The organism is Bradyrhizobium sp. AUGA SZCCT0431, from assembly GCF_018131065.1.
Taxonomy (GTDB): Bacteria; Pseudomonadota; Alphaproteobacteria; order Rhizobiales; family Xanthobacteraceae; genus Bradyrhizobium.
The window spans coordinates 1-44332 of record NZ_JAFCLR010000058.1 but is presented as its reverse complement, the minus strand read 5'-3'; the positions used below and the strand labels follow the sequence as shown (position 1 = coordinate 44332).

General features: G+C 62.5%; 45 protein-coding genes, 8 tRNA genes and 1 pseudogene. 20 read left to right on the top strand and 34 right to left on the bottom strand.

Annotation, left to right across the window (positions count from 1 at the left end):
- Positions 1 to 20: 20 nt before the first annotated feature.
- From JQ567_RS35155 to JQ567_RS35105, 11 genes are all read right to left on the bottom strand, one after another.
- Positions 21 to 944: an adenylate/guanylate cyclase domain-containing protein gene (locus tag JQ567_RS35155; RefSeq protein WP_312017515.1), complete on the bottom strand. Its 924-nt coding sequence runs from the start codon at positions 942 to 944 to the stop codon at positions 21 to 23.
- Between the two features lie 193 nt (positions 945 to 1137).
- Positions 1138 to 1213 (bottom strand) — tRNA-Asp (locus tag JQ567_RS35150).
- Positions 1214 to 1253: 40 nt separating this feature from the next.
- Positions 1254 to 1336: transfer RNA gene (locus tag JQ567_RS35145), tRNA-Leu, on the bottom strand.
- Positions 1337 to 1385: 49 nt separating this feature from the next.
- Positions 1386 to 1471 (bottom strand) — tRNA-Lys (locus tag JQ567_RS35140).
- Positions 1472 to 1514: 43 nt separating this feature from the next.
- Entirely contained in the window at positions 1515 to 1658 is a 144-nt protein-coding gene (locus JQ567_RS35135; protein WP_212443055.1) for a hypothetical protein, read from the bottom strand.
- A gap of 18 nt (positions 1659 to 1676) precedes the next feature.
- Positions 1677 to 1750 (bottom strand) — tRNA-Ile (locus JQ567_RS35130).
- Between the two features lie 6 nt (positions 1751 to 1756).
- Positions 1757 to 1831, bottom strand: a tRNA-Val gene (locus JQ567_RS35125).
- A 5-nt stretch (positions 1832 to 1836) separates the two neighbouring features.
- Positions 1837 to 1911 (bottom strand) — tRNA-Val (locus JQ567_RS35120).
- A 4-nt stretch (positions 1912 to 1915) separates the two neighbouring features.
- Positions 1916 to 2001 (bottom strand) — tRNA-Leu (locus JQ567_RS35115).
- A gap of 29 nt (positions 2002 to 2030) precedes the next feature.
- Positions 2031 to 2105: transfer RNA gene (locus JQ567_RS35110), tRNA-Thr, on the bottom strand.
- Positions 2096 to 2461: a hypothetical protein gene (locus JQ567_RS35105; RefSeq protein ID WP_212443054.1), complete on the bottom strand. Its 366-nt coding sequence runs from the start codon at positions 2459 to 2461 to the stop codon at positions 2096 to 2098. The genes JQ567_RS35110 and JQ567_RS35105 overlap by 10 nt, the downstream gene beginning before the upstream one ends.
- 247 nt (positions 2462 to 2708) lie before the next feature.
- On the opposite strand from JQ567_RS35105, the gene JQ567_RS35100 reads away from it, so the two are divergent.
- Positions 2709 to 3317 carry a nuclear transport factor 2 family protein gene (locus JQ567_RS35100; RefSeq protein ID WP_212443053.1) on the top strand — a complete coding sequence of 203 codons (609 nt, stop codon included), beginning with the start codon at positions 2709 to 2711 and terminating at the stop codon, positions 3315 to 3317.
- Between the two features lie 26 nt (positions 3318 to 3343).
- Positions 3344 to 4576, top strand: a complete 1233-nt coding sequence (locus JQ567_RS35095) for a Zn-dependent hydrolase (protein WP_212443052.1) — start codon at positions 3344 to 3346, stop codon at positions 4574 to 4576.
- A gap of 178 nt (positions 4577 to 4754) precedes the next feature.
- On the opposite strand, the gene JQ567_RS35090 is transcribed toward JQ567_RS35095, so the two are convergent.
- Positions 4755 to 5531, bottom strand: a complete 777-nt coding sequence (locus tag JQ567_RS35090) for an outer membrane beta-barrel protein (protein ID WP_212443051.1) — start codon at positions 5529 to 5531, stop codon at positions 4755 to 4757.
- Positions 5532 to 5807: 276 nt separating this feature from the next.
- Here JQ567_RS35090 and JQ567_RS35085 point away from each other — a divergent pair, with 276 nt between their 5' ends.
- The 3 genes from JQ567_RS35085 to JQ567_RS35075 all read left to right on the top strand — a co-directional run bounded on the left by JQ567_RS35085 (position 5808) and on the right by JQ567_RS35075 (position 8877).
- Positions 5808 to 6845, top strand: a complete 1038-nt coding sequence (locus tag JQ567_RS35085) for a PrsW family glutamic-type intramembrane protease (protein WP_212261718.1) — start codon at positions 5808 to 5810, stop codon at positions 6843 to 6845.
- A 110-nt stretch (positions 6846 to 6955) separates the two neighbouring features.
- Positions 6956 to 7543: an HdeD family acid-resistance protein gene (locus tag JQ567_RS35080; RefSeq protein WP_212443050.1), complete on the top strand. Its 588-nt coding sequence runs from the start codon at positions 6956 to 6958 to the stop codon at positions 7541 to 7543.
- Between the two features lie 248 nt (positions 7544 to 7791).
- Positions 7792 to 8877: a 3-deoxy-7-phosphoheptulonate synthase gene (locus JQ567_RS35075; protein WP_212443049.1), complete on the top strand. Its 1086-nt coding sequence runs from the start codon at positions 7792 to 7794 to the stop codon at positions 8875 to 8877.
- Between the two features lie 113 nt (positions 8878 to 8990).
- Here JQ567_RS35075 and JQ567_RS35070 read toward each other — a convergent pair whose 3' ends face one another.
- From JQ567_RS35070 to epmA, 4 genes are read right to left on the bottom strand one after another with little or no spacing between them, the layout of a single operon-like run.
- Positions 8991 to 9233: a hypothetical protein gene (locus tag JQ567_RS35070; protein ID WP_212443048.1), complete on the bottom strand. Its 243-nt coding sequence runs from the start codon at positions 9231 to 9233 to the stop codon at positions 8991 to 8993.
- Positions 9234 to 9259: 26 nt separating this feature from the next.
- Positions 9260 to 9523: a hypothetical protein gene (locus JQ567_RS35065; protein ID WP_212443059.1), complete on the bottom strand. Its 264-nt coding sequence runs from the start codon at positions 9521 to 9523 to the stop codon at positions 9260 to 9262.
- A complete protein-coding gene (locus JQ567_RS35060) occupies positions 9474 to 10565 on the bottom strand; it encodes a lysine-2,3-aminomutase-like protein (RefSeq protein ID WP_212443047.1) in 1092 nt (363 codons plus the stop codon). The genes JQ567_RS35065 and JQ567_RS35060 overlap by 50 nt, the downstream gene beginning before the upstream one ends.
- Entirely contained in the window at positions 10562 to 11614 is a 1053-nt protein-coding gene (gene epmA, locus JQ567_RS35055) for an EF-P lysine aminoacylase EpmA (RefSeq protein ID WP_212443046.1), read from the bottom strand. Before epmA ends, JQ567_RS35060 begins: the two co-directional genes overlap by 4 nt.
- Before the next feature lie 177 nt (positions 11615 to 11791).
- Here epmA and JQ567_RS35050 point away from each other — a divergent pair, with 177 nt between their 5' ends.
- From JQ567_RS35050 to JQ567_RS35040, 3 genes are all read left to right on the top strand, one after another.
- Positions 11792 to 12637, top strand: coding sequence for a hypothetical protein (locus JQ567_RS35050; RefSeq protein ID WP_249165930.1), 846 nt, complete (start codon positions 11792 to 11794; stop codon positions 12635 to 12637).
- Positions 12638 to 12803: 166 nt separating this feature from the next.
- Positions 12804 to 13370: an elongation factor P gene (efp, locus tag JQ567_RS35045; protein ID WP_192735762.1), complete on the top strand. Its 567-nt coding sequence runs from the start codon at positions 12804 to 12806 to the stop codon at positions 13368 to 13370.
- A 43-nt stretch (positions 13371 to 13413) separates the two neighbouring features.
- Positions 13414 to 15009 (top strand): M23 family peptidase, encoded by a 1596-nt coding sequence (locus tag JQ567_RS35040; RefSeq protein WP_212443045.1) that lies wholly within the window; start codon positions 13414 to 13416, stop codon positions 15007 to 15009.
- Between the two features lie 72 nt (positions 15010 to 15081).
- Here JQ567_RS35040 and JQ567_RS35035 read toward each other — a convergent pair whose 3' ends face one another.
- A complete protein-coding gene (locus JQ567_RS35035) occupies positions 15082 to 15561 on the bottom strand; it encodes a carboxymuconolactone decarboxylase family protein (RefSeq protein ID WP_212443044.1) in 480 nt (159 codons plus the stop codon).
- Positions 15562 to 15791: 230 nt separating this feature from the next.
- Here JQ567_RS35035 and JQ567_RS35030 point away from each other — a divergent pair, with 230 nt between their 5' ends.
- Both JQ567_RS35030 and JQ567_RS35025 read left to right on the top strand, forming a co-directional pair.
- Positions 15792 to 16250 carry a MarR family transcriptional regulator gene (locus JQ567_RS35030; RefSeq protein ID WP_212443057.1) on the top strand — a complete coding sequence of 153 codons (459 nt, stop codon included), beginning with the start codon at positions 15792 to 15794 and terminating at the stop codon, positions 16248 to 16250.
- Between the two features lie 90 nt (positions 16251 to 16340).
- Positions 16341 to 17576: a lytic murein transglycosylase gene (locus JQ567_RS35025; protein WP_212443043.1), complete on the top strand. Its 1236-nt coding sequence runs from the start codon at positions 16341 to 16343 to the stop codon at positions 17574 to 17576.
- Here the strand turns inward: JQ567_RS35025 and JQ567_RS35020 are convergent.
- Positions 17573 to 18391 (bottom strand): annotated as a pseudogene (locus JQ567_RS35020) (glucose 1-dehydrogenase). The gene JQ567_RS35025 and the pseudogene JQ567_RS35020 overlap by 4 nt on opposite strands.
- Positions 18392 to 18438: 47 nt before the next feature.
- The gene (recJ, locus tag JQ567_RS35015) at positions 18439 to 20280 is read right to left on the bottom strand and encodes a single-stranded-DNA-specific exonuclease RecJ (protein ID WP_212443042.1); all 1842 of its coding nucleotides are present in this window, start codon (positions 20278 to 20280) and stop codon (positions 18439 to 18441) included.
- A gap of 487 nt (positions 20281 to 20767) precedes the next feature.
- On the opposite strand from recJ, the gene JQ567_RS38765 reads away from it, so the two are divergent.
- The 4 genes from JQ567_RS38765 (at position 20768) to JQ567_RS35000 (ending at position 22948) form a co-directional block, all read left to right on the top strand.
- A complete protein-coding gene (locus tag JQ567_RS38765; protein ID WP_283816611.1) occupies positions 20768 to 20902 on the top strand; it encodes a hypothetical protein in 135 nt (44 codons plus the stop codon).
- 174 nt (positions 20903 to 21076) lie between these two features.
- Positions 21077 to 21289, top strand: coding sequence for a dodecin (locus JQ567_RS35010; protein ID WP_212443041.1), 213 nt, complete (start codon positions 21077 to 21079; stop codon positions 21287 to 21289).
- A gap of 16 nt (positions 21290 to 21305) precedes the next feature.
- Positions 21306 to 22049 (top strand): GNAT family N-acetyltransferase, encoded by a 744-nt coding sequence (locus tag JQ567_RS35005; protein WP_249165928.1) that lies wholly within the window; start codon positions 21306 to 21308, stop codon positions 22047 to 22049.
- Between the two features lie 23 nt (positions 22050 to 22072).
- The gene (locus JQ567_RS35000) at positions 22073 to 22948 is read left to right on the top strand and encodes an ornithine carbamoyltransferase (RefSeq protein ID WP_212443040.1); all 876 of its coding nucleotides are present in this window, start codon (positions 22073 to 22075) and stop codon (positions 22946 to 22948) included.
- A 15-nt stretch (positions 22949 to 22963) separates the two neighbouring features.
- Here the strand turns inward: JQ567_RS35000 and JQ567_RS34995 are convergent, their stop codons facing one another.
- On the bottom strand, positions 22964 to 23785 hold the full coding sequence (locus JQ567_RS34995) for a DUF2336 domain-containing protein (RefSeq protein WP_312017514.1): 822 nt from the start codon (positions 23783 to 23785) through the stop codon (positions 22964 to 22966).
- 12 nt (positions 23786 to 23797) lie between these two features.
- Between JQ567_RS34995 and JQ567_RS38970 the strand changes: the two genes are divergently transcribed.
- Complete coding sequence (locus JQ567_RS38970) at positions 23798 to 24046, top strand: hypothetical protein (RefSeq protein ID WP_312017513.1); 249 nt, start codon at positions 23798 to 23800, stop codon at positions 24044 to 24046.
- Positions 24047 to 24146: 100 nt separating this feature from the next.
- Here the strand turns inward: JQ567_RS38970 and JQ567_RS38965 are convergent, their stop codons facing one another.
- Positions 24147 to 25211, bottom strand: coding sequence for an HD domain-containing phosphohydrolase (locus JQ567_RS38965; RefSeq protein ID WP_212443038.1), 1065 nt, complete (start codon positions 25209 to 25211; stop codon positions 24147 to 24149).
- Between the two features lie 178 nt (positions 25212 to 25389).
- Positions 25390 to 25815 carry a hypothetical protein gene (locus tag JQ567_RS34985; RefSeq protein WP_212443037.1) on the bottom strand — a complete coding sequence of 142 codons (426 nt, stop codon included), beginning with the start codon at positions 25813 to 25815 and terminating at the stop codon, positions 25390 to 25392.
- A gap of 282 nt (positions 25816 to 26097) precedes the next feature.
- Here JQ567_RS34985 and JQ567_RS38760 point away from each other — a divergent pair, with 282 nt between their 5' ends.
- Positions 26098 to 26232 (top strand): hypothetical protein, encoded by a 135-nt coding sequence (locus tag JQ567_RS38760; protein WP_283813379.1) that lies wholly within the window; start codon positions 26098 to 26100, stop codon positions 26230 to 26232.
- A gap of 250 nt (positions 26233 to 26482) precedes the next feature.
- The gene (locus JQ567_RS34980; protein ID WP_212443036.1) at positions 26483 to 27565 is read left to right on the top strand and encodes a methyl-accepting chemotaxis protein; all 1083 of its coding nucleotides are present in this window, start codon (positions 26483 to 26485) and stop codon (positions 27563 to 27565) included.
- A 20-nt stretch (positions 27566 to 27585) separates the two neighbouring features.
- On the opposite strand, the gene JQ567_RS34975 is transcribed toward JQ567_RS34980, so the two are convergent.
- The 6 genes from JQ567_RS34975 to JQ567_RS34950 form a co-directional block, all read right to left on the bottom strand.
- Entirely contained in the window at positions 27586 to 28305 is a 720-nt protein-coding gene (locus tag JQ567_RS34975) for a haloacid dehalogenase type II (protein WP_212443035.1), read from the bottom strand.
- 136 nt (positions 28306 to 28441) lie between these two features.
- Entirely contained in the window at positions 28442 to 28891 is a 450-nt protein-coding gene (locus tag JQ567_RS34970) for a GNAT family N-acetyltransferase (protein ID WP_212443034.1), read from the bottom strand.
- Positions 28892 to 29023: 132 nt separating this feature from the next.
- Complete coding sequence (gene glpX / locus JQ567_RS34965) at positions 29024 to 30022, bottom strand: class II fructose-bisphosphatase (RefSeq protein WP_192740849.1); 999 nt, start codon at positions 30020 to 30022, stop codon at positions 29024 to 29026.
- 107 nt (positions 30023 to 30129) lie between these two features.
- On the bottom strand, positions 30130 to 31449 hold the full coding sequence (locus tag JQ567_RS34960) for a homoserine dehydrogenase (RefSeq protein WP_212443033.1): 1320 nt from the start codon (positions 31447 to 31449) through the stop codon (positions 30130 to 30132).
- Between the two features lie 79 nt (positions 31450 to 31528).
- Complete coding sequence (locus JQ567_RS34955; protein WP_212031307.1) at positions 31529 to 32749, bottom strand: LL-diaminopimelate aminotransferase; 1221 nt, start codon at positions 32747 to 32749, stop codon at positions 31529 to 31531.
- 278 nt (positions 32750 to 33027) lie between these two features.
- Complete coding sequence (locus JQ567_RS34950; RefSeq protein WP_211995010.1) at positions 33028 to 33318, bottom strand: hypothetical protein; 291 nt, start codon at positions 33316 to 33318, stop codon at positions 33028 to 33030.
- A gap of 299 nt (positions 33319 to 33617) precedes the next feature.
- Between JQ567_RS34950 and JQ567_RS34945 the strand changes: the two genes are divergently transcribed.
- A complete protein-coding gene (locus JQ567_RS34945; protein WP_212443032.1) occupies positions 33618 to 35423 on the top strand; it encodes an alpha/beta hydrolase in 1806 nt (601 codons plus the stop codon).
- A 71-nt stretch (positions 35424 to 35494) separates the two neighbouring features.
- Positions 35495 to 35893: an MAPEG family protein gene (locus JQ567_RS34940; protein ID WP_212443031.1), complete on the top strand. Its 399-nt coding sequence runs from the start codon at positions 35495 to 35497 to the stop codon at positions 35891 to 35893.
- 24 nt (positions 35894 to 35917) lie between these two features.
- On the opposite strand, the gene JQ567_RS34935 is transcribed toward JQ567_RS34940, so the two are convergent.
- The 6 genes from JQ567_RS34935 to JQ567_RS34910 all read right to left on the bottom strand — a co-directional run bounded on the left by JQ567_RS34935 (position 35918) and on the right by JQ567_RS34910 (position 41594).
- Entirely contained in the window at positions 35918 to 37126 is a 1209-nt protein-coding gene (locus tag JQ567_RS34935; protein ID WP_409363653.1) for an MFS transporter, read from the bottom strand.
- A 1-nt stretch (position 37127) separates the two neighbouring features.
- Entirely contained in the window at positions 37128 to 37721 is a 594-nt protein-coding gene (locus tag JQ567_RS34930; RefSeq protein ID WP_212443029.1) for a bifunctional 2-polyprenyl-6-hydroxyphenol methylase/3-demethylubiquinol 3-O-methyltransferase UbiG, read from the bottom strand.
- A 191-nt stretch (positions 37722 to 37912) separates the two neighbouring features.
- The gene (gene argC / locus JQ567_RS34925; RefSeq protein WP_212443028.1) at positions 37913 to 38890 is read right to left on the bottom strand and encodes an N-acetyl-gamma-glutamyl-phosphate reductase; all 978 of its coding nucleotides are present in this window, start codon (positions 38888 to 38890) and stop codon (positions 37913 to 37915) included.
- Positions 38887 to 39573, bottom strand: coding sequence for an FMN-binding negative transcriptional regulator (locus tag JQ567_RS34920; protein WP_212443027.1), 687 nt, complete (start codon positions 39571 to 39573; stop codon positions 38887 to 38889). The genes argC and JQ567_RS34920 overlap by 4 nt, the downstream gene beginning before the upstream one ends.
- 282 nt (positions 39574 to 39855) lie before the next feature.
- On the bottom strand, positions 39856 to 40845 hold the full coding sequence (locus tag JQ567_RS34915) for an MBL fold metallo-hydrolase (protein WP_212443026.1): 990 nt from the start codon (positions 40843 to 40845) through the stop codon (positions 39856 to 39858).
- A 218-nt stretch (positions 40846 to 41063) separates the two neighbouring features.
- Entirely contained in the window at positions 41064 to 41594 is a 531-nt protein-coding gene (locus tag JQ567_RS34910) for a DedA family protein (protein ID WP_212443025.1), read from the bottom strand.
- A gap of 288 nt (positions 41595 to 41882) precedes the next feature.
- Here JQ567_RS34910 and parE point away from each other — a divergent pair, with 288 nt between their 5' ends.
- Positions 41883 to 43940, top strand: a complete 2058-nt coding sequence (gene parE / locus JQ567_RS34905; protein ID WP_212443024.1) for a DNA topoisomerase IV subunit B — start codon at positions 41883 to 41885, stop codon at positions 43938 to 43940.
- Positions 43941 to 44332 lie beyond the last annotated feature (392 nt).

The window sequence follows — 44332 nt, the reverse complement described above, 5'->3', positions numbered from 1 at the left end:
AAACAAAGCACGATAACGCATCATGGCAACCGCACTGTCACAGAAATTATCGTGTCTCGTTCCAGGGGTGCAGTCCAAACCTGTCCGCCCAAATGTGCGCCCCCCGTAATCGCATCAATCAATTGCCCGGTGATACGAACTTTCCCTGAGGCTTTGCGTACAGACCCCTCAAGGACATACCGGACGCCAAGCCTGCGTCCCACCTCCTTGATATCGACCGCTCTGCCCTTGAAGGTGAAGCTCGAATTTCGGGCGATCACGAACAACCATTTGAACCGCGAGAGCGCGGTGGTGATTTCTTCAACCATCCCATCTGCAAAATACTCCTGCTCGGGATCTCCGGACATGTTCTGAAACGGCAGGACCGCGATGGAGGGCTTGTCCGGACGTGGCGGGGCCGCACTTAGCCTATCGATCAGCGCGCCATGTGCTCCCGCGCGTACGGCAAAAGCGCGGACCGGCTTGGAGATGTTCTTGAGCTGCTGTTCACCCCGGTCCTCGAAATCAACGTCAAGCTTACCCTCGATCTCGCTGTACACCTTCGCCGAAATCAGGATGCCGCCTGGATCGGCGATCCCCTCCAGCCGGACAGCGATGTTGATCCCGTCGCCATAGAGGTCTCCGTCTTGGCCAACGATAATGTCACCAAGGTTGAGCCCGACGCGCAAGCTCAGGGGGCTGTTGCCAGAGGCGAGATGATCCTGGATTTCGACCGCACATCTCGTGGCGGCCAGGGGACTCGCGAACTCGGCGAGTGCGCCATCACCCGTTGTCTTGATAAGCCGCCCTTCGTGGTGGGAGAGACTGGGTTCGATCAATTCTCGCTTGAGCCGCTCGAACTCGGCATAGGTAGCTTCCTCAGCGCGTTGCATCAACGCGGAGTAGCCGACCACGTCAGCGGCCAGGATCGCCGCTAGTCGTCTTTGAACCCGCTGCTCGGGCACAGCGCCCTCCGAATGGCCAGACTAACCACGCCGCTGGGACCAGGGGGAGCCTAACACTTTGTTGCGCACCTGTGAGCGGTAATCGCAGGAGCCCGATTGCCCCAAGTGGCATTTTGCCGGGCCGGTGGCACGGCGGCAATGAACGTGCGTCAACTCGGGAGGAGATTTTGGAGTACCCAACTTTGTACCGCAGTGGCGCCCCTGACGAGAATCGAACTCGCCGCAACTCGATCGACAGTCGAGCCCCGTCACCAGCTGGGTCCAGGAGCAGTTTGAGAGCAATCTGAGCGCAATTTGAGTGCTGCAAAATGGTGCGGCCGCCGAGACTCGAACTCGGATGCACAAGGCGCGCGCCCCTCAAGCGCGGGTGTCTACCGTTCCACCACGGCCGCAGGGTTGATCTTGTGTGATCCTGCCCCGGTCAGGAATCTCTTTCGGAAGTGGAGGACCAGGTCGGACTCGAACCGACGGTGACTCGCGTCGACGGATTAAGAATCCGCTCCCTTGGCCGCTGGGGGCACTGGTCCTTGATTGGGGGATCCGGGTGGTTTCGAACCACTTGCGCACGGGTTAAAAGGCCGCTCCATCTCCAGTCAGGTTTAACGCTCCGGATCCATCGTCACGATGGTTTGCGGCGGCCAGCCGCGCCGGTTTCGCAGAACGTGCCTTGATGGCATCGCGGCGTTCCATCAAAGTCGTGAAAGCGACGGTCATGTCGGCCTTCCCTTCGATTGGTGCTCCAGTCAGGAATCGAACCTGCATCAACCGCTTATCGAGCGGTCGCACTGCCATTGTGCTACAAGAGCGTGAGTTGGTGCGCTTTCACGGAATCGAACCGCGGACAACCGCCATGTCGCGGCGGTACTCTGCCACTGAGCTAAAAGCGCATGATTGGTGCCCCCGGCTCGGATCGAACGAGCGCATGTCGGCGCGTAAAACCGATGCCTTACCGCTTGGCTACGGGAGCGTGATGGTGCGAGCGGAGGGAATTGAACCCCCACGGGCAAAGCCCGTCGCAGTCTGAGTGCGGTGCGTCTACCAGTTTCGCCACGCTCGCGTTACGTATTGAAGATCACACTCGACGATTGGTGCTGACGGGAGGGCTCGAGTCTCCGCGCTTCGGCTTACAAAACCGCTGCTCTCCATCTGAGCTACGCCAGCTCGAAAATTTGCAAACGGCCGGGACAACCCGGCCAATAGAAATTGCTTCGCTGCCTGAAATCACCGTTTGCCGCCCCACCAAAGGGGACCAGTACCGGATCAGCGGGCCATCTTATGTCCTTGCAGGGACGACCATCCTGAATTCGAAATCGCTTCAAATGATCAAGCGTCCTCACGACGCCGGCAATTGTCCGCCGGCGGCGCTCGGTTGATGTAATCGAGATAGACTTGCTCGGCCTCGGCCTCGGAAATGCCCGGCGCTGCGTCACGATGCGCACGAAGGCATACGCCACCGGCGAGGATAAAATCCTCTGGCGGTCACGGTCCTCGAGTCCTGTGGTGCTGTCGCGGGTCATCTTCGCTCTCTGCCTTGAGGCAGAGGGTAGATTCCCGCTGCCGCTTTACGCTCTTGCTGTCCTGGTGGTCCCGAGATTTTCGGGCGCCAGATAGCTCGGACCTTGCTTCGCCACGCACATGCGCGACCAATCGCACGGCCGAATAAACGGCAGGGCGGCGGCGGCTTTCGCGACGATATGTGAGCGTAGGCTCAACATGGCTTCGGTCCTTGAGAGCGCCGGCGGATTCCGGCGAAGGGGCGTTGGTATGCGCAGAAGATTTAAAATTCGTCAAGAGATCCAAGCAAACATTTTTCTGAACGACATCTCGCTTGTTGAACCATTCCGCCGCGTCGGTGCGGGACAACCGCCTCAAAATAATGGAGATTTGACTCGTTCGCGCCGGTTCGCTCTGCTGCCGCACGTGTTCGAAAAAATGCTCATCAGCCGGTATGCTTGCTCAGCCAGGGATTGTTGGAGCGTGAATAAAATCATGGCGCCCTCCTCCACCGAACGCGATGAGCTGTTCAAAGGCTTCGCGCGCGCCCTGTTCAAGGGCGACATGGCTGCGCTCTATTCCGTAGTGACGCCTGACTTTCTCTGGACCTTTCACGACGGTCTGGCGGTGACCAAATCCCTCGCCGGCGCCGCCGCCATTGCCGAACATCTCGCCGAGCAAAAGGCCCTCTTCTCGGCGCAACGCTTCCATGACGTGGCCTATCATCACGCCGGTGATATGACCTTCATGACGTTCCGTGTCAGCGAAACCGTGCGCGCCACCGGCGAGCAGCGCGAACAACGCGGCGTCGAGTGTTATACGTTTCGCGATGGAAGGCTCGCGACCAAGGATGTTTATCGCAAGCCGACCGGCCCCTGACTGCCAATCAAGGAGAGGCACCACCAATGCCCGACAAAACCCTGCCCTTCGACGGCGCCCGCGTCCTCGCCGACCTGCATACGCTGCGTGGCATCGGCGCCTACAAGACCGGTGTCCACAAGCCGACCTTCTCGGAGCCGCATATGCGCTCGCTGGAATGGCTGGTGCAGCGGCTTCCCGAGGCGGGCCTTGCCGCCGAGATCGACGGCATCGGTAATGTGCTGGGCACCAGCACGAAACCTGGCCCGAAGCTGTTGGCGGGATCGCATCTCGAAAGCCAGAATTACGCGGGCTGGCTCGATGGTCCGCTGGGCGTCATCTATGCGCTGGAAGCCGCCCGCGTCATCAATTCCGACCCGAACATCAAGGGCGCCGTCGAGGTCGCATCCTGGTGCGATGAGGAAGGCCATTTCGGCAGTTTCCTCGGCAGCCGTTCCTATGTCGGCGCTCTCACCGAGGCTGACGTCGACGCTGCGCGCGACCGCAACAGCAATCGCACCATGCGCGAGGCGCTTCGCGAAGTCGGCCTCGCCGGCCGCCCGCGCGCCACCGCCGAACGCGGGCGCCACATCGGATATCTCGAGGCACATATCGAACAGGGCCAGACCCTCGAGGGCGGCGCGCTCAGTATCGGCGTCGTCACCTCCATCGTCGGTATCTGGCAATACCGGATCACCTTCACCGGCGAGCAAAACCACGCCGGTACGACGCGAATGGCCGTGCGCAAGGACGCTGGCCTCGCGCTGGCGAAATTCTGCGTCGACATCGACGAACGGTTTCCGAAAGCCTGCGGGCCGCGCACGGTTTGGACCACCGGCCGCATCACGCTCGATCCGGGAGCGCCGAGCATCATCCCGGGATTTGCGGAAATGCTGTTCCAGATACGCGACGACGACCCCGCTGTGATCGATCGCCTGGAGGATTTGCTGCGAAACATGGCCGCCGACGTCAGCGCGCGCGGCCCCTGCACGGTTGCGGTGGAGCGCATCCGCACCGGCGCGCCCGCGATGATGGACGCCTCGTTCCAGCAAGCGATCGAAGCTGCGAGCAAGGCGCTTGCCGGCGGCAGGTCGATCCGCATGCCCAGCGCCGCCGGTCACGACGCCCAGATTCTCTCGACCATCATGCCGTCAGGCATGCTGTTCGTGCCCTCGATCGGCGGCATCAGCCATCACTGGACCGAGAACACTGATGACGCCGACATCGTCACCGGCGCCGAGGTGTTTGTCGACGCCTGCCGGCGCCTCTTGGCGGGCTGAGCGCGCGTACGCTCATGGTGCCTGCAGGTCGAAATCGGTTTGGCCGCACGCCAAGCCGACTGCACGACGGTTATCTCCATGCGTTTGCCCGAACAAAAAAAGCCCCGGACGATGCCGGGGCTTTTAATTGGTCTCGGGAAGAACTCAGTACCTGGTACCAGGCTCAGTCCTTGAAGGCTCAGTACCTTGCGACGACCGGGCCACCCCAGTTGAACTTGTAGTTCACGCCAACCAGTGCCGTGGAAACTTCCAGCTTCGTGCGGACACGGTCCGGGAATCCGACAGCGGCGGGCGCAGTCGTAAACGCGACGTCCTTGTGACCGAAGTCCATGTAGTTGTATTCGCCGAACACCGACCAGCCCGGAGCGAACATCCATTCAAGACCGCCGCCGATGGTCCAGCCACTGCGGCTGACGCCGTAAGCGGTTTCGGACAGCAACACGCCACCCGGCTGGAAGATCTCATAGTCAGACTTGGTCCAGGCGCCACCACCCTTGATGTAGCCGAGCAACTGGGGCGTGAACAGGTAACCCAGTCGGCCCGTTACCGTGAAGATGTCCTTGGTGGTGACATCGGACCTGAAGGTCGGGAAGGCCGTCAGGAAATGCGAGTGGTCGATGCGCGCGTAGTTGTACATGCCCTGGATGCCGAGCACCCAATTGCCAGCAAACTGGTAGTCGCAGCCGATCTGCGCGCCGCCGACAAAATCACTACCGTCGCTTGAACCGTAATTGGTTGGCGGAGCAACCAGTCCGACGCCGATGATTTCGGTGCGTTCCTGCGAGGTTCGTGCCCAGCCGCCGCCGATGTTGCCGCCGATGTAGCAGCCGGTCCAGTTGTACACCACGACCGGAGCCGGAGGCGGCGCCTTGGCGTAACGGGGAGCCATGTCAGCCGCGACAGCCGATCCAGTCATCGCGACAGCTGCAAGCATTCCAAGTGCAAATTTCTTCATGTTGATTCCCCCTTGGGCAATATTGCTGCAATCGTTGTAGAGGATTTAGGCAGCTAATGCTGTGGCGCGGCGGTCACAGTCAGGAGGAAAGAGTCGGGCTCGAAGTTCCCCCGATCAACGCCCTTGCCCGCTCCCGAATTGCTGGGAAACCCACCTCGAAGCGTGACAATTAGCCAGCCCGCCCCTCGCCTTTTGGCGACAACAAGTCGCGTTTGCCTTCCTTGCAAAGCGCTGAATTTACGGCCATTTTCGATACATCCGAACAAAGTTCCCTAAATGCTCCTGCTTCAATCCCTCCCGACTGTCATCGGCGTCGCCGCGATCGCGCCCGCGTTGCTTTTGCTGTGGCTGGTCATCGCAGCTGACGAGCGCCCCGGCCCGCCTGCGCAGGTGTGGATCGCATTCGTGCTGGGCGCGGCCAGTATTTCGCTGCTTGGAATCGCACGGGCGCCGTTTGCAGCGATTCTCGCGGTCCCCGGAAATCCCTGGATGACCCAGGGGCTCCGCTCGGTGTTCGGCGTTGCCGCGCCCGAGGAGATCGTCAAGGTGATCGTGATCATCGCGGTGTCATGGAAGCGCCGCACCTTTGCCGATCCGATGGACACCGTCGTTTACGGCGCAGCCGCGGGCCTCGGATTCGCAGCCTACGAAAATCTCGCTTACCTGGTGCAGCACGCCGACATGTGGCGATCGCTGGCGGCATTGCGCAGCGTTCTTACCGTGCCGTTCCACGGTGCGCTCGGCATTATCGCCGGCGCGTATATCGCGATCGCACGTGCGGGCACGGCGCTCGGTGCCAACAGGCACAATCGCGACCTCGCCCGCATATCGAGCTGGATGCTGGCCTTGTTTGCGCCGGTCGCATTGCATGCGGCGTTCGATTTTCCGCTGCTGATTCTGCAAAAGCATCCTGATCTCGGCTCCACCACGCGGATGCTGCTGGGAACGGCAAGCCTGATCATCGGCTTCAGCTCGATCGGATTTGCGGCGCGGCTGGTGCGGCGCGTCGGCCGCCATCACGCGCCGCGCACCGAGATTGCGCGCGAGCGGCTGAGCCAGTTGCGGCGGATGTGGGCGCTGCTGGTCGTGGGCGGCGGTGCCGGCTTTGCGGGCGTGTCGTTCCTGCTGACCTCGCTGCACCACTGGTTCATCAACCCGGAACGCAACGCCTCGCTGGTTCTGATCCCGATCGGTTTCACATCGATCCTGATCGGCCTCGCACTGCTGGTCGCAACCACGGCTGTGTACGTCTTTGGCCGTAACCGGATGCGCACGACGTCGGAGGGCTTTTCGTCGGCGAGCGAGGCTGGTTAGCGCGTCAGCTGAAATTGGACGCGTTTTCATCCCGCCAATTCCTTGCGCCAACCATTCCTGTTCGCTCGAAAACGCTCTAGTATCGGCCCGTGCGTAGCGGGAGAGCTGTGATGACCCTTCCCCAAGATATGCTTCCCAAGGACATCGCCAAATTGCAGTCCGACATGGGCGCCGCCGTGAAGGCGCATTGGAAAGCCTTCCTGTTCGAAGGCATTCTGCTTGCGGTGCTCGGCTTGGCCGCAATGATCGTGCCGCCGCTGGCAAGCCTGGCGGTGACCATATTCCTCGGCTGGATGTTCCTGATCAGCGGCGTAGCCGGGCTGGTCGTCACCTACTGGGCCCGGCAGATGCCGGGCTTCTGGTGGTCATTGTTTTCCGCAGCGCTGGCTGTCCTTGCCGGCCTCGTGCTGCTAGCGCGGCCGATGCAGGGCGTGCTGACGCTGACCATCGTCGTGGGTGCCTATTTTCTGATCGAAGGCGTCACCACCATCATGTACGCGCTGGAGCACCGCCGCGAATTGTCCGGGCGCTGGTCCTGGCTGCTGGTCTCCGGACTGATGGACATCCTGATCTCGTTCCTGATCATCGCCGGTCTTCCAGGTTCAGCGGAATGGGCGATCGGTCTCCTGGTCGGGATCAACCTGGTGCTTGGCGGCGCGTCGCTGGTCGGCATGGCGCTCGCCGCACGCAAGGCCTGACACGGGCAGGCGCTGCGCGAGCCAATTCCCCCGCCGATTGGGGGATGACAAGTCCCGATGCGTGAGCTATAGAGCCCGCCATGATCATGATCGCCGCCAGCAACTATTGGTATTTTAGCTTCGACAGCTCGCTGGCGGTGGGAGGATCACGCGCAATCTAAATAATTGCAGCAAAAAGTCCGAACAGCCGCCAAATCCTGGCGGCTTTTTTATTGGCCGGCAGGTTCTTCAAAACAGGAGCCAGAGCCGTGTTGAGCACCACCGACGATCTTCGAATAAGCGAACTGAAAGAGCTGACGACGCCGCAAGAGGTCATGCGCGAGATACCGCGCACTTTGACCGCGACGCGCATCGTGATGGCGGCCCGCAACGCCATCCACGCGATCCTGAACGGAACCGATGACCGGCTTCTGGTCGTTGTCGGCCCCTGCTCGGTGCACGATCCCGCTGCTGCCGTGGAATACGCCGAACGCCTCGTCGCCCTGCGCGAGCGGCTGGCCGACCGCCTCGAGATCGTGATGCGCGTCTATTTCGAGAAGCCGCGCACGACGGTCGGCTGGAAGGGATTGATCAACGATCCCGGCCTCGACGGCAGCTTCGACATCAACAGGGGTCTGCGTCTCGCCCGCAACGTGCTTTCGGCGGTGAACAATCTTGGTCTGCCGGCCGGCACCGAATTCCTCGACATGACGACGCCGCAATACATCGCCGACCTGGTGGCGTGGGCGGCGATCGGCGCGCGAACCACGGAAAGCCAGATCCATCGCGAGCTCGCGTCCGGGCTTTCCTGCGCGGTCGGCTTCAAGAACGGAACCGACGGCAATGTGCGCATCGCGGCCGAGGCCGTGAAGTCGGCGTCGCATCCCCACCATTTCATGGCGGTCACCAAGGGCGGACGTTCGGCGATCGCGGCCACCACCGGCAATGACGACTGCCACATCATCCTGCGCGGCGGCAGCAAGCCGAACTATGACGCTGACAGCGTCGATGCCGCTTCGGCCGAACTCACCCGTTCAGGCATGACACCGCGGATCATGATCGACACCAGCCATGCCAACAGCAGCAAGAAGCCCGAGAACCAGCCATTGGTTGCGGCCGACATCGCGCAGCAGATATCCGCTGGTGAAACACGCATCACCGGCGTGATGATGGAGAGCAATCTCGTCGCGGGCCGCCAGGATGTCGTGCCGGGCAAGCCGCTCACCTATGGTCAGAGCATCACGGACGGCTGCATCGACTGGGAGACCACCGTACAGGCGCTCAACGTTCTGGCCGAGGCCGTCGAGGCAAGACGGAGATTGGCACGCCAGCCCTTCAACGAACGGTCGGCATAGGAATCCCTGGTCAACCAAAACGTTACAGCCAGAGTCTGCTCAAGCCGATGAAGCAGACTCTGGCCGGTCAAGCCGATTGATCGTGTGTGGGGGCGGCCTTTGCGCGCCGCGCCTCAGCAGCCGCGGCAGATGCTCTTGATCTTTTTGTCGAGGAGAGCATTTTCCTTGCTCAGCGGATCGTTCGGATCGTTCAAATTTTTCTCGCTGGGAACGTCGCTGGCGCGTGGCTGGCGATGACCGATTGGCGCCTGGATCACCGGCTTGTCCGAATTTTTCGGCACCGTTGAGCCTTGCGCGAACACGTCCGGACTACCGGTCAGAACCAGAAGCGCCACCGACAGGAATAATTTTCGCATTTTGGTTCTCCCGTTCTCATTTCTGGTTATCGCGCCGGAACATCGATCGTTCCACAATTGCGACGCCCCTGGGCCGCGCAATCCTGCGCCTTTCGTACATCGGCCATGGTGCTGAGCAACCAGATACCGGCTGCTACCAGCACCGCGAAGAAAGCCAGCATTACCGCGTTTTCGATCGCGCGGCTGCTCTCGTCTTCCGGCGGCTTCTGCCCTCTCTCATCCCCGTCCGTCATCGCCGGTTCACGGCTTCGGCGGATAGAGGTGAACGTCACCGCAATAATCGACGACACGATAACGCGTTTCCGAGGATAGTTCACGTTCCCCGGAATTTGGATGCGACAAATAATGCGGACCGATCGGCGCCTTGCCGTGGCCGCCGGGAATATCGAGCACGTAATCGGGCTGACATAGCCCGGAAACGCGTCCGCGCAAGCCGCGCATCAGTTCCTGTCCGCGCTCGATCGTGGTGCGCAGATGCGAGGTGCCCGGCGCGAGATCGCCATGGTGCAGGTAATACGGCTTGATCCGGCATTCGACGAAGGACCGCATCAGGGCTTCCAGCGTCGCCGCATCGTCATTGACGCCGCGGAGCAGCACCGACTGGCTCACCAGGGGGATGCCGGCATCGGCCAACCGGGCGCAAGCGGCGCGGGCCTCCGCCGTCAACTCGCGCGGATGGTTGGCGTGAACCGCGACCCAGGTGGTGGCACCACCAACCTTCAATGCCGCGACCATCTCGTCGCTGATGCGCGCGGGAGCCGCGACCGGCACGCGGGTGTGAAGGCGGATGATTTTGACGTGATCGATGGCGGCGATGTCGGCCATGATCTCGGCCATCCGTCGCGCCGACAGCATCAGGGGATCGCCGCCGGTCAGGATGACTTCCCAGATCTCCGGGTGACCACCGATATAGTCGAGCGCGTCGCGATAGGCGTTGTCCGACAGCGCCGTCGCCTTGCCGGGTCCCACCATCTCGCGGCGAAAACAGAAGCGGCAATACACCGCGCAAACGTGAACCAGTTTGAACAGCACGCGATCCGGATAGCGATGAACGATGCCGGCGACAGGTGAATGGGCGTCATCGCCGATCGGATCGGCGCGCTCGCCGGCCTCCTGCACCAGTTCCAGCGTGCTTGGAACGAACTGCCGCGCGATCGGGTCGTCTGGATCATCGGTATCGATCAGCGCGGCGATATCCGGCGTCACCGCAATCGCGTAGCGTGCAGCCACCTGTTCGAGATCGGCCAGTTCAGCCGCAGGCGCCAGCCCGCAATCGACGAGTTCCGCCGGTTGCCGCAACGTCGCCGCCAATTTCGGATCGATCCTGTTCATGCTTCTCCCGCCGGTGGTGTCCATACCACCTGATCCACCCTGAGCGCACCGCTTGCCAGCATCACCAGCCGGTCAAAACCGAGCGCGACACCGCTGGCTTGCGGCATCACGGCGACCGCCTGCAGAAAATCCTCGTCGAGCGGATAGCGCTCACCGTAACGCCGCGCTTTCTCGTCCATCGCCTGCGCAAAACGGCGGCGCTGTTCGGCAGCATCGGTCAATTCGCCAAACCCGTTCGCAAGCTCGACGCCGCAAGCATAGATCTCAAACCGCTCGGCCACGCGCGGATCGGACGCTTTCGCGCGCGCCAGCGCTGCTTCCGGCACCGGATACTCAAATAATACCGTCAAACACCCGTGCCCGAGATTTGGTTCGATATGCTCGACCAGGACCTTGCTGAAGATATCGGACCAGGTGTCGTCGTCCGCAATCCGCACCCGCGATTTTGCCGCCTCGGCGAGTGCCCCACGATCCCCATCGCCGTTCGCCACCGTCGCCAGCAAATCGATCCCGGCGAACCGCTCGAACGCGGCCGCGACCGTTAGCAGTTCAGGTTCAGTGAAGGGATCGGTGATGCGGCCGCGAAACGAGAATTGCCCGATGCCCGTCGCCTGCGCCGCATGGGCGATGACCACAATCGTGTCGGCCATAATGGCGTCATATGCCGCGTTGGCGCGGTACCATTCCAGCATGGTGAATTCGGGCAAATGAAGATCGCCGCGCTCGCGGTCGCGGAACACGCGTGCAAACTCGAATATCTTATCTTCGCCCGCCGCCAGCAGTTTCTTGGCCGCGAACTCCGGTGAAGTCCGCAAATAGCGCGGCGCGCGGGTTCCGTCTCCACCGGTCAGTTCGGTCCGGGGCGCGTGCAGATGCGTCTCATTGCCAGGCGAGACCTGCAGGATGCCCGTCTCGGCCTCGGCGAATCCCTGCTCGTCGAACCAGGCCCGCAAGCCCTTCGTGATCGCGGCCCGCGCCATCAGGAACGGCTTCCGGTCGGCGTGCCGCGCCGGCGACCACCATGGCGATGGCTGGTCGATCCCGACCATCAGCAACCGGCCCGAGCGGCGCGCGCGCCTGCAGCGGCGTACGAGCCGATGAAAACGTTCAGGATATCGCCGGATACCATTGACACTACTCAAGTTTCTCCGCTGGAAAGCAGCCATGCCGGGAACACCGCGGATACCCCGCGTCCGGTCCGTCTGTCATGTCGAAAGACGCACGTCTTGTCCATTCGCGCGATCGGCGCCGCGAACTTGAAGTTGCGCCCTGAACCTCGCCGCCATTGGCGAGTCCAATGGGCAGCAAAATGGAACGAAATGCACATGTCTGGCGGTTGGTTACGACGAACAGGACTTCTGCTGGCAGGTATGCTGTTGCTCGTCGTCACCACGCCAACGCCTGCCAGCGCGACCAGCCCCGGGCCTGGATTCAATCTGAAGACGGATGCGGATGACATTTTCACCTCACCCGACAGGCAAATTCGGGTTGAGCAATATGCCGCGGACAAGGGCGATGAAGGTTTTCTGTTCCAGTTCTGGACCTTCGACGAGGGGCGTCGACACCCCTCGCTGCTGAATGCTGGCGAAGGCATCGATCTCGCGGGCTACCCCGCAGGCTTTCGCTTTACCCCGAACAGCCAGTGGCTGGTACGCATGCAGAAAACCGGTGCCGGTTTCCAAACGCTGTTTCTGTACCGGCGGAACGGATTTCAATTTTCCACCGCCACGCCGAAGCCGCTGAGCGAGATGGCCTGGGATTATTTCTGGGGCTCGCCGGCTGCCAAAAAGCTGCGTCGCGACCCCAAGGACCGCGATTCGCTCAGTCACGTCTTTGCCGCCCTCGTCAAAGGAGTGGACGATAATTACGCTGGGTTGGGCCTGCATTGGCCCGATAGCCGCTACGTCGTGATCAGCCTCTCCTTCGACGCCCAGGGCGAAGACAAGCCGCGGCCCTATATCGAGGACTGGTGGTGCGCCTATGACTTGAAAACCGGGACATTTACGGTGCCCGCCGCCTTTGCCGAGCACAACGCCCAGGCCTTCACGTCCCCTCGTCCCAAGCGGAAATAACCAGGAAGCAGGCCCGCGATCGGGACCCACGGCAACCTGCCGGAACGGGCCGCAAAAGGCTGGTATCTGGAGGGCAAATCAGTATGTTGCAGCCCGAAACCGCCTCATTGGCCGCGGGACACAATTGTCCTGACAGGTCGGAGGCCAGAAATTCAGGAAAACCGCTTTGAAAGTCATCGCCAGTTCAATTCGCAAGGGCAACGTCATCGAGCAAGACGGCAAGCTCTATGTGGTTCTGACCGCCGAGAACATCCATCCCGGCAAGGGAACTCCGGTCAGCCAGATCGAAATGCGCCGGATCGGCGACGGCGTGAAGATTTCGGAACGCTACAAGACCACCGACCAGGTCGAGAAGGCGACGATCGAGGATCACAACTTCAACTACCTCTACGAAGACGCCGACGGCTTCCATTTCATGAACGGCGAGACCTACGACCAGGTCCAGGTGTCCAAGGAAATCATCGGCTCGGCCGCGCCCTACCTGCAGGAGAACATGTCGGTGAAGCTCTCGCTGCACGACATGGTTCCGGTCGCGATCCAGATGCCGCAGCGCGCGACGCTGGAAGTTGTCGAAACCGAGCCGGTCACCAAGGGCCAGACCGCGTCGTCGTCCTACAAACCTGCTATCCTTTCCAACGGCGTACGCACCAACGTGCCGCCGCACGTCGGAACGGGAACGCGGATCGTGGTCATGACCGAGGACGGCTCCTACGTCGAGCGCGCCAAGGACTAGGCGCCAGAGTTAGACATCGGGGCATGCGCCGGGGGGCGATGCATTGGGTATCAAGGCAGTCCGCTTGCTGAGGCGCTGGCTGGCAGCCTTTTGCTTGCTTCCCGCCTGCGCCATCGGTGCTTGGGCCGACGAGTTCCGGACGCCTTCGATTTCGGCCATCCGCGTCGAATGGCGCGCGGTGCTGGATCAGTTCCGCTCCGAGATCAATACCCAGCCCGCGGTTGCGTCCGCCTTCACCTTTGCCAGCCAGCGGCGGGCGCCCCGCTGGGACCCGCGCTCGATGCCGGCGCTGGTGCAACTGAACGCGATCACCTCGCTTGTCTTCCCGGGGATCGGACGCAGTCCTGTTCCGGTGCTGCTGCCGTTCGACACCGCAAGCTATCTCGGTGCCCGCCAGAACGGCGCGCCCGACACAATCTCGGTATCGCGCTACCAAGCCGACTTCCGCCCCGCTGATCTGTTCCACGCCGGCGCCGCCGGCTACGACGCGATGTTTTCGTTCGAGCCGGGTGCGGGCGACGGCATGCCGCAGCGGACTTACGCCAAGCCAGTCGAGGTGCAGATCACCGGCTCGATCCTGACCTACGACCTCGCCGATCCTCTCGGCGGCAAGGGCGAGCCGGTCAAGGCGCTGGCGGCGCAATTCCCGGACCTGCGGCGCTTCATCCGCGAAGGCTATGTGCGCTACGCCTTCACGCGCTTCGGCGTGCCCTATGTGGTGTCGATCCAGTGCCTCGACTCGACGCCGCGCCCGCGGCGGCTGGCCTGCCGCGAGGCCTATCCGGTCGCCGAACGCTTCCTCAAGGCACTGCGCATCGCCGGCGGCCAACCGTCGCCGCCGCGCCGGGATATTTCGTCCGAGATTGCCGAGCGGCCGATTATGCCCTCGCCCGACTTCACCTATCGCCCGAGCGGCGACATCGTCGCCAACAGTGGCTCGCGCAAGCGCGGCGGCCGCGTCGATCTCACCGCCTATTCGCAGATCCGGTTTCCGCTGGAAAAGGCGCCCGCCTTCGCCCGCTCACAATCCTTCAAACGCAAACCCGACGAACGCGGATATCCCTGGCAGGACAATTTCTGCGAGGCACGCAGTTTCGAGGTTGGCCAATGCGCCGCCGGGTTCGGTCATCAGGGGCAGGACATCCGTCCCGGCGCGTGCATGGCGCAAAACAGCGAAAGCCCGGGCAGCTGCGATCCGAGACAGCAGGCGGTCGTCGCGGTTCGTGACGGCGTCCTGATCCGTTCGCTGAAACAGCAGGCGGCGACCCTGCAGGTCAACACCCGTAACGAACATATCCGCTTCCGCTACATGCACATGAATCCGTCCAGCCTGGACGCGGACGGCGTTCTCAACGGCCGCCAGGTCACTGAGGGCGAAAAAATCGGCGTGGCCTCGAATTACCTCGACTATCCCAACGGCACCTCGCTGCACCTGCATTTCGACGTGCAGGTGTTCACGCGGGACGGCTGGATCTGGGTCAACCCGTACACCACGTTGATCTCGGCCTATGAGCGCCTGCTGCGCGGTCGCGGGCGCGAGCTCGGCACCGACCCTGTCGCGCCGGCCGCTGTCGCCCACGCCCAGCCGCAAGACGTGATCCGGCCCGACCCGCAGGAGGGTGGCGAGGGCGACAACTAGACTTTCGTTTCGACGCGTTTTCTTCACGCGAACCGGACTTCCACTTCGCTTGAAAACGCTATGGCCCGTTCGCTAGGACGCGGCGGCACCGACCGGCTTTTGCCGCGCCGGCGGGGTCCAGCGGAAGGCGGCGCCGAACCTGTTCCAGACGTTGATCGAGGCAATCGCCGAGGTGAGATAGGCCAGTTCCTTTTCCGAGAATTCGGCGCTCGCCTGCGCAAAGACCTCGTCGCTGACGCCGCCGCTGAGCAACGTCAACGCTTCCGTCCACGCCAAAGCCGCGCGTTCGCGGGGCGAGAATTGCGGCGCCTCGCGCCACACCACGACCAGGTTGAGCTTGTCGGCTGGCATGCCGAGGCCCTCGCTTTGCAGGATGTGATACTGCACGCAAAACGCGCAGCCGTTGATCTGCGAGGCGCGCAGCTTGATCAGCTCGAGCAGTTGTTTGTCGATGCCCGCCGCGGCTGCGACCTTGCCGAGCGCCAGCACGACTTCGTAGGCCTCGGGCGCCAGCGCCATGAAATCCTTATATTCCTTGCGGGCATGTGACATGTTCATTGCCTTATGTTATCAGTACACTGATTTATTATAAGAGCCCTTATATGGCGCGCAAGATCAGAGCTTCGGTAAAATCCAAACCGCGCGGGCCGCAAAAGGCGGCGGCCAAAAAGCCGAAAAAATCCCAAAAGGCCACCGTCGCAAAAAAACCTGCGCGCCGGAAATCCTCTCGCAAAAACCCTCACCGGCGCCGGAAAAAATCCGCCGCCGATCCCGTGCTCGCGATGATCCGCCCGCCGCCGCCGGGCGAAGGCAAGCGCGGCGAGCAAGGCCACCTCGCCTATTTGCTGCGGCAGGCCCAGGCCGCGACCCGGCTGACGCTGGAGCGGGCGCTCGCCGAACTCGGTGTCACCACGCCGCAATTCGTGGTGCTGACGATGCTGCGGGCCTATCCCGGCCTGTCCGGCGCGGATCTTGCGCGGGTCGCCCTGCTGACCCCGCAAACCGTCGGCGTCATCATCCGCAATTTGGAACGCGACGGCGCGATCCGGAAGACCCCGCACCCGATTCATGGCCGGGTGCTGCAGTGGACACTGACCCGGCGCGGCACGGTCCTGCTCGACAAATGCCGCCGTCACGTCCAGGCGGTGGAGCGGCGGCTGGCGGCCGGGCTCTCGGCCTCCGCGCTGGCGGCGGTCCGGCGTTGGCTCGCACGGATTGCCGCGGACTTTCAGCAAGCCTAGGGCAGCTATGGCGGTTCCGCGCCGTCGCTGCGACGACGGCGCCACGCAAATGCGCTTTGGTGAGCCCACCCTGCCCCGTACAATGCCGCCATGGAACCGTTCGATTCTCTGAGATCGCCGACCCGCCGCGCCCTGCTGCAAGTCAGTATCGGCGCCGCGGCTGTGCTCGCCAATCCGCTTGCCGCGTTGGCCGCGGCGCCGCCCGGCTTCGACCAGTGGCGCGATAATTTTCGCGCGCGCGCATTGGCGAAGGGCATATCGGACGCGACCTGGAGTCGCGTGATGGGCCGGATCGAGCCCGACATGTCCGTGTTCCGGCAGATGCAGAGGCAGCCGGAATTCCACGAGCAGATCTGGCAATACGTTAATCGCCGCGCCTCGGACTGGCGCATTACCGCCGGCAAGGAAGCGCTGCGGAAGAACGAGGCGCTGTTCACCCGGATCGAGCAGGACTTTGGCGTCGAGCGCGGCACATTGCTGGCGCTGTGGGGCGTTGAATCCGCCTATGGCGATCCCTTGGTGCAGCAGAACCATATGCGCCCGATCTTTCCCTCACTCGCAGCGCTGGCCTGGAACGAGCCGCGCCGCCGCGCCTATTGGGAAACCGAACTGATCAACGCGCTGAAAATCGTCGACCGCGGCTGGGGCACGCCGGAGGAAATGCGGGGATCGTGGGCCGGCGCGATGGGACATACCCAATGGATGCCGGAGGTCTGGCTCAATGTCGGCATGGACTACGACAAGGACGGCCGCGTCTCGCCGTTCGGCAGGCCGGACGACGCGCTGGGCTCGAGCGCGCGCTATCTGGTCAATCGCGGCAAGTATCACCGCGGCGAACACTGGGGTTACGAAGTCCGCGCCGGCGGCGCGTCCGGCAGCGGCAACCGCACCTATGCGGCGTGGGCCGGCGCCGGCGTCACGCGCGCCGACGGCAAGCCGTTCCCGCAACCGAACGCATCCGCGCAATTGTGGGTGCCGGTCGCCGGCGGACCGGCGTTCCTGCTGGGGCCGAATTTCTATGCGGTGCGCAGATACAATCCCTCGATGAACTATGCGCTTGCCATCTGCCATCTCGGCGACCGCATTCTCGGCGCGCCGCCGTTCATTTATCCCTTCCCGGGCTCCGAACGCGCGCTGACGCTGGCCGAGGTGCAGGAGATGCAGACGCGGCTGACAAAAGCCGGCTTCGACACCGGCGGCACCGACGGCCGCGTCGGGAATGACACCATGAAGGCGGTCCGGGATTACCAGACCAAGATGGGCCTGCTGCCCGCCGACGGCTATGGCGGACTCAAGGTGCTGGCGCGGCTGCGGCAAGGCGGTTAGCCGGCCGGTGCCGGCCGCACCACTCCACCCGCGTTCATGCCGCCGTCGATGACGAGCTCTGTTCCGGTCACGTAGCTCGACGCATCGGAGGCGAGATATAAAACGCCCTTCGCGATGTCCATGGCATGGCCGGCGCGCGCCAGCGGCGTGAAGAACCTAGCGCGCTCCTCGGGATCGATCGGCGCATTCTGCCCGCTCGCGGCCGCGCCTGCGGGGATCTTGCCCCAGATCGGGGTGTCGATGATCCCCGGATGCACCGAGTTGACCCGGATGCCGTCGCCGAAGGTTGCGCACTCCATCGCGATGGCCTTCGCGAACAGCCGGACGCCGCCCTTCGTCGCGCAATAGCCGGACAGATTGGCCGAGCCGCGCAAGCCCGCCAGCGACGACATCATGATGACCGATCAGCCGGGCGTCTTGCGCATCGCCGGCAGGCAATGCTTCACCGACAGGAACACGCCGTCGAGATTGATCGCGGTCTGCCGCCGCCAGTCCTCGAGCGACATCTCGGTGATTGACGGCACCCCGATGCCGATGCCCGCGTTGGAAACCAGCACGTCAAGCCGGCCGTAGCGCTTCACGGTCTCGGCCACGACTTCGATCCAGCGAGGCTCACTGGTGACGTCCTGATGCAGGAAGACAGCCTCGTTGCCCGCTTTCTTGATGGCAGCGACAACTTCCGGGCCCCTGAGCTCATCGACATCGGTGACCACTACCGACGCGCCTTCGCGCGCCAGCAATTCAGCGCATGCTGCACCAATGCCGGATGCGCCGCCGGTCACGAGCGCGACTTTTCCCTGAACCTGTCCTGCCATTTCTGCTCCCATTTTTGGTTGTTGGTTTTGTCGTCGGGTGGATGAACTTACCTGATCACAGCCGGCCCCTGATCCGGCACGGCGACATCGATCACGCGCAATTGCACGCGTTCGGTGCCCTGATAGCGATCGACCGCGAGCGATCCTGCGACATGCAGCGGCTGGCCGCGGTTTTGCGTCAGTGCGTGGCCGAGCTTTTGCCCGACGGACCGGAACGCGATGCCGTTGACGATGACGCCGTCGCCGGACTTGAAGCGCACGCGCAGATGCGCTTGCCCCACTTCGTCGGCATAGACCAGTTGATGCGACGGCAGCGCGATCACAGGCTCCGGATTGCCGGCGCCGAACGGCCCGGCGCGGTTCAGGATGCCTGCGAATTCCGGTGTCACGCTGCGGGCGCTCACCGCGCCGTCGATGAAGAGCTCGTTTTCGTGACGGGAGCTGGCGACGTCTTCGGCGAGCGCGCTTTCCATATAGGCGCGAAACTCCGCGAGCTTTTCCTTGCGCAGCGTCACGCCCGCGGCCATGGCGTGGCCGCCGCCTTTCATCAGCAGTTTTTCCTTCACCGCCTGCCGCACCGCCTTGCCGAGATCGACGCCCGAGATCGAGCGGCCCGAACCGGTGCCGATGCCGCCCGGCTCCAGCGCGATCGCAAACGCCGGCCGCGCGAATTTCTCCTTCAACCGCGAGGCGACGAGGCCGACGACGCCGGGATGCCAGCCTTCGGAGGCCGTGACGATGACCGACCCCTTGTCCTCAAGCCCGAGCGAAGCCAGCGCCTCGGCTTCGGCCTGCGCTTCCGCCGCCTGCTCGATGATGCGGCGCTCGGAGTTCAGCCGATCGAGTTCGGCGGCGATCCGCGCGGCTTCGGAGATATCGCCTTCCAGCAACAGCCGCACGCCCAAATCGGCGCGCCCGATGCGGCCGCCGGCATTGATGCGCGGCCCCAGCATGAAGCCGAGATGCCAGGCCTCGGGCGGGCCATTGAGCCGCGACACATCCATCAGGGCGGTATGCCCGACATGGTCGCGGCGGCGCATCGCAATCAGGCCCTTGGCGACGAACGCACGGTTGAGCCCGGTCAAGGGTGCGACATCGGCCACGGTGCCGAGCGCCACGTGGTGCAGCATGCCCAAAAGATCCGGCTCCGGCCGTTCGCTGTTCCAGAAGCCGCGGCCGCGCAACTCCCTGTTAACAGCGACCAGCGTCACCAGCACAAGCCCGACGGCGGCGAGATATCCGAGGCCCGAGAGATCATCGGCGCGGTTCGGATTCACCAGCGCGTCGACCTCGGGCAGTTCGTCGCCGGTCTGGTGGTGATCGATGACGACGACGGACATCCCGAGCTTTCGCGCTTCCGCCAGCGGCTCGATGCTGGTGGTGCCGCAATCGACCGTCACCAGCAATGTCGCGCCCTTGCCCGCAAGTGCGCGCACGGCCTCCACATTGGGCCCGTAGCCTTCAAAAATGCGGTCGGGAATATGGATCAAGGGATCGAGCCCGCAATGGCGCAAATGCCAGGTCAGCAGCGCTGCGGAGGTCGCGCCGTCGACGTCGTAATCGCCGAAGATCGCGACCTTCTCGCCGCGCGTGGCCGCGTCCGCAATGCGCTTGGCCGCGGTTTCCATCTGCGTCACGGTGTGGGGGTCGGGCATCAATTTGCGGATGGTCGGATCGAGGAAATCCTCGACCGCGTCGATCTCGACATCGCGGCCCGCGATCACCCGCGCCAGCATCTCCGGCAGCTGGTAGCGCTGCACGATCGCCAGCGCCTTCGCCGCCCCCCTCGCATCGAGCCGGTCGCGCCACAATTTGCCCGTCGCCGATTGCGACACGCCGAGAAACGCCGGCGGCAATTCAACGGGCAAAGCGGTTACGGGAGGCGTCATGGGGCTTTCGGTCTAGCGGGCCTGGGTCAGCCCGCCATATCTGCGCAGTTCCGGATTCAATGTCAAAGCAAAGCAGACGTGCGTCAACTGCTCGCGGCGCTGATCGCCCGAGGTTTGCGGGAAATTCTCGCCCTCTCAATTTAGAGGGCGCAGGGAATGCCGGATGCGCGCTGCACCCGCGGTCTCGTGTGCAACGTGCACAAGGAAGTGCGCACACGAGCATACAGGGCAGCGGAGGCAATCCGACATTCCCTGCGCAATGGCTTTACGGCTTATAACGCGATCTCCCCGGTCGGGCCGTGCTCGTTGTCACCGTCGCCCGTGAGAGGCGCGAGCCTCTTCACGAGCTTGACGCCAGCATACGGGGCGTCAGGACCACGCGTCTTTACCGTACGCCTTTGTCGCGCGCGTCAAGCGCAACATCGGCGTCCACCGCAACCCGCCCAACGTTCGTGACGATGGCCAACGCCCCTCTGAGCAGGACGGGATGGCCAAAGATGTGCCCCTGATTTGCCCGACGGCGAAAGCGAAATATTTTTTCGAGGATATCTGGACAGCCCAAATCACGTTGATCCCGTTCAACAAATTGGCGTTTGCGCGCAACCGAATTGCTGCCGCTTGATCATCCCGAAGGCGTCGCGTTTCTTGCGGCCTGCCTCATCAGGAACCACGTCAGTAGCATCTGGTTATTGTTGCGAAATCACAACCAGGAGTTCGTCTGGAAGTCCCTCGTCGTTTGGCGTCCACGGTCGAGGCCAAAGCATGCATCAGGCCGCAACTGATCTGGAGGATTAAAATGAAAAATCACGTTTACAAAATTCTTGAAATCGTCGGCTCTTCCCCAACCAGCATTGAGGATGCAATCAGCACGGCCGTCGAACTGGCCAGCAAGACAGTCAGGAACATGGATTGGTTTGAAGTCATCGAAACCCGAGGGCACATCAAGGACGGCAAGATTGCTCACTATCAGGTGGCCCTCAAGATCGGCTTTACGCTGGAGACGCAATAGCCAGTCCGTAGCCCGCATGAGCAAAGCGATATGCGGGGATCACGGCAAGAGCCCCGGATATCGCTTCGCTCATCCGGGCTACGCTTGCTACCAATCAAACTGGAGACACAATAGCGAGCGCGCAGGGTCGGTTTCGTTTGCGGCAGATGGACGTGGCCATTATAGAGAGGCAGAGCTAACCGGACCACTTTCTCGAATGGTGAACGTTCGCCCGCTTCAACCGCGCGACATCGATGCGCTCTATGCGATTTCGCTTGCGACAGGTTTGGCGGGCGGCGATGCATCCTCGCTCTACCGTGACCGGAAGCTGATGGGTCACATCTACTCCGTCCCCTATGCAAGCCTGCAACCGGATATTTGCCTCGTGGCGGAGGACGATGCCGGTGTGGCGGGATTCGTCGTCGGCGCCGCCGATACTTCCATCTGGGAGAGACGGCTCGAACGGGAGTGGTGGCCGCAGCTGCGCCGGCAATATCCCGCGCCGGATCAGGCGCACATGGCCGGATGGTCCCACGATCAACGGCGCATCTTCATGATCCACCATCCGAAGCCGATACCGGCTGCCGTCGTCCAATCCTATCCTTCCCATCTTCATATGAATCTGTTGCCGCGCGTTCAGGGACGCGGGATCGGCCCCCTGCATGTTGGCGTAAACAAAGAAAACGTGCGCGCCATCGGCTTCTGGCATCGCCTTGGCTTTGTCGAACTTGATATCCCCGAGGCCCGCGCCGGGCGCACGGTCTGGATGGGACGCGCGTAATTGAAATCCAAAAGCAGAGAACAATGAGCGAGAAAATTCGGGACCTTCTGGCGATAAGCGATCTGAATGCCTCCGACGCGATAGCGATCATCGAGCGCGCCCAGGACCTGGCGGCGCTCTGGCGCCAGCGACGCATGGTCCAAAGCCTGGCCGGCCGTCGAATCGTGCTCGTGGTGAACGACTCCGGCTGGAGGAACACGACGGCTTTTGACCTCGGCATCCAGGCCATGGGCGGCATTTGCATCCATGCGCCATTGCGGTGGGATACGCGGGAGGATTTGCCTGATCTCGCCGCCTATCTCGACAATTGGTTCGACGGAATTGTAACCCGTGCGCCGGATCTGGCCGTCATGCGATCCCTTGCACATTCGGCGCGCGCACCTGTCATCAACGCCCGCACCCGGCAAAACCATCCCTGCGAAACGCTCGGCGATCTGGCCTTTCACCTCCACCGGCACGGCCGCATCGAGGGGATCAAGGTCGGGGTTGTCGCTCCGAAATCCAACATTCTGGGATCGTGGATCGAGGCTGCGGCGGTCCTTCCAATCAACGTGGTCCAGGTCCATCCCGACAAGTGGCTCGACCAGGATGCTGCGGCTTCCACGCCGCGCTTTCGTACCAGCGTCGATATGAACGAACTTGTCGATGCCGACCTTGTCGTCACCGATTGCTGGGCAGCCGATGCTGAACCCGATGCGTTACTTGATTATCAGGTCACACCCACTCTGCTGGACAGGCTGCACCCGGAGGCCGACTTCGTGCCCTGCCCTCCGGTATCCCGTGGCAAGGAAGTGTCCGCCGACGCGATGACGCATCGGGCATGTCGCGTTGTTGAAGCCAAAGCCTTTCTGCTCCACGCCCAAAATGCAGTTCTGGAGTGGGCATTCGACGTCTCCTGACGTCAGCGCAGATTTCTACCGCCGCGCCGCAGCCGCACAATCAATCTTTTTCGCCGCCATTCGATCAGCTCCGAACCGCGCCGTCCATTGCGCCACAGACAGCAACAAGGTGTCAAATACCTCGTGAGCCTGATCGAGCTCCCGTTGCGTCGGCGGCGCGCAACCGGGCCGGTTGCGGATGATCATCGTCATTGTCGACCAGCTTAACCTGCTGGCTCTGCACGCCACGATCAGTCCATACAACCGCTCCGGTTCGATCAGCGGCTCAATTGCCTCGATCTTCACCTCGGACAACAATGAGAGTGCTGCCACCACATGGGTGTACTCGCTCCTGACCGCAAAGCGGTTCACCGTTGAATCGTTGAGCTTGCCGGAACGATTGAGCGCAAGGACCTCGCTCTGCGCCTGGGTGTAGTCAATCTTCTTTCGCGGAGCGGCGCTGATCTGCTTGGCGTTCGTCCCACGCGCCTGCACAGCCGGTCGCGGTGCCGTCAAAAATCGCGCCCGCACGATGTCGGTCGCCTTTGTCAGCAGCTCGCGCAGCAAATTCGCAGGAATGTCCAGGCGGAGGCCGAGCTTTTCGGCGAGGCTTTCGTCACGCTCCGCCCTTCCGACAAGCGTCGCGTAACCGCATTCGGAGAACCGTGCTCCCGCATTTCGGGCGAGTGCGTTGGAGACGTTGACGTCGCCAAGCCTCATCAGCGCATCGGTCAGCGTTTCGCTGAGAGTATTTCTGCCGGAGATTGCCAACAAATGCTGCTGGCTGCCGGTCTTGACGATTTCAACAAGGTCCGCTTCCGACAGACGATTGGAGTTTCGCAGAACGGGCGCGGCCACCAAGGGGTCATCGTGAAACGCGAGCTTGCGGATGGTCTCGCATGGCGCGAGATCCGTCGTGGACAGGGCTTCGCTCAGATGGACCAGCGTTGCTGGCTCGATCCGCCCGATCAGGGGCACAAGGACGCCATCGAACGCAGCTATCTGGGATTCACGGAGGCGATCGACGTTGGACAAGAACAGGGCCGCCACCTGCTTCAGAATTCGGGCATCCCGCTGAGCCGACTGATCCTTTGCGGCGCCGGTCAGTTCCGCGATTGAATCCGGCGATGCTGCGGCAACCATGGCTAGTCTAGCTCCATATAAATCGTCCGGGCCGAAATTGCAGGGAACGGCGCAAACCTCATTTCGCAGTTCTGGATCATGCCGTTAGCGCCACGTTCTGAAACGCCTTCACGAGCGACCGTTCCAGCTTTCCATCCATGGCGCACAGGATCTTGTAGGCATCCTGCCGGGACAATGGCGGTCGGTACGGCCGCGACTCGATGAGCGCGGCGAAAATGTCGGATATCGTCAGCAAGCGTACGAGGTCGGAAATCTCCGGCGCCGTCAGCCCATCGGGATAACCGGAGCCGTCCAGAAACTCGTGGTGGTGCCTCACGCCATCAAGGGTCTCCGGGCTAATTCCCGGCAGAGCCTTCAATAGTTCGTATCCGATAATCGGATGGCGTTTCATGATCTCTTCTTCGCCCGGGTCAAGGCGTCCGGGCTTGTCGAGAATAGCCAGGGGAATGCGTGCCTTGCCGACATCGTGCAGCGTGGCGGCCAATCCGAGCCGCTTTACGTCGGCATTGGAGAACTTGATGCTCAGGGCGAAGCCGACCGCCACTCCCGTCACCAGCAGACAATGCTGGAACGTGCCCTGGTGATAGCGGCGCACGTCGTCAAGCCAGACGCCAAGTCCGTTTTGCTCGATACCGTTGATGATCTCCGATGTGGCGTCCTCGGCACTCGAAAGCGTCAGCGGTTTGCCTTCCCGTATCGCCGAAAACATGGATGCGAAGGCTGCCGCACCATCGGTGATCTCGGTTGATGCGACGGCAATGCCGGCCTGCGCCGCCCTCTGGGCGACGTCGATTTGCTGCAGTTTCGATATGATTTCCTTTGGACGCGACACCACGGCTGTCGCGCCAAGTGCATACGCCTGAGCCACCATGTGGTGCAGATGGTTCTGAACGACAAACAGCTTTTCAGAAGCGCAACGCAGGTCCTGCAGGACGCGCTTGATCTGTTCGACAGGAACTGGCTTGCGCAGATCGGCGTCAATCATCAATACGCCGCCTGAGCTGATCTTCGCGTTGCCGGTCCCCAGCAGTTGGGATTGAACGTCATATTGCGGTTCCAGCATCGCGCGGATGGCTGGAATCTTCGTGGGTTCATCCGTAACGAAATGAACAAGCATGGTGCCACCTGTGAAAGCCGACACTGCGGTCTTTCCGGTTCAGCGAAGGTAACGGCGTACAATCATTCCGAGCAATGCAATCAATAACGCGCAACTGTACGCAAACCTCCCTAACGGGAGATTGCCGCGAAGCCGGCTTCTCTCCGGACTTCTACGTAACCTTGTTGGGTGATGTAACGGCGGAACCGCCCTGCGGCCCTGATCAGGCCGGCGTAACGACGACGTAGGGAATGCTGATCAAGATAACGGCGAGTTCTACCGCATTGCACAGCATGCCGCCCCAATGCAGCCGCCGCAGCCGGCGCACCGCACCGGCGTCGCCGGCATCTCTGGCACGAAGCTGCGCATCCCACCGCTGCAGAAACCAGCTGCGCGTCCAGACCGCGAAGGCCGCGATCAAGGCAATGGCAAGGGCGACAAACAGCCGGCCCGTCAGGGCAACGGCGACGGTCCCGACGGCGCCGGCAATGGCCACCATCAGGAAATAGGAACTGAACATGCCGCGCAACAGCTGGGTGACCGGCGGGATGTCGAGTGACACCAGCAGAAAGGCCGGCGCCGCCAGCAGGAAATAACCCATCGGAAACAGCAGAACGACGGTGGCGAACAACGCGACGGGATCTGGCATTATTGACCACCCTTTCTTGCCCAGCGGGCGCGGGTTTTTCCGGCGAAAGTTTACCGTAACATCCGCCGGAAGATAGCTTCGACACTATTGGGCTTTCGTCGAAGTAGCACGCAGCGCGGATTGCGCCTTCTGCGAGCGGCGTCGGACAAGTCGGCTCCAATCCGCCCTGCCTCCTGTTGCAATCCGCGTGTCACCCAGGGAACAGCGCCGCCTTCGCCGATCCGTCATTGTCCTGATCAGACCGATGCAATGTTGCACCGGGACAGCAACAGGAGAAGCAACATGGAACGCGCGAACGAAAAGTCGATCGAACTGACGGCAAAAGAACTGGACGCGGTGACCGGCGGCAAGTTGGGCAACGGCACCCTGCCCTTCAACCCCTTTTCCCCGCCCTCGGTCCCGAAGAAGACCTACTGAGCCAGCGCCGGCGCCCCCCGACCTCACCCGTCGGGGTTGGCGTCGTTGGGCTGCGGCGCCCCGCCGCTGCCTAAAAAATGACCTGCACAAACAACGTGCAACCTGCCTCCGTACAACTACGCAAGCCAAAGCGGAATTTAAACCCGCTATTAGGCAAGATTCGCGACAACGGATGGAACGTGCGCCCACCTAAATCCCGATTCGCTCTGCAGGAGATCGATCGAGGGGGCGAAGGCAGAGGAAGTTCCAGATGTCCGTCGCGCTTGCTAGGTCGACCGCCAAAACCGCGGCCCATTCAGCGACCGACGAGGATGAATCCGACATCTCCGCGCTGATCTCCCGGCTCACCGCCGAGGTCAACCAGGTTGCCTGCGACAAGACCAAATCGATCCAGAAGATCACCAACCAGATGAAAATGCTGGCGCTGAACGCGCTGATCGAAAGCTCGCGCGCCGGCGCGCAGGGCGCCGGTTTTGCCGTGGTCGCGCAGGAAGTCCGCAACGTCGGCCAGCAGGTCGAAACCATTGCCCGCGAGCTGGAAAGCCAGCTCACCAACCGCACTGGCAATTTGATGAACTCGATCGCGCGGATGAGCGACCGGTCGCGCGGCGAGCGCATGGTGGATCTGTCGCTGAACGCCATCGAGCTGATCGACCGCAACCTCTATGAGCGCACCTGCGACGTGCGCTGGTGGGCCACCGATTCAGCCATCGTCGACTGCGCCGCCTCGCCCGATGCCGCAGCCGTCGCGCATGTGTCGGAGCGCCTCGCGGTGATTCTTGGCGCCTACACCGTGTACCTGGATCTGTGGCTCTGCGATCTCGACGGCAACGTGCTGGCCAACGGCCGGGCGGATCGCTATGGCGTCGTCGGCCAGAACGTGGCGTCGACCAAATGGTTTCGCGACGCGCGGGCTTTACGCTCGGGCGACGACTATGTCGCGGGCGACGTTGAATCCCAGCCCCTACTCGGCCATGCCCAGGTCGCCACCTATTGCGCGAGCGTGCGCGCCGGTGGCAAGGCGAACGCCGCCGCGACCGGCATTCTGGCGATCCATTTCGATTGGGAAGCGCAGGCCCGCGCCATCGTCCAGGGCGTGCGCGTCGGCGCCGCCGACAAGGCCCGCGTGCTGCTGGTCGATTCGCAATTCCGCGTCATCGCGGCCTCCGACGGCCAGGGCATCCTCACCGAGCGCGTGCAGCTTTCACTGGATGGACGGCGCAGCGGTTTCTACCAGGACCACGCCGGCACGCTGGTCGCGTTTCACGCGACGCCGGGGTACGAGACGTATCGCGGGCTTGGCTGGTACGGGGTGATACTGAGCGAGGCGTAGCGCCGACTATCGCTAGTGCCCTAACACCCCATCCGGTCGGCAATGCCGCCAAAATCCCTGGCGACGATGTCCCAGTCGCCCTTGGCTTCGAAATCGTATTTCTGCAGGGGGCCGTATTCGGTCGGGCGCGCGACGAAGGCGGTCTTCAAACCGTACTTCTGCGCGGCTTTCAAATCCTGGTTATGCGCGGCGACCATCATCACCTGCTCCGGCGGCAGGCAAAGCAACTTTGCCGCGCCGAGATAGGTTTCGGGATCGGGCTTGTAATGCTCGAACAGTTCGGCCGACATGATCAGGTCCCACGGCAGGCCGGCGAACTTTGCCATGTTGGTCAATAGCGCAACATTGCCGTTGGAGAGCGGCGAGATGATGTATTTTGTCTTCAGCCGCGTCAGGCCGGCGACGCTGTCGGGCCAGGGATGCAGGCGGTGCCAGCCCAGGGTGAGGTAATGCAAATCGGCATCATCGAGCCCGGAAATCCCGAGCTGCGCGACCAGCTTTTCCAGCGATTGCCGGTGCAGCGTGTCGAGGATCATGTAGCCGCGTTCGGGATGTTTTCTCACTTCATCCATCGAGGCCGAATAGACCGCGCGCCAGCCGTCAACGAGCGCGGTCCAATCCGCCTTGATGCCGCGCTTCTCGGCCCACTTTGTAAAATCCGCGATCAGGCTGGTGCGCCAGTCGACGACGGTGCCGAACACATCGAACACCAGGGCCTTGACGGCGGAAATATCGGACATGCTTGCTCCCTGTTTTTTGTTGTTGTTGTTGTCATTCCGGGATGGTCCGAAGGACCAGACCCGAAATCTCGAGATTCTCAGATGCGCAATTGCGTATCTTAGTTCGATGCTTTGCATCGCCCCGGAATGACAGAGACTAAATCACCTTTCGGTATTGGATGAATCCGAGATTGTCGGCAACCTTGTCGTAGAGCGCACGCGCCTGCGCGTTGCTCGATTGCGTCAGCCAATAGACCCGGCTTGCCCCCGCCGCCTCGGCCTTTTGATACACCGCCTCGATCAGCGCACGCCCCAGCCCATGGCGGCGCACGTCATCCGCGACGTACAGATCTTCGAGATAACAGTATCGCTTCGGCGCCCAGGTCGAGCGATGGAACAGGTAATGCGCGAACCCGGCGAGCCGGCCATCGACATAGCCGCCGAGCGCAAACATCGTCTCGTCCGGATCATGAAACCGCGACCAGGCAAGATCGCTGACGTCCTGCGTCAGCGCCGTCTTGTAGAAGGCAAGATAGCTGTCCCACAGCGGATTCCACGCCGCGCGTTCGTCTTCGCCGATCGGCCGGATGATGATTTCTCCAGCCATTTTCATGTTCCTCACAAAGCGTTTTCAAGCGAAGTGGGTACCGACTCGCGTCAAGAAAACGCGTCAGAACAATCAAGGAGATTAGAGCGTTGGCTCTGATTTCAATCAGAGCCAGGACTCTAATCCGAGGCTCTAATCGAGGTGGAACTTATCCAGTTGCCGGTGCTCGGCCTTGATGTAGCGGACAGTACCAGTGACCGAACGCATCACGACGGTTTCGGTTTCGATGACGTCCTTGCGGAACTTGACGCCGGACAGCAGGGAACCGGTGGTAACGCCGGTCGCCGCGAACAGGCAGTCGCCCCGCGCCATGTCCTCGATGCCGTAAATCATCTTGGGATCGGTGACGCCCATCTTGTGGGCGCGCTCGCGCTTTTCCTCGGAGTCGAGGATCAGGCGGCACTGCATCTGGCCGCCGATGCAGCGCAACGCGGCCGCCGCCAGCACGCCCTCGGGCGCACCGCCGGTGCCGATATACATGTCGACGCCGGTATTGTCAGGGTCGGCGCAATGGATCACGCCGGCGACGTCGCCGTCGGTGATCAGGCGAACCGCGGCGCCCGTGCTGCGAACGCCGGCAATGATGTCGGCGTGGCGCGGACGATCGAGCACCAGCACGGTGATCGCTGCGGGATCGACGCCTTTTGCTTTGGCGAGCCGGCGCACATTGTCGGCGGGCGAAGCGTCGAGTTCGACCACGCCCTTGGCGTAACCGGGACCGACCGCGAGCTTTTGCATGTAGACGTCGGGCGCGTGCAGCAGCGTGCCGCCATCGGCCATCGCCATGGTCGCGATCGCGCCCGGCATGTTCTTGGCGCACAGCGTCGTGCCTTCGAGCGGATCGACGGCGATATCGACCTGCGGGCCGGCGTTGAGGCCGACCTTCTCGCCGATGAACAGCATCGGCGCCTCGTCGCGCTCGCCCTCGCCGATCACGATGGTGCCTTCGATTGGCAGCTTGTTGAGCTCGCGCCGCATCGCGTCGACCGCAGCCTGGTCGGCCGCCTTTTCCTGGCCGTGGCCGCGCAAACGCGCGGCCGAAACCGCAGCGCGTTCCGTTACCCGCACAATTTCAAGCGTGAGAATGCGCTCGAGCAACAGTTGCGGCGGAACGGAAATATGGGTCGACATAACAAGCACTCCTTTGAGTCTTCACAACGGACCATACGGTCCGCCTGTTCGTTTCTTTGTGGCGCACAATCCGTGGATCGCGCGTACGCGCGATCATGGGAATCGCGCTAGTTCTTCTCAATCCGTATCACCTGCGGCCGGCCGCTGATCACCTTGTCGCGCTGCACCGCTTCCAGCGCACGATAGACCGCATCTTCCGACGTTGCATAGGTAATCAGAATAACAGGAACCGGTGACGTTTTCTTGGTTGACCCGTTGGCGTCAACGCCGTCGGGATGACGCTGTACGATCGATTCCAGCGATATCTTCTGTTCCGCCAGACGGGTCGCGATGGTGGCAGCGGTTCCAGCGAGGTCGCGCGCCATCAGGCGGATATAATAGCCGCCCTCATGGCGTTCCATCGGCGCTTTTGTGGTCGCGCGCAGGCGCTCAACCGGGCGTCCGAACGGCTTGGCGCGAATGCCGCGCGCCACATCGGCGATGTCGGCAACGACGGCGGACGCGGTGGCCGCACCTCCGGCGCCCGGGCCGACCAGCGTGATCGGCGGAATGCCCTCGCCGTCGATGGTGACGGCATTGGTGACGCCCATCACTTGCGCAATCGAGGAGGATTTCGGCACCATGGTCGGGTGCACGCGCTGTTCGATACCTTTCGCCGTCCGCACCGCGACCCCAAGCAATTTGACCCGATAGCCGAGTTCCTCAGCGGCGCGCAGATCTTCCGGCGCGATCGACGAGATTCCTTCGACGTACACCGCGCTCTGTGCAACCTTCGTGCCGAACGCGAGGCTGGCCAGGATCGCAAGCTTTTGGGCGGTGTCGTGGCCGTCGACGTCGAACGACGGATTGGCCTCGGCATAGCCGAGCCGCTGCGCGTCTTTCAGGCATTCGGCGAACGACAGGCCGTCCTGCTCCATCCGGGTCAGGATGTAATTGCAGGTGCCGTTGAGGATGCCGTAGACGCGATTGACTGACGTGCCGGCCAGCCCCTCGCGCAGGGTCTTGATGACCGGGATCGCAGCCCCCACCGCCGCCTCGTAGTTCAGCGCGCCGCCATGCTTCTCGGCGGCCTTGGCCAGCCGCACGCCGTGCTTGGCGATCAGCGCCTTGTTGGCGGTTACCACCGACTTGCCTGATTTGAGCGCGGCTTCGATCGCCGACAGCGCCGGATCGCCGGAACCGCCCATCAGTTCGACGAAGCAATCGATGCCGGGGTGATTGGCCAGCGCAAGCGGGCTTTTGACCCATTCGATGCCGCGCAGATCGAGCTTGCGCTTCTTCACCTTGGAGCGCGCGGTGACGGCGACGACGCGCACGCCGCGTCCACTGCGCGCCGACAAGGTCCGCGCCTGCGCTTCGATGAGGCGGACGACTTCGGCGCCAACAGTGCCGAGCCCCGCGATGCCCACTTTCAGGGGTGCGACCATGACCAAAAAACCTGCCGAAGAGAGCTAACCAAGCATGATCTGGTTCCGAAAACCGGAAGTCCGCTTTTCGGGATCATGCCTACCGCCGGTTGGCGAGAGGAACCACGTTGTGCAACGTTTCAATGCCGCTTTCAAGGAAGCGCCGTACGCCGCGCGCGGCCTGGCGAATACGCTGCTCGTTTTCCACCATGGCGATGCGGACATAGCCCTCGCCGTGCTCGCCGAAGGCGACGCCCGGCGACACCACCACGCCCGATTTTTCCACCATCAGGGTGGCGAACTGCATGCTGCCGACGCCCTCAAAGGCCTTCGGCAGCGGCGCCCAGGCGAACATCGAGGCGGCTGGCGGCGGAATATCCCATCCCGCGCGGCCAAAACTTTCCACCAGCGCGTCGCGGCGCTTGCGGTAGGTGTCGCGCATCTCGCGAATGCAATCATCCGGTCCGTTCAAGGCCGCGGTGGCCGCGACCTGGACCGGCGTGAACGCGCCGTAGTCGAGATAGGATTTCACCCGCGCCAGCGCGGCGATGATGCGCTCATTGCCGACGGCAAAGCCCATGCGCCAGCCCGCCATCGAAAACGTCTTCGACATCGAGGTGAATTCGACTGTGACGTCGATCGCGCCGGGAACCTGCAACACCGAGGGCGGCGGGTTCTTGTCGTCGAAATAGACTTCGGCATAGGCCAGATCCGACAGGATGAAGATCTCGTGCTTCTTCGCGAACGCCACCAGATCCTTGTAGAAATCGAGGTCGGCGACATAGGCGGTCGGATTGGAGGGATAGCAGACGATCAGCGCGATCGGCTTCGGGATCGAATGGATGATCGCGCGCTCCACCGCTTCGAAGAATTGCGGCGTCGGCTCCGACGGCACCGAGCGGATCACGCCGCCCGCCATCAGGAAGCCGAAGGCGTGAATGGGATAGCTCGGATTGGGGCACAGCACGACGTCGCCGGGTGCGGTGATCGCCTGCGCCACATTGGCGAAGCCTTCCTTGGAGCCCAGGGTCGCTACGACCTGGGTTTCCGGATTGAGTTTCACGTCGAACCGGCGCGCGTAATAGGCGGCCTGCGCCTTGCGCAGCCCGGTGATGCCGCGCGAGGCCGAATAACGGTCGGTCCGCGGCTTGCCCAGCGTATCCTTCAGCTTCTCGATCACATGGGCCGGCGTCGGCAAATCCGGGTTGCCCATGCCGAGGTCGATGATGTCGGCACCCGCGTTCCGCGCGGCCGCCTTGGCCCGGTTGACCTGTTCGAACACGTAAGGCGGCAGACGGCGGATGCGGTAGAAATCTTCCATGGGACCCTTGCTCCGACGACCAGCGGGACAGAATCGGTAGAATCTGCGGTTTTCGAAGCCGAATTCGGCCTCGTCCAAAACTCGCGCTCAATCAACGATTTAGAGCGAATTCAGGCGCAGGATCCTGAGTGCCGGACCGTGATGCGGTTGAATTAAGGCTCTTTTAGCACGGGTGCCCCGCAGCGCCAGAGACTATAGCGATTTCAAGCGAAGGCCTGCCCCGGACTTCCGGGGGTGGCGGCCGGATCGGGTCACGAAAACGCGTCAAAACAGACAGCTTATTTGGCGGCAGGATTTGCAGCGGCCGCGGCCGCCTGACGATCCCGTGCGGCACGCAGTTCGGCCTCGATCTTGGCCTGCTCCGCCGGCTTGATCACAGCCTCGTCGCGCTCCGGCGGCAGGTCATGGACCGGCAGATAGCCCCCGGCTTCCTTCGGACGCGCGGGCGCGTCGCCCGGCACGCCGACACCTGGCAAATCCGCGATCGATGTCGAGCAGCCGCTGACCGCGAGCGCGGTTGCGAACAGCGCGGCCATCGACCACAGCCTTATCATCCGATCCACCGGCATCCGTCCGGAAGTCCCCAATACCTGTCCCGTTGCCTTAGATCGTTTGCACAGTGCGCGCTGGCAAGAGCTGTTGGTATGCGCCTTGCAGCGCGCTGGATCGTCGAGCTGCGTCAAATTTTCCGCAACCCTTCAAACCATTGTCGCCCGAAACGATTAAAGCCAGAGGAAGTAACTCAAACGGTGCGGCTTCAATGTGTCCGAACGGAGAAATTTTATCGCAGTGCAACAGGATTAACCCAATACTACCGCCGCCGTCAGGCGCGGTGACGAACTCGAAATGAAGTTATAGTGTCCCTGACATGACCGACGTTAACACCGAAATCCACGCTGCGAAATCCTTCAACGCTGAAGCCTTCGCCATGAACATCGCCAGGGCCATGGAGAGCAGCGGCCAGGCGCTCGCGGCCTACCTGAAGCCGCGCGAAAACGGTGAGCTGAGGGACAAACCGCCGAATGAGATCGCTGAGGTGATCAAGACCTTCAGCACGGTCGCCGAATACTGGCTTTCGGACAAGGAGCGGGCGTCCGATCTGCAGGTCAAGATGGCCAAGGCCTATCTCGATCTCTGGGGCTCGACGGTGCGCCGCATGGCCGGCGAAGAGGCCCCGCCCGTGATCGAGCCGTCGCCGCGCGACAAGCGATTCAAGGACCCGGAGTGGAAGACCAACAAGTTCTTCGACTTCGTGATGCAGCTTTACCTGCTCACCACGCAATGGGCGCAGGAACTGGTGAAGAACGCCGAAGGCATCGATCCGCACACGCGCAAGAAGGCTGAATTCTACGTCCAGCAGATCAGCAATGCGATCTCGCCGTCGAATTTCGTCTTCACCAATCCGGAAGTGCTGCGCGAGACGCTGGCCTCGAACGGCGACAATCTGGTGCGCGGCATGAAGATGCTGGCCGAGGACATCGAAGCCGGCCGCGGCACGCTGCGCATCCGCCAGTCCGATCCCTCCAACCTCGTGGTCGGCGTCAACATGGCGACGACGCCGGGCAAGGTGATCTTCCAGAACGAGCTGATGCAGCTGATCCAGTACACGCCCACCACGGAGACCGTGCTGCGCACGCCGTTGCTGATCGTGCCGCCCTGGATCAACAAGTTCTACATCCTCGATCTCAAGCCGGAAAAATCCTACATCAAATGGTGCGTCGATCAGGGCATCACCGTGTTCGTGATCTCCTGGGTCAATCCGGACAAGGAACTCGGCAAGAAGACGTTTGACGACTACATGAGGCAGGGACCGCTGACCGCGATGGACGTCATCGAAAAGGTCACGGGCGAGATGAAGGTTCATACCGCGGGCTATTGCGTCGGCGGCACCCTGCTCGCCTCGACGCTGGCGTGGCTCGCCGAAAAGCGCCGCGTGCGCGTCACCTCGGCGACGTTCTTTGCAGCCCAGGTCGACTTCACCCATGCCGGCGATCTGCTTGTGTTCGTCGACGAGGACCAGATCTCGGCGCTCGAGCGCGACATGCAGGCGGCCGGCGTGCTCGAAGGCAGCAAGATGGCGATGGCCTTCAACATGCTGCGCTCGAACGACCTGATCTGGTCCTATGTCATCAGCAATTACCTGAAGGGACAACCGCCCTCCTCCTTCGACCTGCTGCACTGGAATTCCGACGCGACGCGGATGCCGGCAGCCAACCATTCCTTCTACTTACGCAATTGTTACCTGGAGAACCGGCTGTCCGCCGGCAGCATGGTGCTTGATAACACGCTGCTCGACCTCTCGAAGGTGAAGGTGCCGGTCTATAATCTGGCGACGCGCGAAGATCACATCGCGCCCGCGGATTCGGTGCTGTATGGCTCGCAGTTCTTCGGCGGGCCGGTCAAATACGTGCTGTCCGGATCCGGCCACATCGCCGGCGTGGTCAATCCGCCGGCGTCCGGAAAATATCAGTACTGGACCAACGACAACATCAAGGACGTCACGCTGGCCGACTGGCTCAAGAACGCCACCGAACACAAGGGATCGTGGTGGCCGGACTGGCGTCAATGGCTGGAGAGCCTCGACGCCGAGATGGTGCCCGCGCGCGCGGTCGGCTCCGAGGCGATGCCGCCGATCGAGGATGCGCCCGGCAGCTACGTTCGCGTCCGCGCGTAGCGCAAGCCCGCGGGGTTGGCTATAAGCTGTTATCCCGTATCGGGATTCGAAAATCGATTGAGGGGGAAACAATGACGCGTGAATTGTTCTGGCTGACGCTGACGGTGATTTTGACCGGTCTGCTGTGGGTCCCCTACATCATCAACCGCTGTCAGATCCGCGGCCTTTCCGGCGCCATGGCCAATCCCTCGCGCAACGACAAGCCGCATTCGGAATGGGCCAACCGGCTGATGTTCGCGCATGACAACGCGGTCGAAAACCTCATCATCTTCGCCCCCCTGGTGCTGATCCTCAACGCCGCCGACTATTCCACCAAATGGACCGTGATGGCCTGCGCGGTGTATTTCTGGTCCCGCGTCGCGCATCTGATCGTCTACACGCTGGGCCTGCCGGTGTTCCGCACCCTCGCCTTCACCGTCGGCTTCCTCGCGCAAGCCGTGCTGGCGCTGGCGATCTTCCAGGTGCTTTGATCAACGCGAGCTTCTGCATCACGATCAGTCTGCGGCCATCGCCCCGATCGCCGGACGCAATTTCCTGAGCCAGAGCAGGATCAGGAGAGCGCCGCACGAACATGCCATCGCAAGGCCAAGCAGCGCGTTGCTGCCGAACTGCGTCAGCAAGCCAACGAGAACCGGAGGCGAAGCTGCGGAAATGAGATTGAGCGGCAGCGCAATGCGCGATGTCGCCTTGGCGAATTCGGCCTGGTCGTAGAACACCAAGGGTATGGTCGCACGGGCGACCGCGAACGCGCCGCTGCCCATGCCATACAGCAGAATGAAGGCCCCGATCGCCCAATGCGATCCGCCGCCGATCATCAGCAGAAACATCGCCACAGGGATAGCTGAGCCGGCAAACAGCCCCGTCGTAATCCCATCCCACCGCCCGCCGCCAAGAAAATCCAATCCCCGGGCGCTGACCTGAATCACGCCCAGCATCGAGCCGAAGGTAACGGCCGTGGCCGGCGACAGGCCCTCCACCTTCAGAAGCTCGATCAGCACGGCGCTGAATCCGAAGGCGACGAATGCATTGAGCGCGAGCGCAGCCAAGATCAGCAAGAACGTGCTTTTTTTCACGATAGGTGACGTGCCGGCCGGCTGCGCCGCGAAAATCGCCTCATCTTTTGGTTCGGTTCGACGCGGCAATCCGAAATAATAGAGCGGAAGGCACAACAGCAGCAGCATCCCGGAATAGACCATGCAGGTTCCGCGCCAGCCCATAACGTCCGACAGAAACGACGTGGTGGGCCAAAAAACACTGCTGGAAAGCCCGGTCACCAGCATCATGGCGCCGATGCCGCGCTTTGCATCCCGCCCGGCGATCTCGTTGAGCATGATGTAGGCGGCCGTGGCCAGCGTGGCGCTGCCGGCCGTGCCGAGGATCACCCACGCAGCGAAAAACTGGATCGGGCCGTGTGCGAGCGAGAGCAGAGCGAAGCCCGGCGCACCGATGATGGTCCCCGCGATCATCACCCGGCGGGCACCAAATTGCGTGAACGGCCTTGCCAGAACAGGAGCGCACAGACCCATCAGGACATAGAAGATCGAGTTGCCGGCAAACACCGCCGAGATGTCCATGTGAAGATCGGCGGCGACCTGCCCGCCCACGACCGCAAGCAGTCCGATCGTGCCCCAACCGATGACCTGCGTAATCGCGAGAACAATCAGGACGCGGAAAATTGTCTTGCCGGACTGAAGGACCATCAGATCAGAGGCTTTTCCGGGCCACGACAAACAGCATCGGGGCCCACTGGTTGTCGAAGCCGATGACCTCGCCGGTCTCGATTTCAAGTGAATTCCAGTCGCCCGCGCTGGCATAGGTTTCGCGCAGCCAATCAGGCGACGGGTAATTGTAGTAGCGGTTGAGCGTGTCGCGGCCTTCGGCGTCACCGGTCTTGAAGCTGGCAAAGAAAGCGCCGCCGGGTTTCAGCGCGCGCCAGATCAGCGACAGCACCTGCGCTAGTTCATTGCGCGGAACGTGCAGCAGGCACGCATTGGCCCACACCCCGTCATAGGCTTCGACTTCGTCGAGGTCGTGGAACAGCAGCGTCCCGACCGGGCGGCCGAGACGGCGCGATGCCACATCGGCCATTTCCGGCGATCCGTCCGTTGGCGACACGTCATAGCCCCGCGCCAGCATTTCCGCGGTGTCGCCGCCGGCGCCACATCCGAGTTCGAGAATGGCAGCACCAGGTGGCAGCACCGAGAGGAACGCCTCCAGCCTTGCCCGACGCGAGGTGATCTCGCGCGCCGCGTAAGCCTCGGCATGGCCGCGGTAGAATTGAAGCGTCGCCTCGTCCACGAATTCCTCTCGCTGTCGGCGAGGCACAGCATCAGCCGCATGTTACGGCAAAACAGTAGACCTGCCTTCGCTGGACGCAACTATGGATTCTGCGGTTCTGGGATGCGCTCGCAAGCCCCGACGGCCGAACGGGTGGCAGCGCCGGCATCGCGCTGATGGCGTGATGCCGACGTGAGCGTAAGGCTTTGGGCCTAAGCGTCGGCCAACCCCAGCATCAGCCGCATGTTCTGTACCGCGGCACCTGACGCGCCCTTGCCGAGGTTGTCGAGGCGCGCGACGAGAACGGCTTGCGGATATTGCTCGCTCGCGAAGACGTACAGCTCGAGCATGTTGGTCTCGTTCAGCGCCTCGGGTTCGATGCGCCCGGTCTTCGACGTCGCGTATTCGAGCGGCATCACAGAAACATATTTGCTGCCCGCGTACCGCTTTGCGAGTGCGGCATGCAGTTGGGCGCCATCGGGCTTGGCCGGAAGCGCGTCGAGATGCAACGGCACCGACACCAGCATGCCCTGCCGGTAGTTGCCGACCGACGGAACGAAGATCGGCCGCCGCGTGAGCCGTGAGTACAGCTGCGTCTCCGGCAGATGCTTGTGCTCGAAGCCGAGACCATAGAGCTCAAAGGACGGCGCGGTGCCGCCTTCGAAACTTTCGATCATCGACTTGCCGCCGCCGGAATAACCGCTGACCGCATTGATGGTGACGGGATAGTCCGCTGGCAGCAGTCCCGCGTCCACGAGTGGGCGCAGCAGGGCGATCCCGCCGGTCGGATAGCAGCCCGGGTTTGAGACCTTCCGTGCCATTCTGATCTTGTCGGCCTGGTCAGCCGTCAGTTCCGGAAAACCATAGGTCCAGTCGCTGGCGACACGAAAGGCTGTCGACGCGTCGAGCACCTTGGGTCCCTTGGCGCCCATGGCGTCGATCAACGCCACGGTTTCCTTCGCCGCATCGTCCGGCAGGCAGAGAATCACGAGATCCACCTCCTCCATCAGCGCCCGCTTGGCGCCGGCGTCCTTGCGCTTGTCCTCGGCAATGCTCTTCAGCGCGACGTCGCCCTGCAGGCGCAGCCGCTCCTGAATACCAAGGCCCGTCGTTCCGGACGCGCCATCGACAAAGATGGTGGGCTTCTTGGTGTCGCCGATCGTGTGCGGCTTGATATCGGTCAGGGTCATGGCGCGTTCCTTTCAAGCGTCGTCGCTTCGTTCGTTGCTGCTGTGTCGGTAACAAAAGCCTGCGGGCGCGCCGCGCGCATCAAGCCTGCGATCTCGGCCGCATCCGCGTCACCCTGTGACGCCAGCGCGTTGCTGATGGCTGCATAGTCGGTCTCGGATTTGTGCTGGTTCAATTTGAAGCTGCCCTCGATCTCCTCAACCGTCATCACCAGCCCCACGATCGCCTTCTTCATGGCGTCAAGCCGCCCGGCCGTCATTTTCGACGACAACCATGGCTTCTTCGGCAACAGCCTGTTTTCGAACTTGGCGCTGAGCGTATCAATCTGCTCGGCCAATTCGTCGTCGGACAGTGCCCGTACCGTGCCTATCAGGTGCACGGCCTGGTAGAGCCAGGTCGGCACTTGATCGGGCGAGACGTACCAGTCGGGCGACACATAGGCATCCGCGCCGTTCACGGCCAGCAGCCAGGACGAGGTCCCGCCGGCGAGCTTTACCAGCGGATTGTGACGGGCAGCATGAAACAGCGCGCGCGGCGTCCCGTCATCGGCAAAGCCGAGATAGAACGGCAGCGGCGAGGCAACCGGCTTGGCGCCATCCCACGCGCAGACGAGGCCAAAGCCGCGCGCTTCCGCAAACGCCAGGCTGGCGGCGCGGTCGGGCTTGAACGGAGGCGGCGTATACATTTCAAACTCCTGCTTGACGTAGGAGCCGCCAGATCAAACCGCGTGTCTTGAAGGGAAAGAGCCGCGGATCGTATCCGGCGGCAGAGGCGATGATCTTAAACGCAGACAACCGCTCGTACCGCGACAATGCGGCGGCGGCGGGCGATGATGCTGGTCGAAGCGTTGATCATGGGCGTGCCTATAGGGCCGCACGGTTCCACCGTCAAGCCAAAACACCGGGCCGGAACACAAAGGCCGCCCCGAAAGGGCGGCCTTTGCTCGGATTTCGACGATGACCGATGGTCAGATCACCGGATTCCACGGCGCCGGAACCAGCCGGTAACCGGTACCGTCCTTCTCGACAAAGCCATTGGCCGGGAACGGATAATGGAAGCCCTGGACACGCATCTTGTCGGCCACCAGCATGTCATAGACCTTGCGGCGGGTGGCTTCTGCCATCGCCGGGTCCTGATCGAACATCAGATGCCAGCCCGGATTGGTGACGAACAGCGCCGGCAGGTTGGTGACGTCGGATTGGATGAAAACCTTGTCGGAAACGGACGACAGGACATACGAGGTGTGGCCCGGCGTGTGACCGTGGGAAGCCACCGCCTGCAGCCCGGGAGCGACGTCCTTGCCCATTTCGTAAGGCGTGACCTTCTTCTTCAGTCCGGCGTCAAACACGCGGCGGGCATTGGCGAACACGCCCTTCATCCGGTCGGAGGTCTGCTTGCCCATCTCGCCGTCGTCCATGAAGTATTTCCACTCGGCGGCCGGCACCAGCACCTCGGCATTCGGGAATGCCAGCACGTTGTCCGCGGTCAGCAGGCCGTTGATGTGGTCGGCGTGGAAGTGCGAGATCACCACCATGTCGACGGCTTTGGGATCGATCCCGGCGGCGACCATGTTGCTGGCGAACTGTCCGACATTGCCCTTGCTCGACGCGAAAGCGCCCGGGCCGTTGCCGGTGTCGACGACGACCAGCTTGCCGCCGGTATTGATGACGAGCGGCGCGAACTGGATGCTCATCTTGTCTTTCGGCATGAACGCCTTTTCGAGCGCGGCGTTGACCTCGTCCTTTTTGACGTTGAGTACGAAAGTATCGCCCAGCGCGAAGTTGTTGATGCCGTCGGAGATGACGTTCACCTGGGCGTCGCCGACCTTGTAACGATAGAAACTGGGCGCCTGCTTCTCGGCGACCGGCGCGGCCGCCTTGGCCGGCATGCTGGGCAACAGAGGTGAAGCAGCGAGAGCCGCAGCTCCCGCGAGTGCGTGACGTCGTGTCAATTCCATGTGATGTCCTCCCAGTGAGACGATGCGTGCGGTTCGCGGGATTTCCCGCTTTATTGACGTGTCCTTGACGTTTTCTCGGCCCTGGTTGCCGCCGCTTCTACCAGCGTTTCAATGCTAACGCGATGACGACGGTGCGACGGCGGGCAGCCCGGCGTCTCCCCTATCTTGAGGGCTAACCCCCGCCTCGGTGGCTTATTCCGGAGCGGGCAGCGTCTGCGTCACATCAACCGCCACAACCATTCGATGATGTGAGCGATCACGTCGCCAAACAGCAACAACGCTGCCGACCAGACCAGCGCGGAGACGAAATTGGCGATCTGGAATGGCCAATACGGCATCTCGAAAATGCCGGCGGCGAGCGGCACCGACGCCCGCAACGGTCCAAAGAACCGCCCGATGAAAATGGAGGGCACGCCCCACTTTTTTACAAAAGCCTCGCCGCGCGGCAAGATTTCCGGATAGCGCGACAGCGGCCAGATCTGGGCCACCTGCTCCTTGTATTTGAAGCCGAACCAGTAGGAGACCCAGTCGCCGAGCCCCGCGCCAATGCCGCCGGCAAACCAGATCGGCCAGAAGTTGATGCCGCTGACGCCCATCAGCGCGCCGATCGCGACCAGAGCCCCCCAGGCCGGAACGACCAGTGAAACGAACGCCAGCGATTCGCCGAACGCCAGCAGCAGCACAATCGGTGCTGCCCAGGCCTGATGATCGCGCACGAAATCAGCCAGGGCGCGCGCAAAATCTTGCATCCCTTAAACGCCTTCCAGCCCCAATCCGGCCATTGAATCAAACCCACGAGCCCATGGCCTTGGAACAGGTACGCCAGCCCGTTGCGTGACATCAAGTCACAAAGGCGGACACGGGGCGTGATTCAACCACTCTCCCGTGTTCCGCGCCTGACAAAGGCACTTATCTCGTGGTACGGCCGGCCCAAGCGGTTGCAGCGTTCGGCCCGGCCGTCACTTTTCAAGCCCATCCGTGGCATAGTCAGACAGAACGATTCGCCGCGCCAGGTTGCGCGCATCACATGAAGAACCATGTCCAAGCCATTGAAAACACGTGACAAAACCAAATCCGCCAGCGACTTGTTCGGGGCCGATGAAGCAAAGGGCCGCGCCTCGCTGAAGGTCGCCGCCAGGTCCAACAGCGCCGAAGCCGGCTACACTGCGGCCGATATCGAGGTGCTCGAAGGTCTGGAGCCGGTCCGGCGCCGGCCCGGCATGTATATCGGCGGCACCGATGAAAAGGCGCTGCACCATCTGTTCGCCGAAGTCATCGACAACGCCATGGACGAGGCGCTGGCAGGCCATGCCTCCTTCATCGAGGTCGGACTCGGCGCCGACGGCTTTTTGACCGTGACCGACAATGGCCGCGGCATTCCCGTCGATCCGCATCCGAAATTTCCGAAGAAATCCGCGCTCGAAGTCATCATGTGCACGCTGCATTCCGGCGGCAAGTTCGACTCCAAGGTCTATGAGACCTCGGGCGGCCTGCACGGCGTCGGCGTTTCCGTCGTCAACGCCCTCTCCTCGCTCCTCGAGGTCGAGGTCGCACGCGAACAAAAACTCTACAAGATGACCTTCGAGCGTGGTCATCCCAAGGGCAAGCTGCAGGAACTCGGCAAGATCAACAACCGCCGCGGCACCACCATCCGCTTCAAGCCCGACACCGAGATTTTCGGCGCCAAGGCGGCCTTCAAGCCGCAACGGTTGTTCAAGATGGCGCGCTCGAAGGCCTACCTGTTCGGTGGAGTGAAGATCCGCTGGCGCTGCGATCCTGAATTGCTGCGCGGTCTCGAAGAGGTGCCGGCCGAGGACGAATTCCACTTCCCCGGCGGATTGAAGGATTATCTCGCCGCCGCGATCCATGCCGATACGCTGGTGCACCCGGATATCTTCTCCGGCAAATCGGGGCGCAACGGCGCCCACGGCGCCTGCGAATGGGCGGTGGCATGGACGGCGGACGCCGACGGCTTCCTCTCCTCCTATTGCAACACCGTGCCGACGCCCGACGGCGGCACCCACGAATCCGGCATGCGCAGCGCGATGCTGCGCGGCCTGAAGGATCACGCCGAGCGCATCGGCCAGGGCAAGCGCGCCGCTCCGATCACCTCGGAAGACGTCATGGTGGGCGCGGCCGTGATGCTTTCGGTGTTCGTGCGCGAGCCGGAATTCCAGGGCCAGACCAAGGACCGCCTCGCCACCGCCGAGGCCCAGAAGATCGTCGAACAGGCGATCAAGGACCCGTTCGACCACTGGCTGTCGGGCAATCCGCTGCAGGCCAACAAGCTGCTGGACTTCGTCGTCGAGCGTGCCGACGAGCGGCTGCGCCGCCGCGCCGAGAAAGAGACCTCGCGCAAGACCGCGGTGAAGAAGCTGCGCCTGCCCGGCAAGCTTTCCGACTGCACCAACACCGCGACCGAAGGTTCCGAGCTGTTCATCGTCGAGGGCGACTCGGCCGGCGGCAGCGCCAAGCAGGCGCGCGACCGCAAGACCCAGGCCGTGCTGCCGTTGCGCGGAAAAATCCTCAACGTCGCTTCCGCCGGCAAGGACAAGCTCACCGCCAATGCCCAGCTGTCCGACCTGATGCAGGCGATCGGCTGCGGCACGCTCGCGCATTACCGCGAGGAAGACCTGCGCTATTCCCGCATCATCATCATGACCGACGCCGACGTCGACGGCGCCCATATCGCCTCGCTGCTGATCACCTTCTTCTACCGGCAGACGCCGCGGCTGATCGACGAGGGCCATCTCTATCTCGCGGTGCCGCCGCTCTATCGGCTCACCCACGGCGCCAAGACGGTCTACGCCCGCGACGACGCCCACAAGGACGCGCTGCTCAAGAGCGAATTCAACGCCAATGCCAAGGTCGATGTCGGTCGCTTCAAAGGTCTCGGCGAGATGATGCCGGCGCAGCTCAAGGAAACCACGATGGACCCGGCCAGGCGCACCCTGCTGCGCGTGGTCTTGCTGGCCGACGACCGCGAAGGCACCGCCGATTCGGTCGAGCGGCTGATGGGCACCAAGGCCGAGGCCCGATTCGCCTTCATCACCGACAAGGCGGAATTTGCCAGCGAGGATCTGCTGGACGTCTGACCTTCGGGGCTATCTCGGCCGACGGCACGCGATTGTCGGGTTTGCCAGCCTTACGGCTTGTTTCACCCCGTGGACACCTGATTGTGCCTATTTTTGAGGCTCTTTCCCGCAGTTCCTTTTCGGGCGGATGTGCTCTCCCCGCAACAGCATTTTAGGTAGAGCCGCGTATAGTCCCGACACTGGGTTTAGGGAATCGGTGCAAGCGCACCATTTGAGCGGTCGGTTACGACGCTTATTTTGAGGGTTTGGACAATGAAGAAAATAGTGCTCGCTCTGACCGCGCTCGCAGCATTGACTGCCCCGGCTCTCGCGGCCGACATGGCTCCCCGTTATGCCAAGGCTCCGGCGCCGGTTGTACCGGCCGTAAGCTGGACCGGCTGCTGGATCAGCGG

Bases quoted from the DNA above. Each gene is read 5' to 3' on its own strand.
- JQ567_RS35135 (WP_212443055.1), bottom strand. From the start codon at position 1,658: ATGACCGTCGCTTTCACGACTTTGATGGAACGCCGCGATGCCATCAAG.
- JQ567_RS35105 (WP_212443054.1), bottom strand. From the start codon at position 2,461: ATGACCCGCGACAGCACCACAGGACTCGAGGACCGTGACCGCCAGAGG.
- JQ567_RS35100 (WP_212443053.1), top strand. From the start codon at position 2,709: ATGCGCAGAAGATTTAAAATTCGTCAAGAGATCCAAGCAAACATTTTT.
- JQ567_RS35095 (WP_212443052.1), top strand. From the start codon at position 3,344: ATGCCCGACAAAACCCTGCCCTTCGACGGCGCCCGCGTCCTCGCCGAC.
- JQ567_RS35090 (WP_212443051.1), bottom strand. From the start codon at position 5,531: ATGAAGAAATTTGCACTTGGAATGCTTGCAGCTGTCGCGATGACTGGA.
- JQ567_RS35085 (WP_212261718.1), top strand. From the start codon at position 5,808: ATGCTCCTGCTTCAATCCCTCCCGACTGTCATCGGCGTCGCCGCGATC.
- JQ567_RS35080 (WP_212443050.1), top strand. From the start codon at position 6,956: ATGACCCTTCCCCAAGATATGCTTCCCAAGGACATCGCCAAATTGCAG.
- JQ567_RS35070 (WP_212443048.1), bottom strand. From the start codon at position 9,233: ATGCGAAAATTATTCCTGTCGGTGGCGCTTCTGGTTCTGACCGGTAGT.
- JQ567_RS35060 (WP_212443047.1), bottom strand. From the start codon at position 10,565: ATGAACAGGATCGATCCGAAATTGGCGGCGACGTTGCGGCAACCGGCG.
- epmA (WP_212443046.1), bottom strand. From the start codon at position 11,614: ATGGTCGGGATCGACCAGCCATCGCCATGGTGGTCGCCGGCGCGGCAC.
- JQ567_RS35035 (WP_212443044.1), bottom strand. From the start codon at position 15,561: ATGTCACATGCCCGCAAGGAATATAAGGATTTCATGGCGCTGGCGCCC.
- JQ567_RS35030 (WP_212443057.1), top strand. From the start codon at position 15,792: ATGATCCGCCCGCCGCCGCCGGGCGAAGGCAAGCGCGGCGAGCAAGGC.
- JQ567_RS35025 (WP_212443043.1), top strand. From the start codon at position 16,341: ATGGAACCGTTCGATTCTCTGAGATCGCCGACCCGCCGCGCCCTGCTG.
- recJ (WP_212443042.1), bottom strand. From the start codon at position 20,280: ATGACGCCTCCCGTAACCGCTTTGCCCGTTGAATTGCCGCCGGCGTTT.
- JQ567_RS38765 (WP_283816611.1), top strand. From the start codon at position 20,768: ATGGCCAAAGATGTGCCCCTGATTTGCCCGACGGCGAAAGCGAAATAT.
- JQ567_RS35010 (WP_212443041.1), top strand. From the start codon at position 21,077: ATGAAAAATCACGTTTACAAAATTCTTGAAATCGTCGGCTCTTCCCCA.
- JQ567_RS35005 (WP_249165928.1), top strand. From the start codon at position 21,306: ATGAGCAAAGCGATATGCGGGGATCACGGCAAGAGCCCCGGATATCGC.
- JQ567_RS35000 (WP_212443040.1), top strand. From the start codon at position 22,073: ATGAGCGAGAAAATTCGGGACCTTCTGGCGATAAGCGATCTGAATGCC.
- JQ567_RS34985 (WP_212443037.1), bottom strand. From the start codon at position 25,815: ATGCCAGATCCCGTCGCGTTGTTCGCCACCGTCGTTCTGCTGTTTCCG.
- JQ567_RS38760 (WP_283813379.1), top strand. From the start codon at position 26,098: ATGGAACGCGCGAACGAAAAGTCGATCGAACTGACGGCAAAAGAACTG.
- JQ567_RS34980 (WP_212443036.1), top strand. From the start codon at position 26,483: ATGTCCGTCGCGCTTGCTAGGTCGACCGCCAAAACCGCGGCCCATTCA.
- JQ567_RS34975 (WP_212443035.1), bottom strand. From the start codon at position 28,305: ATGTCCGATATTTCCGCCGTCAAGGCCCTGGTGTTCGATGTGTTCGGC.
- JQ567_RS34970 (WP_212443034.1), bottom strand. From the start codon at position 28,891: ATGGCTGGAGAAATCATCATCCGGCCGATCGGCGAAGACGAACGCGCG.
- glpX (WP_192740849.1), bottom strand. From the start codon at position 30,022: ATGTCGACCCATATTTCCGTTCCGCCGCAACTGTTGCTCGAGCGCATT.
- JQ567_RS34960 (WP_212443033.1), bottom strand. From the start codon at position 31,449: ATGGTCGCACCCCTGAAAGTGGGCATCGCGGGGCTCGGCACTGTTGGC.
- JQ567_RS34955 (WP_212031307.1), bottom strand. From the start codon at position 32,749: ATGGAAGATTTCTACCGCATCCGCCGTCTGCCGCCTTACGTGTTCGAA.
- JQ567_RS34950 (WP_211995010.1), bottom strand. From the start codon at position 33,318: ATGCCGGTGGATCGGATGATAAGGCTGTGGTCGATGGCCGCGCTGTTC.
- JQ567_RS34945 (WP_212443032.1), top strand. From the start codon at position 33,618: ATGACCGACGTTAACACCGAAATCCACGCTGCGAAATCCTTCAACGCT.
- JQ567_RS34940 (WP_212443031.1), top strand. From the start codon at position 35,495: ATGACGCGTGAATTGTTCTGGCTGACGCTGACGGTGATTTTGACCGGT.
- argC (WP_212443028.1), bottom strand. From the start codon at position 38,890: ATGACCCTGACCGATATCAAGCCGCACACGATCGGCGACACCAAGAAG.
- JQ567_RS34920 (WP_212443027.1), bottom strand. From the start codon at position 39,573: ATGTATACGCCGCCTCCGTTCAAGCCCGACCGCGCCGCCAGCCTGGCG.
- JQ567_RS34915 (WP_212443026.1), bottom strand. From the start codon at position 40,845: ATGGAATTGACACGACGTCACGCACTCGCGGGAGCTGCGGCTCTCGCT.
- JQ567_RS34910 (WP_212443025.1), bottom strand. From the start codon at position 41,594: ATGCAAGATTTTGCGCGCGCCCTGGCTGATTTCGTGCGCGATCATCAG.
- parE (WP_212443024.1), top strand. From the start codon at position 41,883: ATGTCCAAGCCATTGAAAACACGTGACAAAACCAAATCCGCCAGCGAC.